Genomic DNA, 53,252 nt, shown 5'->3' with positions numbered 1-53,252 from the left:
GGACCAGGGCCACCACGGGATACGCCCCGAACCCCGCCAGGAGCAGCACCAGCACCACGAGCTGCACCCCCGCCGACTCCCACCACTCGGTGGGCGGCACCCCCACGGAGTCGTCGGCCTGCACCGGCGCCGGCCCCGAGATCTGGGCCTCGGGAGCCTGCCCCGAGGTCGCCTGGCTCACCCACGTCCCGACCAGCGCCGCGTAGCCGGGAGCCAGCTCGGGCAGCCGGGTGACCCCGCCGTCGGGCGTCAGGTGGGCGGCATGGTCGGCACCGGCGAAGAACCGGAACGTGTAGTGGCGGTTGCCGCCCTTCTCCAGGGCCTGGGCGAAAATCGGCGGCGACTCCCGGGGCGGCGTCAGCAGATCGTGCTCGCCCCAGATGGCGAGCACGGGCTGCCGCACTCGTCCGAGGACCGGCTCCGGATCATGGTAGGGCTCGGGGAACATCCCGCCATCAGCGATCACCCGGTACAGGGTGGGCTCGGCCCGGTCCACCAGCGAGCCGCTCACGCCCGCCTTACGCAGCCCCGCCGCCACCGCCCAGGTCTGCTGCCGCAGCGGGTTGAGGGCGTTGGCGCCGACGACGATGACGAAGGCGATGTGGGTGGATCGGGAGGCGGCGATCGGCGCCACCCATCCCCCCTCGCTGAGCCCCCAGATGCCCACCTTGCCCGGATCGACCCCCGGCTGGCGCCGGAGCGTCTCGACGGCGCCCAGTGCGTCGTCGGCGAGCTGCGCGTACGACCGCGTGAACGTGGAGTAGCCCTCGGACCGCTTGTCGTAGACGAGCACGGACATGCCCTGCCGGGCGAAGGCCACGGCCTCGCCCAGCAGCTTGTCCCGCGGCGTACCGGTGCCCGCGCCGTGCACCAGCACGACTCCCGGGCGCGCGTCCTTGGCGCCGGCCGGGGTGATCACGCTGCCGTGCAGCAGCAGGTCGCCGTTGCCGCGGAAGCTCACCTCGGTGGAGGTGAGGTCGGCCGGCAGCGGGGGCGGCGCGGTGGCGGAGGCCGGGCCCGTGAGCAGGATTGACGCGGCGACGATGGCCGCGAGGACTCGTTTCATATTGCCGACATTAGTCTGCAGAGAGATATCGGCAAAGGGATGTCTGCAGATATCGTTCTGGAGGACTAGCCTGATCGTCATGAAGGATGATGAGCCGTTCGTGCTGAACGACCCGGACCGGCTCAAGGCGCTGGCCCACCCGATGCGCCGCCGCATGCTGACCCACCTCAACGTGCACGGCCCGGCCACCTCCACCACTCTCGGCGAGCTGCTCGGCGCGAAGACCGGCACGACCAGCTACCACCTGCGCCAGTTGGAGAAGTACGGCTTCATCGAGGAGATCCCCGAGCGCTCGTCCGGCCGTGAACGCTGGTGGCGGCGCGCCGCGCTCCCCCGGGACATGCGCCTGCCGGTCCCCGACCAGGTGGCGCCCGAGGACCGGGCGGTGCTGGAGGAGTTTCACCGGGTCGGCTACGAGGAGGACCGCGTCCTGTTCGAGCGCTTCCCGGCCGCCTACCGCGCCGACCCCGGCTGGGCCAAGGGTTCGCGCGGGCTGGTCCGTGTGACCAAGGAGGAGCTTGACGCCTTCCACGACGAGTACATCGCCCTGCTCCTCCGCTACAGCCGCAAGGCCGAAGAGGCCCCACCGGACAGCCGCCCCGTCTATGTCCGCCTCTTCACCCTGCCCGCGGACGAGGACTGAGAGCGGCCGGACCGCGTGGATGGTGGCCCGATATCTCCGGCCCCGCGCTACACCTCCTGAGCCGCCGTCCGGACCGGGCGATCCTCCGGCGCGAGGGTCCCATGGCCGGGAGTGCGTTGCGAGGCGGTGCGCCGGCGGTAGTAGTGCACGGTCAGCAGCGCGAGCAGGGGGCTCCAGGCGGCCAGCGGCCAGTACATGACGTGGAAGAGCACCGTCTGCCAGCCGTGCGTGACCAACCCGACGGGGCGGCCGCCGTCGATCCTCATGCCGAGACTCATCATGATCATCGCGTACGGGAAGATCGACAACGCGAGCGCACCGAGACCGGCAGGCACGACCGCGGCCATGACCGGCACCCGGCGCCCGCCCAGGACCGGCACCCAGCCCGGCCACACCTCGCCCCACTCGCTGATCAGCCCGACGGCGAGGAAGGCCGCCGCCTCGCTCACCACGCTGAGCAGCAGGACATACCACCACCCGCTGACCAGCTCCTCCTGGCCGGCGGGTGGCGTGGGGTTGAACTCCAGCAGCGGAACATGCAAGGCAAAGCCGGCGACGCGCCACAGACTGGAGGGCAGCACGACCAGCGGGATGGCGTAGGCGGCCAGCCTGGCCCAGCGTGGTACGCCGGCCGCGGTCCGGCCGTGCAGGGTGCTCCAGATGGTGCGAACAGCCATGGGGGCTCTCCTCGAACGACGTCAACGGGTTGGCGCCTTCGAGGATCACACTCGGTCCGGGCGACGCTCATCCCTCATCTGAGGGAGATCGGCGGCGGTTCCTGCGAGCAGGCCGGCCGGGCCTCCCTCGGTCGAGGGAGGCCCGGGCGTCCGGGCGTCGGCTAACGTCGGTCGTCGTGAAAGGCCACTTCGCTCGTGCCGTGCAGGCAGGGGTCTACCAGTTGCTGGGGGCCGCACTGCTGACTCCGGCGGCTGTGGCCCTCGGCCTGGTGATCCTTGAGGAGCGGACTCCGGCGCGCGTACTCGTGCTGTGGGCCGCCTGCCTGCCGGCCTCGGTGCTGCTCGCCTGGATGCCGCTGATGCGGCGCCTTGAGAAGGCCGCGCTGTCCGATCTCCTGGGCGTCGGCGTGCCCGAGAAGGCTGATCGACTCTACCTGGTCGTTCTGACGAGCCTGCACCTGTACGGCGGTGCCACACTCGGCGCCGGCGTGCTGCTGCTGTCTCCCGGGCTGGTCCGGCTGGGTGACGCGGCCCGGTGGCGCGCGGCTCCCGGCGAGCTGGCCGAGGTGTGCGCCCTCGCGGTGGCCGTGCTCGCCGCGATGGTCGTGGCGGGGCTCGGCCAGCGTTGGACGGCGCGCCGGCTGCTGCGGGCCGAGCCGTCCCGCGTGATCGAGGAGCTCGGCCGCCGTCAGAGACTGGCCCTGGAGCTGCACGACTCGGTCGGCCACGCTCTCAGCGTCGTCCTGGTGCAGGCGATGGCCGCGCAGGCGGCGTTGCGGACGTCGCGCGTGCCCGAGGCCGGCGAATCGCTCGGCCATCTGGTGAGCACGGCCAGGGACGCGCAGCAGGACCTTGACGTGCTGCTGCGGGTGCTCGACGACGATGGCGCGGCCGAGGCACCCACTCTCGACTCGCTCGGCGCGCTGGTTCGGGGCCTCGACGTGCTAACGACCGTCGGCCGCTTGGACCGGGTCCCGGCTTCCACCTCGCGGGCGGCCTTCGCGATCGCCAGGGAGGCGCTCACCAACGCCCTGCGTCACGGGCACGGGCCCATCACGATCGACATCGCCACCGGCGACGACCTGGTTCTCACCGTGGAGAACAAGGCGGCCGGCACCGCCCCGCACTCCGGCGGGGAAGGGCGCGGCCTGGCCGGCATGCGCATGCGGGCCCGCCTGGCCGGCGGCACGTGCGTACGGAAGGAGGTGAACGGCAGGTGGCGCATCGAGGCGACGCTGCCGCTGTGATCCGCGTCGTCCTGGCCGACGACGAGAGGCTCATCCGTGCGGGATGGACGACCATGCTCTCCCCGCACGACGACATCGAGGTCGTGGGCGAGGCGGCCGACGGCCGCGAGGCCGTCGAGGTCGGCGTCGGCGCGGACGTGGTGCTCATGGACATCCGCATGCCCCGGCTGGACGGCCTGGCCGCCACCCAGGAGCTGGCCCGCCGATCCCCGGCGACGCGGGTCATCGTGGTGACGACGTTCGAGAACGATCAGCTGGTCTGGGGCGCCCTGCGCGCCGGCGCCGCGGGTTACGTGCTCAAACGGGCGCCCGCGGACGAGCTGGTGGATGCCGTCCGGCTCGTGCACTCCCGAGACGCGGTGCTCTTCCCCGACGCGCTGCGCCGCATCGCCGGCCCGCGTCACGGCATGTCGAAGCCGTCCGTACCGGTCGAGCTGACCTCGCGCGAGCTCGACGTACTGCGGCACATCGCGCTCGGGCAGAACAACGCGGAGATCGCGGCGACCCTCTACGTGTCCATCGAGACGGTCAAGACGCACGTCCGCCACCTGCTGGACAAGCTGGGCGCTCGCGACCGCACGCAGGCGGCGGTCCTCGCCTACGAGCTCGGTCTCCTCTTTCCCGGTGCCGAGGAGCGCGCGACGTCGGGCCGTTGGGCCTCAGAGGGTGCCACGATCAACCGCCGACCAGCGCTGCGGCGGCCTCGCTGAAGGCTCGGACGCGGGCGGTGGCGGCGCGCCAATGGAGGGACCACTCCAGCGGTGGGGCGTCGCTGAAGGGGACGTACGCGACGTCGGGGCGAGCGTAATAGCGCTGGACCAGCGCAACGTGGGACTGCACATCATGCATCGGGCACTCTGAGTACGCTGTGCGGTCCCGGCATCGCTTCCCTGCGAGTGGGCCGCACTCCGCAGGGAAGCGGCGACCCGAGCGCCGGGCCTGGTGAGCAGCCGATTCAATGAATCCACACGAACCCTGCAAGACCGGCCCGGCACAGTGAAGCCTCCGGCACGAGTCACTGCGGGGGGCGGGCATTCAACGTCAACAACGGACGGAAATTCGAACAACCGTCAAGCCGCGAATTTCGGTGTCGCTCTCCCCGAGTGTGACCGTCCTCGCCATGATCACTGACGCGCTCGCGGGCCGTGGCCGTGGCCTTCCCCCATTGTGGCGGAGGGTGATCCAGTCGGGGGCGAGCGGGCTGACGAGGGAGGCGGTGCGGCCGCTGGCCGCCCTTGGCTGCCACCTGGCGCCCGACACCGTGGTGCCGCGCGTGCCGGTCCGCGACGACTCCGTACCGGAGCAGATCGACCTCCTGCGCGACCTGCCGCCCGACGCCCTGGTCAGGGACCTGGAGCAGGCGTTCGGGCGGGTGCCCGCGCACTGGCGGGCCGCCGCCGACCGGCCCGGCCGCTGGCTGCACGCGTACGCCGGCACGCTCGCCGAGGTCTGGGCCACCGCCGAGAGTTTGTGGAGCAGGACCGGCCCGATCCTCGACCGGGAGGTGGCGCGCGTGGGCACGGCGAGCGTGCGGGGCGGCGTGGAAGTGCTGCTCGGCTCGATCTCCGGGCGGCTCGTACGCGACGGGACCGGCCTGGTCATCGAGGGCGTCGGAGCCGGCGTGCACGAGCTCGGCGACCGGTCGCTGGTGCTGGTGCCGATGCTGGCGGGCAAGGACGCGCTGATCGTCGGGCTGGACGACCCGGAGGCGGTGTGGATCGGCTACCCCGTACCCACGCAGGCAGGGTTCTGGCGCGCGGACCTCGATGAGCTGTCAGGGCTGGTGGGGCCGGTACGGGCGGAGGTGCTGCGGGCGCTGGACCGGCCGATGACGATGTCCATGCTGGCCGGCGTCACGCACACACCGCCGAGCACCCTTACGTTCCACTGCGACCGCCTGGCCGCGGCGCGGCTGGTCGTCCGCGAGCGCCGGCACCGGGAGGTGTGGATCGACCGCACCACCCGGGCGGTGGAGCTGCTGGAGCTGTGCCTGCGTTGAGAGGGCCGGGGATTCATATGGAATTGCGCGATATTCAGATTTTCCTCATCCTCGCGGAGGAGCTGCATTTCGGCCGGACGGCCCGGCGGTTGTACGTCACCCAGGGGCGGGTCAGCCAGACTATCCGCGCCCTCGAACACGAGATCGGCGGCAAGCTGTTCGAGCGCACCAGCCGGCAGGTGCGGCTGACCGCGCTGGGCCGGCGGTTCGAGGAAGGCGCCCGGCTCGGATACGACACGCTGGCCCGAACGCTGCGCGACTGCCAGGCCGCGGCCGGGAACGGCCGGGAACGGCTACGCCTCGGCTATTCCGCGACGATCGGCGGTGGCTTCGCCGCGCGCGTGGCGGCGGTCTTCGAGGAGTGCCGTCCGGACTGCGCCACCACACTGAATGCGGTACGGGTGTTCCGGCCGGACATCGCGCTGCACAACGAGGAGGTCGACGTCATGCTGGCCTGGTCGCCCGGCGGCGACGGGGAGGCCCTGGCGAGCTTGCAGCTCACGGTGGGGCCGGTGCTGGCCGAAGTGGGCCGTGGCGTGCTCATGCCGGACAGCCACCCCCTGGCCGCCCGCCGGGTGGTGAGCCTGGAGGACCTCGTCGGCTGTGAGTTCCTCGCGCCTCGCGAGGCGATCGTCGGCCAGGCCCTCAGCGACCGATGGGTGCCGCGGCACACCCCGTCGGGGCGCCCGCTCAACCGCGCCGGTGACGACCTCACCACGATGACCGGGAAGAGCGAGGTGGTCGCGGATGACGTGATCACGCTGGTCGCCCGGGGATACGGCCTGCACTTCACCGTAAGGTCCCTGCTGGAGCACATCCCGTTCCCCGGCCTGACGGTCGTTCCGATCACCGACATGCCACCGATGGTGATCGTCCCGGTGTGGCCGCCCGGGGGCGAGACCGCCACCGTCCGGGCGTTCGCCGACGCCGTGACCGGCTTCCGGCTTCAGGGGGCGGCCGGACCGCGATCCGCGGGCAGCAGGTCGTGCCCATCCGTGATGTCGTGACCTGGGGCGATCGATTAGGGGCGGTGATCGCCACATTGGCGATCGGAGCTTGTTCGCGCGTCTTGAGGCCAAGGCCGCTGACAGCGATCTGATGACCGATTCGAGCCCGGGGAGGTGCGTCATGCGTTCCCGTGTACGACCTGTGGGAAGAGTACAAAGAACTCAGCGATCTCTGATCGTCACTGAGCGAGGAGCGATCACGGCCGTCCCGGTTCAGTCCGGGTCACCTGCGGGTCGAGGCGCCGGCCGTTCATCCACAGGCTGTGGATGTCCTGCAGAATCGAGGCGGAGCGGCCGTGTGGTCGGTCCCTGTGTACGACACGTGAACGGCATGTGAACGGGGTAGGGCCGTGGTAGTGGTGTCGTGGATGAGGAGGCGATCTTTGTGCGGCAAGCAGCGGTCATGGATGTGGGCTGTCACAGCGCCCTGTTGATGGTGGCGCGGCGACGGCGACGTAAGGACCCCGAGGCCTCCGGGCGATGGGCCATGTCGCCGACCGGGAAGGTCCGGCTGGCCTTACATGAGACCCTCACCGGGGACGGACGGGTGAACACGCGTGGGATCCGCAGCGTGCAGCGTGCGGTGGCCCGGCTTTCCGAGTCCGAACAGGGTGGGTCCGCGGTGTTCGCGTTCGCGACCTCGGTCATTCGCGATGCCGCCAATCGCGACGAGGTCATCGGCCGGGTCGCCGACACCACGGGCATCCACTTACGGTTCCTGCCGGGGCGTGAAGAGGCCCGGCTGGCCTACATCGCCGCGGGGTGCTGGCTGGGTGACAGGTCGGGTCCGTTGCTCGTACTGGATATCGGTGGCGGGACTGTGGAGGTCGCCTATGGCGATGACCAGGAGCCCGCACAGGTGCATTCGCTGCCCTTGGGGGCCCGGACGGTGACGCGTGCGCTGCTTCCCGGCGGCGCGCTGCCCAAGAAGCGGAATCTTCAAGCCATGCGGCAGCACATGCGCGAGGTGCTGGAAAGCGTCCCGCTGCCGGTCGTCGGGCCCGGCGTAAACGTGGTCGCGTCGTCCAAGACCTTCCTCCAACTGGCGAAGCTCGCCGCCACGCTGGAGCGGCCCACGCGTGCCCCCGCCCACCTCACGCTGTCATCGGTGCGGACGGCCGTCACACTGCTGGCACACACAGACGTACGGCGGCGCGGCGACCTGCCGGGCATCAGCCGCCACCGGGCCGAGCAGTCCCTGGCCGGCGCCGTGATCGCCGAAGCCCTCATGGAGGCCTGCCAGGTGCGGGAAGCACAGATCTGCCCGTGGTCCACGCGCGAGGGCCTGCTCCTGGAGCGGATCGGCGCGAGCCGCGGGAGACGGTCGGGGCGGACGTTCTGAGCCTGGCTCCCGGATGCTGGACCTGGCCGAGCGGAACATCGCCAAGGCGCTCGCGGTCGTCCGAGAAGCCGCCCCCGTACCCTTTCCTGCATGGATCAGGTGATCGACGAACCGCTGGAACGACTCCGCGCCGCCGCCCGGCGCACCCGTGAGCTGGCGTCGAGCCGGGCGAGCACCGGCCTCGGCCACCAGGACGCCGACGACGACGTCGGCACGATCGGCACGGACGATGCCCTCGGATTCGACCCCTTCCCCCTGCTCGAAGCACTCCACCGCAACGGCGTCCGCGCCGTGGTGATCGGCCAGGTCGCCGGGATCATGCATGGCTCCGCCGAACTGACCGGCGATCTGGACCTGCTCTGGGACGGCGCGCCGGTCAACGCCCCGGCCCTGGCGGCCGCCTTCGCCTCCGTCGACGCCCTGCTCGCCGACGACGAGGGAAACCCCCTGGCAACCCGGCCGGATTCCTTTCTCCGCCCCAAAGTGCAGTTCACCTCACCCGGAGCCGGCGGCGACTGCTGCACCCCGGCGCTCCCCTGGGGAGGTCTCCACGTCCGAGAGTTCCTCGACCGCGCGGTCACCGCGGCCGACCCAGGCGGCCTGGAAGTCCGCTACGTCTCGCGTGAAGACCTGATCCGGATGCGCCGCGCCATGGGTCGCCCCAAGGACCTCCGCCGGGCGGACGAACTGGACTCGTTCGCCTCAGAACGCCGTAAGAGGAACGCGCGTTTCTGATCGGTCTCCCGCAGCGGGCCTCCCGTGCCGACCAGGTACTGGGACCAGGTGCATCTGTTCGGTCGGCGATGTTGCCCCTGCCGTACCGCTGGCTGGCCTCCGCGGGACGTTCCCCCTCCGGGAGATGTCGGACGACGGGCCCTACCGGCACATCATCACCATCGGGCACTACGAACTGGGTGACGGTAGCTACCTGCATTTCGTGCTCCCGGCGAAGGCGTTCCGCGACGGTGACTACGGGCAGGCGGTCGCCTTGTTTGAAGGATTCTAGGGCTCCGAGGTCGGGGCGTCGCGGCGGAGGTGAGGTCGGATGCCGGCCCGGAGCGTCCGATCACGGGGTGAACGGCTGCCGCGGCGTGATGCCCTGAACGACGAAGTTCACGTGGGTTCGGGGAGGCGGGTGGGGGCGGTGTCGCTGACCTGCTGGAAGATCACCGAGGTGCGGAATCCGGTGATCTCGCGGCGCTTGCTGAGCCGGTCGGTGAGGAAGAAATGCAGGCTGTCGAGGTCCTGGACGGCGACGTGGAGGACGAAGTCGTCACCGCCCGAGATCACGAAGACGCTGAGGACCTCGGGCAGGCCGCCGGCGAAGTTCTTGAAGGTGTCGATGACGGCGCGGCTGAGCGGCCTGATCTGAACCGAGACCAGGGCCTGGACCTGGCGGTTGAGCGCGGCGGGATCGATGTCGGCGTGGTAGCCGCGGATGACGCCCCGGCGGGTGAGCGCGCGGACACGTTCCAGGCAGGTCGAGGGGGCCACGCCGAGCTTCCGGGCGAGCTCGCGGTTGGACTGCCGCGCATCTGTCTGGAGAAGCCGCACGATCTCCGAATCAAGTTCATCCACGTACGGAATCGTAGAGGTATTTCGGCCAATCGTTCGGTATGGGGCCCTGCTGCGCGGCAGATGCCCGGAACGCTCGGCTATCGTCGGCCAGGCGCGACAGAAAGGGCGTTCCCATGCTCGACCATGAACAGATCCTCATCCGGCGAGGCCCGCGCTCCGGCCTGCCGGTCATCATCGCCCTGCACTCCACGGCGCTGGGTCCGGCCGCGGGCGGGCTGCGGCTGTGGCACTACCCCGACTGGCGCGACGGCCTGACCGACGCCCTTCGCCTGTCGGCCGCGATGACCCTCAAATTCGCGGTCACCGGCCTGGCCAGCGGCGGTGGGAAGACCGTCGTGGCCCTGCCGCCGGGCACGTGGCTCGACCCGGCCCGGCGCCGCGACGTCCTGCATGACGTCGCCGACCAGATCGACTCGCTCGGCGGGACGTACACGGTCGGCCCGGATGTGGGGACCTCCCCGGCCGACATGGCGGTGATCGGGGAAGTCACCCCGCACGTGTTCTGCAAACCGAAGCACCTGGGTGGCAGCGGCGACTCATCCCCGCACACCGCCCATGGGACGCTCGCCGCGCTGCGTGCCGTCAGCCGGCGCCTGTACGGCGAGAGCGACCTCAAAGGTCTGCGCCTGGGTCTGATCGGGCTGGGCCACGTCGGGGAACACCTCGCCCGCCTGCTGGCCGCCGAGGGGGCCCACCTGACCGTCACCGACATCGACCCCGCCAAGATGAAGATCGCCGATGAGCTCGGCGCCGCCTGGAGCAGCCCAGAAGAGATCGTCTCCACGGACGTGGACATCCTGGTCCCCGCAGCCCTCGGCGGCCTGCTCACCACGCAGGTGGTGGGGCAACTGCACTGCCGTGCCGTCGTCGGCCCCGCCAACAACCAGCTCGACACCCCCGAGACCGCCGAACTGCTGCACCAGCGAGGCATCCTGTGGATCCCGGACCACGTCGCCAGCGCGGGCGGGGCCGTCCACGCGATCACCACCGAGGTGCACCACGCCACCCCCGACGAGGCCCTCGCCCGAGTCCAGGCCATCGAAGGCACCGTCACCGAACTCCTGCGGACCGCGGATGACCTCCACGTCACTCTCGCCCAAGCGGGACACGAGATGGCGCAGCGCCGCATCCGCGCGGCCGCCGGGCTCGTCCCCGCTGAGGGATGAGGCTCTCGCCTGCCCGGTATCGTCCCGGACCCACCACGGTTGGAGTGCGCATCCCATGGCATTACCCACGAAACTGGTTCTCGTCATCAGTGCCGATCTGCCCGCCGCCTGGGCCGTGAACGCCGCGGCCGTGCTCGGGCTCAGCATGGGCGGCCGGCTGCCCGTCCCGCCGGCGCCCGATGCCAAGGACGCCTCGGGCGGCCTGCACGCCGGGCTGAACCCGCATCCGGTGCCGGTCCTGAGCGCCACCCCCGAGCAGTTGCGCGGCCTGTACGCCAAGGCACGCGCCCGAGAAGACGTGGTCACCGTGGGCTTCAACGAGGTGGCCCGGCAGGCGCGCGACTACGACGACTATCTCGCCGCGCTGGCCGCGACCCCGGGCGAGGAGATCGACTTCGTCGCCGTCGCGGTGTTCGGCCCGCGTAACCGGGTCACGGCGCTGACCAAGCGGTTTCCCCTGCACCCGCCGGAGGCCGAGCCACGGGACTCCGCCTCCCCGGGCGAGGGGCAGAGGCGAGCCGAAATATGGCCCGCGGCCGGCGACCGCCGGTTCAGCACCCCCGCCACCGGCGACGAGCGGCCGATGCTCACGGAGATCCTGCGGGCTCAGCGTTCGACGCTGGAGCTGAAGTGCTCGGGTCTGGAATCGGAGCTGGCCCGCCGGTCGGTGGAGCCCTCCACCCTCTCGCTGCTGGGGCTGGTCCGCCACCTCGCCGACGTGGAACGCCGCTGGTTCCGGCGCGTGCTGGCCGGCCAGGACGCGCCGCCGCTGTTCTCCTCGGCCACGGACCCCGACGGGGACTTCGACGGCGCGGCGCCCGACCCGGAGGCCGTCGCGGCGGCCTGGGAGGCGTGGCGGGGAGAGGTGACGTTCGCCCAGGCGTTCACGGCCGGCGCACCTGACCTGGACGTCGAAGGTCACGACGACTGGCGCGGGACGGTCTCGCTGCGCTGGGTGCTCATCCACCTGATCGAGGAGTACGCCCGGCACAACGGCCACGCCGACCTGCTCCGCGAACGCATCGACGGCGCGGTCGGCCTGTGAGAAGGGCCCTGTGCGCAGGGCCCTGTGAGAAGGGCCCTGCGAGAAGCGCGAGGACATACCCGCGGCGTTTCTTGACCGCCGCGTGTGTGCCACGCCATGCTCAATGAGATTTCATCCAGAGGACCCGAGGGACCTGGCCCCAAGACGGTCCGGCAACCTGCCCCGCAAGGTGCCAATGCCAGGAACGATGAGGAGCCTTCGTCATGCGCCCATGGTTCGATGTCCCCCCGCTTGAGGGTTCCCTGGTGCGGCTGGAGCCGTTGTCCCTCGGGCATGCGCCCGACCTGGCCCTGGCCGCGGAGGAGGACCGCGCCAGCTACGCCTTCACGCTCGTGCCCCGCGGCCACGAGGTCGCCGACTACCTGAAGGCCCAGTTCGACCGGGTGGAGCAGGGGCTCATCCCGTTCGCGCAGGTCCGCAGGTCGGACGGGCGGGCGGTGGGGTGCACGGCGTTCTGGGACCCGCGCACCTGGCCGGGCCGCCGCGCGCTGCGTGCCATCGAGATCGGGTTCACCTGGCTCGGCGCGTCCGCACAGGGTTCGGGCATCAACGCCGAGGCCAAGCTGCTGCTGATGACGCACGCCTTCGAAACGCTCGACGTGGCCCGGGTCGACCTCAAGACCGACGCCCGCAACCAGCGGTCACGGCGCGCCATCGAGGCGCTGGGCGCCACCTTCGAGGGCGTGCTGCGCAACTGGTCGATGTCATGGGCGCCGGTGGAGGAGGACCACCTGCGCGACTCGGCGATGTACTCGGTGATCGCCCCGGAATGGCACGCGGTCAAGCACGCTCTGACCGAGCGCCTGCCCGTGCCGGGCCACGACCGGCCGGCGTGACGTCGCGATCAGCGGGGTCACATGAGGATTGTCATCCGATCCGTGGGAGATCCGCCCCCTGAGCCCCTCGGCCGGGCCGCTCAGGGGAGCTCGATCGCGTTCTTCACGTGGTCCAGCGGGCTCTCGCCGGCGGGGGACTGCCCTGCGTGGTCGCGGTTGTGCTTCACGAGCGCCTGGTTGAGCTCGACCCACGGCCGCATGCGCTCCTCGTAGGCGGCGAACGCGGTCTCGTGCCCGGACCGGGCCAGTTCGGCGGCCAGGACGTACGCGCCCACCAGCGCCAGGCTCGTGCCCTGGCCGGACAGCGGTGAGGCGCAGTAGCCGGCGTCGCCGAGCAGCGTCACCCGGCCGGCCGACCAGCGCTCCATGCGGACCTGGGCCATGGAGTCGAAATAGAAGTCGGGCGCGTCCCACATCGCCTTGAGCAGCCGGGGCACCTCCCAGCGCGCGCCCGCGCAACGCCCGGCGACCAGCCGCTTCTGCGCCTCGACGTCACGGTGGTCGTACGCGACGGGTTCCTCGGCATTGAAGCCGAGGTTGACGCGGAGCTCGGCGTTGTCCCGCACCGGATAGACCGCCCCGCCCGTGTCCCCGTCGTTGAACCAGACCTGCCAGTTCTCCAGGCCCAGGTAGTTGTCCGTGGAAAAGATAGACAGGTACGTCCCGAGGTGGTGCACGAACTCCCGCTCGGGCCCGAACACCAGGCGGCGGACGTTGGAGTGCAGGCCGTCCGCGCCGACCACGAGGTCGAAGTCGCGTGCGGCCGCCCGCTCGAAGGTGACCCGCACGCCATGTTCGTCCTGGGCGAGCGAGGTGATCGAGTCGCCGAACACGTACTCGACGTCGGACCTGGTCCTGTCGTGGATCAAGCGGCTCAGGTCGTCGCGGAGCAACTCGACGTCGTCGCTGTCGAGGCGGCCGCTGGACAGCGCCATTTCGGTGGAGCGCCACAGCTCATTGCCGTCACCGTCGAGCATGGACATGCCCTCGATCCGGGTACGGCGGCGCCGCACGTCGGAGAGGATCCCCATCCGCTCGACGACGGTGAGCGCGGTGCCGCGCACGTCGATCGCCTGGCCGCCGGGACGCGGGGCGGGAGCGCGCTCGACCACGGTGACGGTGAAGCCGTGCCGCCGCAGGAAGCAGGCCAGGGCGGGACCGGCGAGGCTCGCGCCGGAGATCAACACTGAAGTCATGGCACCTTGCTATCCCCAACAGCGCGGAAACACCCAACTGTGCTAGAACAGATCTCGCCCCGAACGCCCCAACTGTTCTAGGACAACCCCCAGATGGAAGCCCCCTACCAGCGCATCGCCGCCGAGCTCCGGCGCCGCATCCAGGCGGGTGAGCTCGCCCCCGGCGACAGGACGCCGTCCACCCGCGCGCTCGCCCGCGACTTCGGGGTGGCCCTGGCCACGGCGGTGCGGGCGCTCGCCGTACTCAAGGAGGAAGGGCTGGTGGAGGGCAGGTCCCGGTCGGGGACGGTGGTGGCGGCCACGCGGAGCAGGCCGCGGCGGCGGCCCGGCGGGGTGGAGCTGACCCGGGAGCGGATCGTGCGCGAGGGGATCGCGATCGCCGACGCCGAAGGGCTCGGGGCCGTGACCATCCGCGGCGTGGCCGCGCGTCTCGGCGTCTCGGCCGCGGCGATCTACCGGCACGTACGCGGCCGCGACGACCTGGTACGGACCATGGCGGACCTCGCATACGGCGCGGAACGCTACCCGGAGGCGGCGACGCTCGGCCGGCGCGACCGCCTGGAGTTGGTCGCCCGCACCCTGTGGCGGATCTACCGGCGACACCCCTGGCTGCCCCACCTCACCCCGCTGGGCCGTCCGCTGCCCCTGCCCGGCGTGCTCAGGCACGGCGAGCAGATGCTGCTCGCGCTCGACGGGCTCGATCGCGATCCGGCGACCGTGATGACCACCGAGGTCCTGCTCTACGCGTACGCGCAGGGGCTCGCCGTGCACGTCGAGCGGGAGGCCCAGGCGCTGTCGGCCACCGGCCTGTCCGACGAGCAGTGGCTCGGCACCCAGGGCGGGGGGATGAACGCCCTGGTCGCCGCCGGGCGGGCACCCCGGCTCGCCAAGCTGGTCGGGGAGCTCGGACCGGACGGTTACGACTTCGATCTTGACCGGCTCTTCGAGTTCGGCCTCCAGACGCTCCTCGACGGGCTGGGGATCGGCGACGCCGGCCCGGGAAGGCGGGCCTAGATCGGACGCCGGTCTGGGAGGGCGGGCCCAGGTCGGGTGCCGGTCCGGGAAGGCGGGCCTAGGCCTAATGTCGCAGGACCGATGCCCGATCCGCGAACCGCCGCCGCCCGGCACACTTTTCGGCGTGCTCAACTCCCCCGCCCGCGTCCCGGCCGTACGGCCCTTCCTCGTCGGCATGTTCGTCGACGCCCTCGGCAACGGCCTGTACGTGCCCCTGACCTTGCTGTTCATCCAGCAGGTGACGGGGCTGCCCGGGCCCATGGTGGGTCTGGGGGTGACCGTGGCGGCCACGCTCGGCCTGGCCGCCAACCCGCTGGCCGGGGTGCTCATCGACCGGTTCGACGCGCGTACCGTGCTGGTCGGCACATACGTCGTCCGCGCCCTCGGTTTCGCCCTCTACCCGCTGGTGGACGCCTTCGGCCCGCTCGTCGCGATCGCGGCCGTCATCTCCGCCGGGGACCGCGCCTTCTATCCCGCCTCGGTCAGTTATGTCGCCGCGCTCACGGAGGACGGGGGCCGGGACCGGTTGTACGCGCTGCAGGCCACGGCCCGCAACGTCGCCTTCGGCCTCGGCGGCCTGCTCTCGGCGTCCGCCGTGTCCCTGGCCGGCCGGACGGGATTCACCCTGATCGCGGTGCTCAACGCGGCCAGCTTCGTGCTGGCCTCCGCCTTCCTGCTCATGTCACGCGGCCCCGGCAGGGGCGCCCGCCCGCCGGGCAAGCCGGGCGGCTACCGCCAGGTTCTGGCCGACCGGCCGTTCATGGGGCTGGTGGCGGCGGAGCAGGCGTTCACCCTGAGCCACCTGATCCTGTCCATCGGCCTGCCCCTCTACGCCGTCTCGGCCCTCGACGCTCCCCCGGCCATGCTGGGCATCCTCTACACGATCAACACCCTGCTCGTCGCCGTCGGCCAGATCCCGGTGCGGCACCTGCAGCGGCACGCCCGCCGTACGCATGCGATGGCCCTGGCCGGCGGCGTCTTCATCCTCTCCTTCGCCCTGTACGCCGCCACGGCCCTCGTCCCGCCCGGTCTGCCCCGGATCTCCGCCCTGGTGGCCGCCACCCTGGCCTTCACCCTGGCCGAGCTCCTCCACAGGCCCCCGTCCGCCTCGCTGGCCGCCGGCGTCGCACCGCATGCGCTCCGCGGCCGCTACCTGGCCGTCCACCAGATGACCTGGTCGGTGGGCCAGGTGGTCGCCCCCGCCGGCTTCTCCGCCCTGGTCGCCGTGTCGCCGCCGCTGCTGTGGGCGATCCTGGGAGTGCTGCTGGCCATCGCCTGCGCGGGACTGCTGCGGCTGTCCTCCCGGTTGCCGGCCGAGGCCCTCACAGCTTCCCCGGTCAGGCGTGAAGCACGTGATCCCGGGCCGTCCGGGCAAGGTGGTGAAGGCGCGGCGGATCGGGGCCGACCAGCCGGCCCCGGCGTTTGACGGCGCGGCCCCGATCCGGTCACGGCCGGCTCACCAAGCCAGAACAGGCCTGGCGGCCGCCCGGGGAGAGCTCAGCCGGGCAGCAGGCCGATGGCTGACTTCGCCTGTCGAACCTTCCGGCCCGCCAGCTCCCTCGCTCGTTCGGCACCGGTACGCAGGGCCGCCCGCACGTGGTCCGGATCACCGCTGAGCCGCAGGTAGCGGTCGCGGATGGGCGCCAGCGTGGCCACCACCGCGTCGGCGACGGCTGCCTTCAGCTCGGCGTACCGGTCGAACCGCTTGGCCAGCACATTCGGGTCCTCATGGGTGCAGGCGGCCAGGATGGCCAGCAGGTTAGCCACCCCGGGTTTCCGCTCCGGGTCGTAGACCACGTCGCTGCCGGCGTCGGTGACCGCGCGCATCACCTTGCGGCGCAGGACGTCCGGCTCGTCCAGCAGGCGAAGCGTCCCCGTTGGTGAGGCGGCCGACTTGCTCATCTTGTCGCCGGGGGCCGTCAGGTCCATGATGCGGGCGGCGACCGGCGGGTTGACCGCCCGCGGGACGGTGAAGGTCGGCCCATAGCGGGTGTTGAACCGCTGGGCGAGGTCGCGGGCCAGCTCGACGTGCTGGGTCTGGTCCTCGCCGACCGGCACCTCGTCGGTGTCGTACAGCAGGATGTCGGCGGCCATCAGGATCGGGTAGGTCAGCAGCGACATCCTGACCTGCCGTTGGCGGCCGGCCTTCTCCTTGAACTGGATCATGCGTTGGGCCTCGCCGTACCCGGTGGTGCACTCCAGCAGGTAGTGCAGCTCGGTGTGCTCCGGCACGTGCGACTGGACCAGGAACAGGCAGGTCCCGGGGTCGGCGCCGGCCGCGAGCAGGAGGGTGGCGAACTCCAACGTCCGCCGCCGTACGTCCGAGGGGTCGTGCTCCAGGGTCAGGGCGTGCAGGTCGGAGATGAACACCACGGTGTCGGTGGTGCCCTGTCCGGCGACGATCGGCGCGATGGCGCCGATGTAGTTGCCCAGGTGCAGGTCCCCGGACGGGGTGAAGCCGGTGAGTCGTCGTGGCATCGGTGGTCTCCCTTGGAGGTGGAAGGCCGCCCCGCAGCGGGCCACCGAGGTGTGAAAACACGAAACGGCCGCCCGGACTGGGCGGCCGCGGTGCTTGGGAACGCGGATGAGGGTGCCGCCCGTCAGGGGCGCCACCAGCCGAGGTGACAACTGATCATCCGCACCCCTTCAGCCTACAGGCGTAGTGGCCGGGCACGGTACGCGACATGTCTTGACCCAGGCGTAGAGTGGTTCGCCTCGCCGGCCGACATCTGCCACGCCTTCGCCGGGCTGCCGCGGTTCTCGCCGGGCCAGGCGGTCATCCGGTACGCCTTCGACCTCCCGGCCCGGCGCCGGTGACCGGGTCCCGGAGCCGGCAACTGTCCAGGAGGGCCGTCACCGCGGGTTGCCACGGCCGGTGTTCCGGGCCCGCCAGCACCAGCCGGCGGGTGACGCGGGGAACCAGCGGGACCAGGGACAGCCGCTCGTCCAGCATCGCCCTGGTCAGTTCGGGGACGATCGAGACGCCGATGCCGGAGCGCACCATGGTCAGCAGCGTGGTCATGTCACGAACCTGGTGGGCCGGGACGAAGCGGGCGGCGGCCTTGCGGTAGGCGTCGCGGACGTGCTTCTCGCAGCCGCCCTTGGACAGGATGAAGGGATCGTCCTCCAGGTCGGAGACGTTGACGGTCGCCTCTCCGGCCAGCGGGTGGTCGCGTGGCAGCAGGGCGCAGAAGCCGTCCGAGGCCAGCTCGACGCCGGTGACGGCGGGGGCGGTGGGCTGCGCCCAGGGGCCGCGGGAGAGCACCGGAGCGCCCAGGGCACGCTCCAGCGACGCCACCGAGTGGGAGACCGCGGACTGGCTGACGCCCAGGTCGGTCGCCGCGGCACTGAACCCGCCCGCGTCGGCCACGGCGACGAACGCTTTCAGGTGCGGCATCCCGAAGGCCATGAATATCCCTCATATCCGGATGAATGCCAGTTGTTTGCTTCATGAGCGCTCGCGTGACGAGGATAGCCGCTGCCTGGACGGGCGGTCATGGAGGAGGCGTCATGAGGCAGGAAGGCGGGTCTTGCGGTGGGTGCCGGGATTTGCCGGACTTTCGGTCATCTGGGGTTCAGTTTCGCGCTCATCAAGGTGGCGGTCGAAGGGGATGTGCCGCCGCTGTGGGTGGCGCTGGGGCGGTGCCTCTTCGGGGCGGTCACCCTGTGGATCGTCTGCCTGGCGCAGCGCGTGCCCGCGCCTTCGACCCGGGCGACGTGGGGACACGCCCTGGTGGTCGCCGTCCTGCACAACGCCGTGCCCTTCACGCTGCTCGCGTACGGGGAGACACAGGTCAGCTCCGTCCTGGCGGGGGTGCTGAACGCGACCACGCCACTGACCACCTTGGGGTTCTCCCTGCTCGTCGTCGCCGGAGAGCGTCCCTCGCTCCGGCGGCTGGCGGGGCTGGGGGTGGGGTTCGCCGGAGTGCTCACGACCATCGAGGTGTGGGACGGGCTAGGCTGCGGCACCTTGTACGGGGCGCTGGCCTGCGTGGGGTCCACCGTGTGCTACGGAGCGGGGTTCGCCTACACCCGGCGGTTCTTCTCGGGGCGGGAGGGGTCCGCGGTCTCCCTCATCGCCGTCCAGCTCACGTGCGCGACGGGGCTGCTCGCCGTCGCGGCGGCGCTGGGTGAGGCCCCCGTCATGCCCGGAGTCGCGGGGATCGGGGCGGTGGCCGTGCTCGGGGTGTTGGGGACCGGGATCGGGTTCCTGCTGAACTTCCGCGTCATCCGGGAGGCGGGGCCGACGATCGCCGCCAGTGTCACCTACGTGGCGCCGGTGTGGTCGACGTTGATCGGCGCGGTGCTGCTCGGCGAGCCGCTGGGATGGAGCCTCGTCGGGGGCGGCCTGCTGGTGGTCCTGGGGGTCCTGCTGATCCAGGCGCGTTCCCGCACTTCCCTTTTGAGGTGATCTATCTCATGTCCCCGTATGTTGGGTTGAAGGAGCATGATGCTGGTATGGCGCTGTCCACGGCTTTCACGAAGTTGTTCGGTGTGGAGCACCCGATCGCGCTCGCGCCGATGGGCGGTTCGGCCGGCGGTGCGCTGGCCGCGGCGGTCTCTCTCGGCGGCGGGCTCGGATTGCTGGGATCCGCGAACGGGGACCGGGAGTGGCTGGACCGCGAGCTGCCGATCGTCGCGGAGCGCGCCGACAGGCCGTGGGGCGTCGGGTTCTGGACCTGGGCCGTCGATGTCGGCGCGGTCGAGTACGCCCTGGAGCACAATCCGAGGGCGGTGATGCTGTCCTTCGGCGACCCCAGCCCGTTCGCCGAGCGGATCCGCCGGGCGGGTGCGGCGCTGATCATCCAGGTCACCGACCTGGAGGAGGCCAGGCAGGCGGTGGATCTGGGCGCCGACGTCATCGTGGCGCAGGGGACCGAGGGCGGCGGGCACGGGGCTCGGCGCGGACGGTCTACTCTGCCGTTCGTGCCGCTCGTGGTGGACCTGGCGGCACCGGTGCCGGTGCTGGCGGCCGGCGGGATCGCCGACGGCCGCGGGCTGGCCGCCGCGCTGGCCCTGGGAGCGGCCGGAGCGCTCATCGGCACCCGCTTCCAGGCCACGGCCGAGGCCCTGGTCGCGCCCTCGATCGCCAAGGCCATCGTCGAAGGACGCGGGCAGGACACCGAGCGCAACCGGGTCCTGGACATCGCCAGGGGCTCCCGCTGGCCGGCGAAATACACGGCCCGCACGCTCGGCCACCCCTACATCGACCGGTGGCGGGACCGGGAGGCGGAACTCGCCGCCGACGCCGAGGCCCAACAGGCCTACCAGGACGACGTGGCACGAGGCGTCGTGCCCCCGCTGCCGGTGTGGGCCGGCGAGGCCGTCGACCTCATCAACGACCTGCCTCCCGCGGCCGGCCTGGTCGGCGCTCTCGCTGCGCAGGCCGAGGACGCCCTCGCCCGAGCGGGAAGGCAGTGATCGCACCGACGGAGATCCACCTGGCGGCCGGGGCGCTACCTTTACGTCCATGTACTCCCCTATTGAGCCCTATGACCAGGGCATGCTCGACGTAGGTGACGGCAACCAGGTCTACTGGGAGGTCAGCGGCAATCCGGCGGGCAAGCCGGCGGTGATCGTGCACGGCGGTCCCGGGGCCGCGGCCCCGGTGAACTGGCGGCGATGGCACGACCCCGAGGCGTACCGGATCGTGATCTTCCACCAGCGGGGCTGCGGTCACAGCACGCCGGACGCCGGGTTGCTGGAGACCGACCTGTCGGCCAACACCACCGAGCACCTCATCGCCGACATGGAGCTCCTGCGCGAGCACCTGGGCATCGACAGGTGGCAGTTGGTCGGGGTCTCGTGGGGCTCGACGCTGAGCCTGGCCTACGCGCGGCAGCACCGGGAGCGGGTGAGCGAGGTGATCCTGTTCGCGGTCACGGCGGGGCGTCGCAAGGAGATCGAGTGGATCACCCGGGACGTCGGGCGGGTTTTCCCCCGGGAGTGGGAGCGTTTCCGTGACGCCGTACCCGTTGAGGACCGTGACGGGAACCTGGCGGCGGCCTATGCCAGGCTCCTGGCGGATCCGCTGACGTGTGAGCAGGCCGCCCGCGACTGGTGCGACTGGGAGGACACGCACGTTAGCCTCGACCCCCAGTATCGGCCGAGTCCGCTCTTCAAGGACCCGGCCCTCCGCATGACGTTCGCGCGGCTGGTCACCCACTACTGGGGCAACGACTGCTTCCTGCCGGACAAGGACGACCTGGTGGAGCGGGCCCACCTCCTGGAGGGCATCCCCGGGGTGCTGGTCCACGGCAAGCTCGACGTGAGCGGGCCCCTGGAGACCGCCTGGGAGCTGCACAAGAACTGGCCCGGCAGCGAGCTGTACGTCGCCGACGAGGGGCATGGTGGTGCCGACATGGTGGCGCAGGTGATCGCCGCGACCGATCGGTTCCGTTCGCGCTGATCGCCCCGGCCGCTACCGCAGCCGGTGGCGGAGCTGGGTCGATAGGTCGGCGGCGGTGTCCCGCAGCGCCTCGGTGAACGTCCGGCGCAGGTGGTCGTCGCCGACGCCGGGGCGGTGGGCGATCGTCGTGGGCCGTACCGCGTCCGGATGCTCGATGCGTACCAGGGCGAGGGCGGCGGGCAGGGTCGGTGCGGCCAGGCCGGGCACCACGGTGACGCCCAGCCCGGCGGCGACCAGGCCGAGCTTGGCGACCCAGTCCCGGGCGACATGGGCGATGTCGGGCTGCCAGGTGGCGTCGCTCCAGGCGCCGAGCAGCGTCGTGCCCGGCTCGGTGCTGCCTGCGATCCACCGCAGCTCCCGCAGCCTCGCCAGGGTGACGCTGCCCTGGCCGGCCAGGGGATGGTCACGCGCGACCGCGACGAACAGCGGGTCCTGAAGCAGAGGGGTGAACTCGACGCCTTCGGGTGGATGCCGGGAAGGCGTCACCACGGCCAGGTCCAGGCGCCCGCGGGCGACGGCCGCCGTCAGGGAGGGGCTCAGCCCTTCGCGTAGTGGCACCCGGACGTGCGGTTCCCGGCGCGTCAACGCGGCGAGCGCCCGGGGGACCAGTGCCGCCATGGCGGTGGAGAACGCCCCGACGCGCAGCCTGCCGGGCGGCCGCCCGCTGAGGTCCCGTAGATCCTGGCGGGCGGCGTCGATCGCCCCGAGCACGGCGTCGGCGTGCCGGAGCACCACCTGCCCCGCCTCGGTGGGCCGCACGCCGCGCGCGTGCCGCTCGAACAGCGCCCGGCCGGCCGCCTGCTCCATCAGCGCGATCTGGCGGGAGACGGCCGACTGCGTGTAGCCGAGCCGCTCGGCCGCGATGGAGAACGACCCCTGACGGGCCGCCTCGCGGACCACGCGCAAGCCCAGCACGGTGAAGTCACCCATGCGAAACACTGATATCAGATATGCCAGGCTTTCGTTTGAAACATGGCTTCCCGCGCTTCTAGCCTTTTGCCCATGACCGCTGAGCAGAACAAGAAGCTGTTGGAAGGCATCTTCGCCGAGATGTCGCGGGGCAACACGGGGGCCATGCGGGAGGCGATGGCCGAGGATTTCCGATGGACCTTCCCTGGGAAGGGAGTGTGGTCCGGCAGTTGGGGGCCGAAATCGGTGGCGCTGGATGAGCTGTTGCGACCGCTCATGGCCCAGTTCGCCGACTACCGCAGCCAGGCGGATCTCATCCTGGCCGACGGCGACCGCGTCGTGGTGCAGGCCCACGCGACGGCGACCACCCGGCGCGGCGACGCGTACGGCCAGACGTACTGTTTCGTCTTCCGGGTGGCCGGCCAACGCCTGGTCGAGGTGGTCGAATACTGCGACACGGCCCTGGCCGAACGCGTTCTCGACCCTCCTGGCCGCATCAGCCTTTCATGAACTCCAGCAGGTCGGCGTTGAACTGGTCGATGTGCGTGGCGAACAGGCCGTGCCCGCATTTGGGCCGGTCGGTGCGGCCGTGGCCGCGCCGGTCGAGCAGGACGCACCGGTAGCCCTGCTCGACGAAGAACGGCACCTGGCATTCCCACGTGTCGGAGGCCGGTGACCAACTGGCCGCGAAGAAGATGGGCTTGCCCGTGCCGTAGTCCTCGTAGGCCAGGCGGGTGCCGTCGGTGGTGGCAAAGTAGGACTTTTGTGCTCCTCAGTGGGATGGCTTGAGGAGATCGCGGTCTCAGTCTCTGCGCAGCTTCTGAGGGCTCAGGGGGTCATCCGCCGCAGTCCGCATGCTGGTGTCGGCTCGGCCGCCTCCACGTACACGTCGGTCGCCGAATCAGGGTGGAGCACGGGTGTGGTGGACGCGAAATGTCGTAAGGCGTATGCGGCGCCGTCGGCCAGTTGATCCAGAAGTCCGGCGTTCGCCTTGGTCCGCTCCGGGTTGTTCGCCCGGTACACCAGGCCGAGTTGCTCCAGCGGGGCCTGGTAGGCGGCCGTCGGCTCCAGCGAGCGTACCGAGATCTGGAGGTCGATGACCGGCTTGGCGGCCAGGCCGGGCACCGACGTCGAGCCGATGTGATCGATCCGCAGGGCGACGTCGCCGAGCGCCCCGCGCAATGCCGTCCCGAGCGCGGCGAACCGCTCCTGCCACGCGGGGTCATGATCCACGATCTCGACTGGGTCTCCCATGGCTGGATTGTCCACGGTATGAGGGCCGGTCGTCAGGTCAGCAGGTCAGCGGCGTAGAGGGCGTACACGGCGGCGCAGCGGCGCCGACGATGTGAGCGATCTGAAGACCCTGGAGGAGCTCGAGAAGACCATCGCCGCCTACGACGAGGTCGTCGAGTTCCGCCGGTTGTTCGCCACGCCCGACCACCACCTGCGCGTTCTCGTCCCCGACTACGCCGCCTACGAGGCATTCCAGACGGGGAAGATCATCGGAATTTCCGGCGTGGCCCGGGTGATCTCCCAGCCGACCATGAAGAAGATCAAAATGCTCGACTGAACCGGGGTCGCGTGGTGCGCGTCATGCCGGGATGCGCGCGCTCACCAGGAAGCCGCCGCCCTCCTCGGCGCTGGTCCGCAGCGTGCCGCCGAGCAGCTCGACGCGTTCCCGCAGCCCCACCAGACCCCAGCCCGCGCCGGGCAGTTCCTCGCGCGGCGCGCCCGGCGCGTCGTTGCGCACCTCCACCTCCAGCGCGTCGGGGCCGTAGCGGATGCGCACGTCCGTGCCCACGTCCCCGGCGTGCTTGTGCACGTTGGTGAGCGCCTCCTGCACCACCCGGTACGCGGTCCGCTCCACGGTCGACTCCACCGGCCGTGCCTCGCCCTCGTCGTGCCTGGTCACCGCGATGCCCAGGGCCCGGGACTGGTCGAGCAGCCGGTCCAGGTCGTCCAGCGTGGGCGGCGGACGCAGCCGTTCCGGGTCACCCAGCGTGGGCGGCGGACGCAGCCGGTCCTGGCCGCCCGGCCCTTGCGGCGGCCCGCCCGCCGGACCGGGCGCACGCGAAGGGGAGCGCAGGACTCCGAGCACGTCGCGCAGGTTGGTCAGGGCCTCCCGCCCGATCCCGCCGATCAGAGCAGCGGCCTGCGCCGTCTCCTCGTCGGCCGCCCGTACCTCCAGCGCTCCGGCGTGCAGCACGATCAGCGAGACCCGGTGCGCGACCACATCATGCATCTCCCTGGCGATCCTGGCCCGCTCCTGCGCCCTGGCCTGCTCGGCCCGCATGACCTGCTCGCGTTCCAGCCGCTCGGCCCGTTCCCTGGCCGCCGCCAGCACCTCACGCCTGGCCCGCGTCCACAATCCGAGCGCCAGCGGCAACCCGATCATCGCCAGTGCCATCACCAGCGCGTTGCCGAACGCTCCCGTCACCACCGCGTACGTCCCTCCCCGTACGTGGCCCACCACCGCGGAGAGCCCGATCACGGCCGCCGACCCGCCGGCATAGGCGGCCAGGTGACGACGACTGCGCAGGGACAGACCGGCGAAGTACGTGGCCACCAGCAGCGGCGGCCACACCACCAGCCAGGCGTGGGCGACGGCGCCCACCACGGCCAGCGGCCACCAGGACCGCCGCGCGTGCCACGCGGCCAGGCCCGCGACGGCGGCGACCGCGACGAGCACCGGCAGCGGCAGGCTCGACCGCACCCCGACCTGCCCCTGGGAGACGAACAGCGAGAGCGTGAACACACCCGCGCCGAGTAGGGCGAATCGCATGGTCACAGCGTATGGCGAGGCGGGCAGGCGGCCTTACGACGAAAGTAGCAAGCCGGCGACCCACGCATCTCTGGCCGGTGATCCGCGCGTCCCGCGCCGGGGTTTCGGCTTGAGGAGTTCGCGGCTCGCTCGCTGGGCGGCATCTGGAGCCAGGCCGCCGGCCCTGAACAACCACGGCCAGGTCGCCGGCCAGTCGGCGCTCGGCACGGACGGCGTACTCCAGGCCGGATTCGTGTGGAGCCGGCGGCGAAGTGAGTGGCGGCGGTCGTCACCGGTGCCACGAACCCCCGGGGATCAGTCCGTCACCGGTGCCACGAACTCCGGGATGACCTCAACCAGTGATCACGGTAAGCCCGGGGAAGTCCACCGTCGCGGTGCCGAAGTCCTGGAAGACCAGCCATTCGGCCGAGTTGTAGGAAACGGATCCCGTCACGGTGCCCATCGCCCGGACCCTGCTCCAGTCGCTGGGTTCGAGCTCGAAGACGGGGCCGCCGCTGTCACCCTCGGCGGAGGCGTTCGCCCCGGAGGCCCGCGCCGAGATCATGTCGTTGTAGCACTCGTACGACCCGTAGATGTCGTAGCCGCAGATGTCGGCGAACGACCCGTCGACCCGGTATTGGCACACGGCGCCGCTGGTCGCGCCCGACATGCAGAGAAACTGGTCACCGTGGGTCCAGTCCCAGCCGACCACCGGCTTGGAGTAGTCGTCGACGCCTGGCGTGCCGTCCCATATCCGGCCGCCCGCGGTCGTCTCGATGAGCAGGAGGTCGTGCGCCTGGCGTTCGCCGCCCCTGGACACCGTGCCGATCGTCTGGCCGAAGGGGTCGGTGAAGGTGTCCCCGGGGGCGCCGCAGTGGCCGGCCGTGAGCAGGTACGTGGCCGACCCCTGCTTGACCCCGAAGCCGGCGGTGCAGTGGTAGCCCTGCCCGGTGCCGCCGCAGTTGTTGGTCGTGCCGAACTTGGCGTTGCGAATGGCTCCCCCGCCCCACCAGGCGACCGTGTCATCGCAGCGGGTGTCGACCTTCATCGGCTCCCGCTCGATGACCTGCACGGGGACGCCCACTTCGGGCAGCGACTGGATTCCCCGCCGGGTGGTCCGCGGTTCGACGGCCACCTCCAGGCCGCTGCCGTCGAACGACATCTTGACGGCGTGGACGGGGCCACCGCTCTCCACCCCGGACGCGGCCCACAGTCGCGCGGCGGCGTTCTTCAGGTCGCCCCTGGAGAAGGCCGCCGGGGCGATCCTGACGGGAGCGGGGGATCGCAGGCTCCGCACCGCTTCCCGTACCCGGCGGGTCGGCCTGCCCTTCCACCGCAGAACTATCTCGCCGTCACCCAGCTCGATTCCGGCGAAGCCGCTCTTCTCCGTGGTGTCGATCCGGCCGCGGAGCGTGTCGGCGGCCCGCGCCAGGGGGCGTTGCCGCTTGAATGTCTCCTGCATTTCCGGGGTCACGTAGCTCGGCGGCCCGGAGGGTCGTTCGAGGGTCGGCTTCGGCGGGGTGGGATCGGCTGATCCGATCGCCGGCGCGGGGGTGGCGACACCTGTGAGCACCAAGGTCGCCATGGCGGCTGCCAGGATCGATAATCTGCTCCGCCCGTTTCTGCTCGACACGTGACCCGCCTCCCCTGAGTAACCGTTCGTGCCGCACCGATCATGGGCTGGGTAAAGGAACGATGTCAAGATCGTTTACAGGTCATTGACCCGCGGTGGCAGCCGACAGGTCCCCGACGGAGTCGGCGTAGTAGACCGAGCCGCCCAGGTGGAAGGCGAGCTGCCGGAACGTCCAGCCCGTACCGGGCGATCGGTCGAGCTGGTCCGGGGTGAGCGCGCCCAGCCGGTCGGCCCACATCTGCCTGAGCCGGGTGAGCCGGCTCCTGGCCTCGTCCAGGTCCTGGTCGGTGAAGGGCGCCAGGTCGGCGGGAGTCGTGATCTGCGACGCGTGCCAGCGATCGGGAAGCGCCGGGTGGCCGGCCAGCCGGGCCTCCATCTCGGCGAGGTGATCGACGAGATGGTCGGCGACCCTGCGGATCGCCTTGTGCGGGGTGTAGATCCGGTCATCTGACGGCAGCGGGCGGCCGTCCCACGCCGTCCAGGTCGCCGCCAGGTCGAGTACGCGGTCGATCATCGACGTCACGACCAGCGCCGGATCGCGGTCATCAGTGGTCGGCACGTTGTCGGACATGTTTCAAGCCTCCAGCTCATCCGTTACGTCCACAGGAGCGGAATCAGCGGCCCCGATCCGGTGGAGACTGGTAGCGGTCCCGGAACGCAAGCTAGACCTCCGACATTTGGGCGGCCGTCGAAGCATGGATGCGCACGCGGGCTCAGGAGGCGGGGCCGATGGCGGGGCCGATGGCGGGGCCCGCCAGGGTTTCGGGATGTCAGCAGCAAGACAGGACAGCCCTAGCGCTTCAGGCAGCGCCCGTGCCGTGGTTCCCGTGCCGGGGCTCGTCCTCCAGGACCTCGACCGCGTCGAGCAGGCCCCGCAGGCCGATCTCCTCGCGCTCGGCCTCCGTGGGGTCGAACAGCCACTCGCTGACCGGAAGGTCGGCCTCCTGTTCCGGGTGGCTCGACTCGACCAGGGTCACTTCCGCCTCGACCTCGACCTCGAGTTCGTACAGGAACTGCTTCTCGCCGTCCGGAATGCTCATCTTTCCTCCAGGGGGGCGACCGTCCTTCCGCGCTCGTGACGGGCGGGCCACTCGCTGTAGCGGATCTCGCCGATCAGACCGGTCCCGCCGATTACCACGATCTTCATGACTGACCTTCCTGTTCGCCGGGGCGCCTCTTCGCCGACCGGTCGCCAGCTAAGACCGGGCGGCCTCCGGAGTTGTGACAGCCGCCGCGAAATTCTTTTCCGCCGGCGGTTGTCACCAAGCTTGGTGATCATGGTTGGACTCTGCTGACCTGCGGGAGAGCTGGACAGGCCGCCGGTCGCTACTCGACGAGCTTGCCGACGCTCGAGACCTCGCGCATGAGCCCCGCGATCTCGTCGGGGATCGGCGGGATCTCCTCCCGCGCCACGCTCCCGGGACCGGACCACACGAAGTTGACCCGCAGGGACGGGTCGAGCTCGGGATAGTCGGAACGGTTGTGGCAGCCGCGGGTCTCGCGACGCTCCCGTGCCGTCTCCATCGTCGCCCGCGCCGCCAGCACCGCCGACTTCAGGTCGAACGCGTGGGCCAGGTCCTGGAACCCGGCGATGTCCGGGTGCACGCCGACCTGCGCCAGGCGCTCCTCGACCGCGGCGAGCTCGTCGAGGCCCCGCTTCAGGCCGCTCTCATCCCGCACCACCCCGGCGTGCTCGGTCATGATGTCGCGGACGGCCCGCTGCAGCGCGCGTACGTTCTCCGGGCCGTCGGCCGCGAGCAGCCCGTCCACTTCCGCCCGTGCCGCGTCGAGCGCCTCGGCCGAGCGGCGCTGGGCGTCGAGGCCCGCGGAATAGTCGGCCGCCGCCTGCCCGACGATGCGGCCGAAGACGAGGAGTTCGATGAGCGAGTTGCCGCCCAGGCGGTTCGCCCCGTGCAGGCCGCTGGCCGCCTCCCCGATCGCCCACAGGCCGTCCACGTCCGTGCCGTGGTCCTCGGCGCGTACCCAGACGCCGCCCATCGAGTAGTGCGCGGTCGGTGCGATCTCGATCGGCTGCTTGGTGATGTCGAGCATCTGCAGCTCCAGGAGCGTCTGGTAGACGCGGGGGAGCTTGGTCATGATCGTCTGGCGTGGCAGGTGGGAGACGTCGAGCCACACGCCGCCGTCCGGCGTCCCGCGGCCTTCCTTGATCTCCGTGTAGGCGGCCAGCGAGACGCGGTCGCGCGTGGACAGCTCCATCCGCTCGGGATCGTACCGCTCCATGAACCGCTCGCCGAGCTGGTTGCGCAGGATCCCGCCCTCGCCCCTGGCCGCCTCGGAGACCAGGGTGCCCGCGGCGTTCTCGGGGGAGATGAGCCCGGACGGATGGAACTGCACCAGCTCGGGGTCGCGGACGCGGCAGCCGGCGAGCACGGCCAGGCGGAAGGAGTCACCCGTGTTCTCGTCCCGCCGGGAGGAGGTACGCCGCCAGATCCGGGTGTGGCCGCCGGCCGCCAGGATCACCGCGTCGGCGTGGATGACGTAACGGCTGCCGTCGGTCAGGTCGAAACCGTACGCGCCGAACACGGCGTTGTCGCGGACCAGGATGCGCGTGATGTACACGGTGTCGAGGATGGGGACGTCGAGCCGTGCGGCCCGGTCGATCAGGGCGCGCTGGATCTCCAGCCCGGTGTAGTCGCCGGCGTAGGCGGTGCGCCGGTAGGTGTGGGCGCCGAAGAAGCGCTGCGAGATCCGCCCGTCCTGCTCGCGGGCGAACGGCATGCCGTAGCGCACCAGGTCCTCGATGCCGCGCGCGGCCCCCTCGGTGACGATCCGCACGGTCTCGGGGTTGGCGAGCAGGTAGCTCTCTCTGAGGGTGTCGGCCGCGTGCTGCTGCCAGGTGTCCTCGGCGTCCATCGTGGCGAGCGCCGCGTTGATGCCGCCCGCGGCGAGCGAGGTGTGCGCGTCCGCCTTCGGTCGCTTGCCCACGGCGAGGACGTCGACCCGGCGTTCGGCCAGCTCGATGGCGGCCCGCAGGCCGGCCCCTCCCGTGCCGATGACCAGGACCGATGTGGCGATCCGATGTTCTGACGCGTGCATGGTGCTCCTTCGGCCGCGACTACGAGAACAACTCCCACTTAGAGATGACCGGGTAGCGGCCCGATTTGTGACGTCGGCGGGCGTGACATGATTTCGATCACAGCGAAGGCGGGGATGGCCTTGACCTGGGGAGGCGCCGAGATGACCGAAGGGCTCGCCGTGCGGCCGCTGGGCCGGGCCGGGTTGCCGGTGACGCCGGTGGGGATCGGGCTGGCCGCGCTGGGCCGGCCGGCCTACATCACGCTCGGCCGGGCCGAGGATCTCGGCGATGACCGCAGCGTCGCCGCGATGCGGGCACGGACCTGGGCGGTGCTGGATGCGGCGCTGGCGGCCGGCGTACGGTACTTCGACGTGGCCCGCTCCTACGGCAGGGCCGAGGAGTTCCTCGGCGGCTGGTTGCGGGCGCGCGCCATCGCGCCAGGGGCGGTGACCGTGGGCTCGAAGTGGGGGTACGCCTACGTCGGCGACTGGCGCCTGGACGCCGACCGGCACGAGGTCAAGGAGCTGTCCGCGACCCGGCTGCGCGACCAGCTCGGCCAGACCAGGGCGCTGCTCGGCGAGCACCTGTCGCTCTACCAGATCCATTCGGCCACCGTCGAGAGCGGCGTGCTCGACGACCAGGAGGTCCTGGCCGGGCTGCGCGAGCTGCGTGCCGCGGGCGTCGCGGTCGGCCTGTCCACGACCGGCCCGCGCCAGGCGGACACCATCGACCGGGCGGTCGAGGCCGGCCTGTTCGACACGGTCCAGGCCACCTGGAACCTGCTGACGCGATCCGCCGGTCCGGCCCTGGCCCGGGCCCACCGGGCCGGCCTGGGAGTGATCGTCAAGGAGGGCGTCGCCAACGGGCGGCTGACCGCCCACGCCGCCCCGCCCGCGCTGGCACGTGCCGCCAGGGAACGCGGCGTCGCGCCGGACGCCCTGGCCCTGGCCGCCGTCCTCGCCCAGCCATGGGCCGGCGTGGTGCTCAGCGGGGCCGCCTCGGTGGACCAGCTCCACAGCAACCTGTCCGCGGTCGGCACCGGCTGGGACGCCGAGCTGGACGAGCGCCTGAGCGGGCTGGCCGAGGAGCCCGAGGACTACTGGGCGACCCGGAGCTCGCTCAAGTGGCAGTGACCACCCCGCGCCGCGGCGGAGCGGGGCGGCGCCTACCTCGACGGCGCCATCCTGGCCGCCCCGCAGGCCATCGGCACGGCGGAGGCCGTCATCCGGTTCAGCGGGCCGCGCGGAGTGCGTCAGCCGTCCGCGCCGTTCCAGGCCCCGGCGAGTATCCGCGCCACGGCGGTGCTCAGCACGCGCACGCCGCGCGTGGTGCCGGGATCGATCCCGGTCAGCTCGCGTACCCGGCGCAGGCGGTAGTCGAGCGTGCGGGGGTGGATGTGCAGCGACGTCGCCGTACGTAGCCGGTTCATGTCGTTGCGGTAGTAGTCGTCGAGCGTCATGACGAGGTCGGGCCCGTCGGAGAGCCGCCGCGCCACCTCGCGCAGCCACCGGTCCACCTGCGGCGTGTGCGAGGCCCCGAGCTCGGCGAACACGTCGGCCAGCGCGTACGTCCGGCGCGGGACCCGCTCCACCGGCGCCACCCGGCTGACCTTCCGCGCGAGCACCGCGGCCTCGGCCAGGGCGCGGACCCGGCCCCGGGCGGTGCCGAGGGAGCACGGCCTGCCGACGGCCGCGGCGAAGTCGCGGCCCAGGGTGAGCCCGTGCACCTCGGCCGCGGCGGCGTCCTCGGGAGCGGGACTCCGGCACGGGACCAGCGCCGCGAACTCCTCCGGGTCGCACCAGCCGAGCGGCACCCGGTGCTGGTCCAGGAGCATCCGCGCGACCTGCTCCCGTGTCCCGTTCGACATGAGCGGCCGGGGCTCGGCGACCCTGATCACCGTCACCAGATAGTGGTCGGCCATCGGCATGGCCAGACTCCGGGCCAGATCCCCCGACATCGGGTCGTCCTGCAGCAGCATGGTGGCGAGCAGGCGGACCCGGGTGACGAGGGAAAGCCGGCGCTGCTGCCCCTTCAGGTGCCCGCGGGTGTGGGCCTGCTGCGCCACCGTGCCCTGCCGGGAGAGCCAGTCGAGCATGTGCATCGTGTCGCGGAGGTCGTTCGGCCCGGCCGCCTCCGACATCTCGCGGAAGGTGCTGGCGGCGTGCACGGCCAGGGCGTTGCGCTGGGACGCCGCCGACACGCCCTGCACCCCCCGCTGCTCGCCGATCGTTTCGATGTAGGTGAGGTCGGATTCGAGAAGTGGCTCGTCCGCGGCGGCGAGTTCGGCCGTGCGCCGGCGTACGGTGATCGCGAATTCGAGCATCGACTCGTAGGCCTCGGCAGCGATGGCCTGATAATCGGGTATTTCGCAGATGCACGCCTCGACGACCCGCTTGGCGTTGGCATCGATTTGGCGTTTGAACGTGCCGAAGAAGTCCCCCATGTTGGATCCCCCAGGAATGGCTGATGTTCGTGCCCCGTCACATCACGCGCATCCCGCTATTCGTCCCAGGGCGTACCCCGGATCAGAGGGAATCGGAGCGGCCGCCCCCCGCTCGCCGCCACAGGCCAGTCAGCCTCGGGGCAGGCGGCGCTCGGCGATAGCCGCGGCCGTGCCGAGCACCACCACCATGGCCAGGTTCATGGCGCCGAAATCGCGCAGCAAATGCTCGTTGTACGGCGGCAGGAAAGTCACCCACGGATGCCCGGGCGCCGGAAAGAGGTCATAGAACGAGCGGGGCAGGAACAGCGTCCAGACACCGAGGAGGAGATGATAGAGAACCAGGACGCCCAGGCCGGTCCGGACCCAGGCGCGTGCCGTCATGGTGGTCACCTCCCGGGCGCCGACTTGGTCCTCTTGACGTCCGGGGCGGCGAAGCGCTCGGCGAGAAACCGGTCGAACGTGGTCCGGCCGACCGCGTGCGCGGGCGCCAGTTGCCCGCCCCTCCGAAAGGCGGCGAAGGCCGCACCGGGGAACGGCACCGACAGCACGAGCCGCCGCCGGCGGACGGCCCGCAGGTAGGAATGCGCCAGCGAGCGGGTGCTGAGCACCTGGGGCCCGCCGATGTCGGGCACGTGCCCGCCGGGCGCCGCCAGGGCCAGCTCGGCGAGGCGGTCGGCCACCTCGCGGACGTCGATCGGCTGGAACGAGGTGGCGGCGGGCACCGGCATGACGGGGCCGCGGGCCAACATCCGGCAGGCGCTCAGGATGAGGTCATGGAACTGGGTGGAGCGCTGCACCGTCCACGGCAGCCCCGAGTCCCCGATCAGCCGCTCCACCGCCAGTGTGTCGCGGTAGTAGTGGTACGGGATTCGGTCGATGCCGACGATGGAGATGTAGATCAGGTGCGGGTGCCCGGCACGCCGGGCACCGGCGATCAGGTTCCGGGCCGCCTCCACGTCCCCGCGGCGGGCGCTGGCGCAGTGCACGATCGTGTCCACGCCGTCGGTCGCCCGCTCGGGCACCTTCCCGGCGAGCAGGTCGGCCTTCATCCAGGTGTACGCGCTCGGCTCGCCGTCCGCCGGGGCGTGCCGGCTCACGGCGCGTACCTCGTGCCCCTGGGCCGCCAGCCGGTCCGCCACCGCCCGGCCCAGCGGGCCGGTGCCGGTCACCAAGATCCGCTTCGCCACCGTCATCCCTCCCAGCGCATCGATGGCTCACCCCCTGCCCGGCGTGCGTATAGCCCGGGTAGAGGGGGCGGGGTGAGTCGGCAATGTCTGAAGCCCGGCCGGAGGCCGTCCAAGGACGGCTTTGCTGTTTGATCGGGGTATGTCGGGAAGCCGCCGTACAAGGGAGGACAGCGCTGTGGAGAACCGGGCAGTCGTGATCATCGGGGCCGGGTCCGGCATCGGCAGGCAGGCCGCGCTCGCCCTGCACGCCGCCGGATACCGGGTGGCGCTGGCCGGACGGCGGGAGGAGGCACTCGGGGAGACGGCCGCGGCCACCGGCGGCAGCGACGAGAGCGTGCTGGTGGCGCCCTGCGACGTGACCGAGCCGGAGTCCGTGCGGGAGCTGTTCGAGCGGTGTCTGGAGCGGTTCGGGCGGGTGGACGTGCTGGTCAACAACGCGGGTGTCTTCGGGGCGGCGGCGCCGTTCGACGAGATCTCCCACCAGCAGTGGTCCGAGGTCGTGAACACGAACCTGACCGGGGCGTTCCTGTGCGCGCAGGAGGCCTTCCGCCACATGAAGCAGGGCGGGGGCGGGCGGATCATCAACAACGGCTCCCTGTCGGCGCACACGCCGCGCCCGCACGCCGCCGCCTACACGGCCACCAAGCACGCGATCACCGGCCTGACCAAGGCGATCTCGCTCGAAGGCCGCGCGTACGGGATCGCCTGCGGGCAGATCGACGTGGGCAACGCCGCGACGGACATGACGGCGGCCATGAGCCACGGCGTGCTGCAGGCCGACGGCTCGGTCGCCGCCGAGCCGACCATGGACGTACGGAACGTCGCCGAGGCCGTCGTTTTCATGGCGGGCCTGCCACTCGACGCCAACGTACAGTTCATGACCGTCATGGCGACGACGATGCCGTTCATCGGACGAGGGTGACCCGGCGGACGTTTTCCCCCGTTCGTCCACAGGGTGTGCGTAGCCGTTTGTGGATGACGGGAAGGTGGCAAATCCTGCGAGAACTGCCTCCTTTCCGGGTCTGCGCCGGGTTCTTCCACGGGGCCTTTGTCCACAGGGCGAGCCGGTTATCCACAGGCGGTGGACAATGCGGGGGATCAGTCGCACCCGTGGCCCTGGGCCCGGCCAGAGCACCGCCGACGGCCCGGGTCTGTGAGTGGGCTCAGCCATCCCGGGTCTGTGAGTGGGCTCAGTTGGCGGCCTGGTCCAGCACTTTGACCAGAGCGGCGATGGAGGTCCTGGCCGAGCGGATGCGCGCGGTCTGCGCCTCGTCGGCCCAGCCCAGCCGCAGGCCGTCCGCCGCGAGCTCGTCGAACGCGACGAACGCGGCGAGCTTCTGCCGGAGGACCTTCGACCAGGCGTCATCCTCGATCTGGTAGTAGACGTTCCGCTCCCCGGGCTTGCGGAACTTGCGGATCAACCGGATGGACGTCAGGAGATGCATGTTGGTGGTCAGCGACGCGCGGCTCGCGCCGATGGCCTCCGCGATGTCGCTGGCGGTCTGTGCCGGCGGGTCGCATGCCATGAGCCAGCCCAGGACGCGGCCGGTGATGGGGGCGAGCCCCCACTCCGTGGAGACGAACGTCGCCACCCGCTCCACCCATTCGAGCACCTGCTCGTGGTCGGGGCCCTCCTGCGCTGCCATGCGATCATCCTAGCCGTCATCACCTATCTGGCCAGTAATTTCAGGCTGGACTGAATTTTGTGAGCATGGCCGCTTCCTCTCGGCGGCGGCGCCCACCGGCTTCTAGCGGCACTAGTGGGAGTGTCGATGATAGGTATACCTTCGGCAGGATGTCTAGCGTTGCTAGGATGTGGCCATGTCCGTCATCAAAGCGCGCCGTGAACGTGAACGCGCCCAACGCCATCAGCTGATCATCACAGCGGCCCGCGAACTCGCCGAGGCCGAAGGCTGGGAGGCGGTGACGACGCGAAGGCTCGCCGAGCGGGTCGAGTACAGCCAGCCCGTGCTCTACAGCCACTTCAGCGGCAAGGACGCCATCGTCCGCGCCGTCGCGATCGACGGGTTCGGCGAACTCGCCGCCCACCTGCGCCGTGCCCGGCTGGCCAACCCCGAGCTACGGCAGGCCCTGCACGCCGCCTGCCGCGCCTACCTGGACTTCGCCACCGAGCGGCCCGCCCTCTATCAGGCCATGTTCGTCATGCCGACCGACGTGAAGTTCGCGCACGCCGAGACGCCGCCCCCACTGCGCGCCTGCTTCGACGAGTTCGTCGGCTGTTTTCGCCCGGACAACGCGCGACGCGAACTGTTCGCCGAAGTCATCTGGAGCGCGTTGCACGGCATAGCCACCCTGTCGGCCAGCGGCCGTATTCCCCTGGACATTCAGGACGAGCGGCTCGACTTCCTCGTCACCCAGTTCATCGACGCCCCAAGCTGACCGGCCCCACGCCAGGAAAGCTGACCGGCCTCATGCCATGAACATGAAAGGGCCGTTGGACGGCCGAAGATCAGAGCCGAGCCACTAGCCGCGCAGCATGCGCCTGAGCTGGTGATCCCTGGCGGCCGCGTCCCCCGGAAGATCCCGCTCGGCCAGCTCGCCCGCGATCCTCTCCCGGAAGCTGACCGGCCGGTGGTCGTCATACTTGAACTTGGCCCGCACCCCCAGCACCTCCAGCCGCAACCCCCTGATCCCCGACAACCTCCGGTGGTACGGCCCCGAGTCGGCGGCCACCTCGCCGTGCCCCCCGTCCGGCTCGTGGTGGGCCAGTTGCCGTCGCAGGATCTCCGCCTTGCCCTCGGGGTCGTCCACGACGCTCGCCGCGCAGGTGAGCTGAACCGTGGCGTAGTAGCTGGTCGGCACGCCGTCCTCGGGCGAGTCCGAGCGCCATCCCGACGGAATGTAGGCGTGGTCGTCGTGCACGCTCACCACGGCCGTCGGATTGGCCTCCAGCGCCGCCCAGATCGGGTTGGGCCTGGCCAGGTGGAGCAGCACCTCCCCGTCGCCGTCGAACAGGAAGTGGGTCGGCACCACCACCGGCGGGCCGTCGTCCACGCCGTTCACCGCGATCTGCCCGAAGTCGCGCGTACGCAGCCAACTCCGCCATTCGTCGTTGTCTCTGGCCGAGTCCCAAGGATGAATGAGCACCCCGTACCTCTTTGTATTAGTACATAATGTTTTTTGTGCAAGAAAAATACCTGATCACGGGTGGGACGGCCAACGAAATAGCGGCCGCGGTCGAGGCGGCGGTGTCCGGGGGACGGCTGGCGCCGGGCACGACGCTCCCACCCGTGCGTGAGGTGGCCATTACGGCCGGGGTCAGCCCCAACACGGCGGCGGCCGCGTACCGGCTGCTGCGCGAGCGTGGCGTCGTCGAGACCGCCGGCCGCCGCGGCACCCGGATCAGGCCCCGCCCCGCCAGCACGTTCCGCGAGGACATCAGCATCGAGGCGCCCCCGGGAGCCCGCGACCTGTCCACCGGCAACCCCGACCCCGCCCTGCTCCCGCCCCTGCACGCGGCGCTCGCAGCGGCGGCCAGGGCGCACGCGGAACGGCCCGCCATGTACGGGACGGGCGACGACGAGGAGTTCCTCGCCCTGGCCGCGGAGGCGCTGCGCGCGGACGGCGTGCCGCCCGGCCCGCTGGCGGTCACCTCCGGCACCCTCGACGCCGTCGAACGCGTGCTGACCGCCCACCTCCGTCCCGGCGACCCGATCGCGGTGGAGGATCCCGGCTATACAGCCCTCCTCGACCTCGTCGGCGTTCTGGGGCTACGCGCCGTCCCGATGCGGGTCGACGACGACGGCCCCCTGCCGGACGATCTCGCCCGGGCGCTGCGGGCGGGGGCACGGGCCGTGGTGATCACTCCCCGCGCCCAGAACCCGACAGGCGCCTCCGTCCCCGCCGCCCGCGCCGGCGCGCTGCGTGACGTGCTGACGGCGTACCCGGGGGTGTTGCTGATCGAGGACGACCACGGCTCGGGCATGGTCGACACGCCGCTGCATGCCCTGGCGGGCGTCACGGACCGCTGGATCCTGACCCGCTCCACCGCCAAGGCGTTCGGCCCCGACCTCCGCCTCGCCCTGGTCACCGGCGACGCCGCCACCCTGGACCGGCTGCGCGGCCGTCAGCGCCTGGCCGCGGGCTGGGTCAGCCGCCTGCTGCAACGTACCGTGGCCCACCTCTGGCGGACCGGGGCGGTGGACCAGACGGCGGTGGCCGCCGCGTACGCCCGCCGCCGGAACGGCCTGGTGACGGCCCTGGCCGAGCGCGGCATCCAGGCCCACGGCCGCACCGGCCTCAACGTCTGGATCCCGGTGCCCGACGAGACGGTGGCCATCACCCGCCTGCTGTCCCGCGGTTGGGTTCCGGCGCCCGGCGCCCGCAACCGCCTCACCGCCCCACCGGCCCTCCGCCTCACCATCTCCTCTCTGCCTCCTGCCGCCATCCCGAGCCTCGCCACCGACATCGCCACTTCCCTCCACCCGCCCACCCCCGCCCACTGGGGCTGACTTTGCCCGGCTCTCCACTTCCATCTGTTACGCGCTGCCAGCCCCCACCACCCGCCGCACGTGGCTGATGGCCCTCCAGGAAACGGCCTCTGACCCTTCACCGGCTGAGCGCCGTTACGCGAGCCCAAACTTGCCCCACCACCGTGGTAACCCGGACACCACCCACCCCGGCACGCCGAACACCACCTCCGGCAAGCCCGAAACGCACCGCCTCCGACGAGCTCGGAAAGCATCACCCCCACGGCAACCCCGCCACAGCTCCCCGCCACAGCTTGTGCGTGCCGCTCACCACGGTTCCTGGGGTTTGGCTTGGGGTGTTGGCTTTTTCTGTGTTTGTTGGGTTTGTGGGGCAGAATTGGCGCCGATGCCGAAAATTCATGACCTGTCGGAATATGCGGCGGCGATCGGCCCGGTCATCGACGCGGCACACGTCAACGTGCACGCCTCCGCCCGGCGGGCGGCAGACGAGCTGGCCGAGGCGTCGGGGGTGACCCCCGGCATCCTGGCCGACCTGCGGTTCACGCTGCCCGTGCGGCCGCTCACCCGGCCGGACCTGAGCACGATCTACCGCTACGGCGACCTCGCCGGCCACGAGCCGGTCCTGGAGCAGCACCTCAGCGAAGGCACCCTCACCCAGGACGGCGACGGGACGCTGCGACTGACGGACAAGGGCCTGAAGTTCATTCACGGGCTGTACGACCTGCACGCCACCGCCACCCACCGGGTCTGGCCCGATCCGGGCCTGCCGGAGCTCGCCGAAATGGCGGGCCGGGTGCTCGACGGGGCCGAACGCCTGCCGGGTGGCGCCCTGGAGCTGACCGCCCCGCCGTACGAGCCGGTGGACGCGCCACCGGGGCTGTTGCTGTTCAACAGGATCGCCGTCCTGCGATACCACCGCGCCGACGCGCACGCCGAGGCGTGGCGGGCGGCGGGCCTGTCCGCCGAAGAGGTCGTCGGCATGCGGGACGGCCCGCTGCGGATCCTGATCGAGGCGGAGACGAACCGGCGGGCCGCCACGCCGTACCAGGTCCTCTCGGAGGACGAGCGGAAGGCCATGTACGACGGCCTGATGCGCCTCGTCTAGTACAGGCTCGCCTTGTACAGGGTCGTCCAGAACAGGGTCGTCCAGAACAGGGTCGTCCAGAACAGGGTCGTCCAGAACAGGGTCGTCCAGAACAGGGCCGTCCAGAACAGGGCCGCCACGCGGGGCGGGTCCGATCCTGGGCGGGATCGTGCCCGCGGCATCGTTCCAGCCAGCCGGCGCGGTCGACTTCCCGTAGCCTGTATTTGACACGAGCGAGGCCTGCGCGCAAACGCCCCGTCGAGCTCTCGGTCGAGGGTGGACGGGGCCGCGCCCGACCCTCGTGGCAATCCCGCATGCTATGCCCCGGTTTGCGGGGGACTCCAGAGTTCGCAAAGTGCCACCTCCCGGTAACCAGGGGGAAGGCGCACTATGGTCGTACTTCTCAAGCAGGAGGCACCGTGGAACAGGAACTGCCCGGCGGTGCGAGGCTGATCGTGGGGGTGGACGAGTCCCCGGCCTCGCGCTGGGCTCTCGCCTGGGCCATCGGCGCGGCCAGGCTGCACCGGATGGCCTTGGTGGTCGTACACGTCAGCCGTGCGCCCGTTCATCCCTTCCCCGAGGCGCTGCCCGTCCAGCACGCCGTCAGGGCCGGCGAGGAGGCGCGCTGCACCGAGGTGATCACGAGCGTGTTCGAGGACGTGGCGGGCGGGGTGCCGGAGGACCTCACGACGGTCATGGTCGGCCGGGTCGGCGACCCCGGTTACCACCTCGTGGACCTGGCCCGCGAGGGCGACCTGCTGGTGCTCGGGAGAGGGCGGCGCGGGCTGCTCAGCCGCATCTTCCTGCCCTCCACGAGCATGTACTGCGCCCGGCACGCCAAGACCACGGTCGTGATCGTGCAGCAGCCCTCGCCGCCCGACGACCCGGAGATGTCAGGGGAGCGGGCCAGACGGTTCTGGCTGCGTCGCCATCCTTAGCAGGCGCAGTCCCTCGGGGATGTCGTCTCTGGTGATCGCGCCGTAGCCGAGGACGAGGCCGGGCTGGGGCGGGGTCTCGCCGCAGTAATTCTCCAGGCGTTCGACTGCCACGTCCGGCGTCTCGCGTACGGACATTCCTGGGGGAATGCGGGCACACAGGTGCAGGCCCGCCGTGGCGGGGATCAGATCCAGGAAACCGGCGAGCGCTTCGGCGATCAGCGCGTGCCTGGCGGCGTACTCGCGGGTGGCCTTCCTGATGTGCCTGGCCAGCAGGCCCTCGTCGATGAAGCGGGCCAGAGCGGCCTGCGTGGGCAGCTCGCCGTGCCAGTCGGACAGGCGTTTGGCGGTACGCAGTGCGGGGGCCAGGGACGCCGGGGCGACGAGGAAGCCGAGCCTGAGCATGGGGAGCAGGGTCTTCGAGAACGAGCCCACGTAGATGACGCGGCCGGCGCGGTCGAGGCTCTGGAGGGGTTCGAGCGGGCGTTCGCCGAAGCGGAACTCGCTGTCGTAGTCGTCCTCGATCACCACGGCGCGGCGGCGCTCCGCCCAGGCCAGCAGGGCGGCGCGGCGGGCCGGCGACATGGGTGTGCCGAGCGGGAACTGGTGCGAAGGGGTGACGTGGACGATGCGGGCGGAGCCGGGTACGGCCTCGACGACCAGGCCCTCGGCATCCACCGGTACGCCGGTCACGCGGGCGCCCAGGGAGCGGAACAGCTGGCGGGCCGGGGCATAGCCGGGCTCCTCGACGGCCACGCAGGTGCCCGGCTCGATGAGGACGCGGCCGATGAGGTCGAGGGCCTGCTGGGCGCCGTTCGTGATGAGGACGTCGCCGGGGCCGGCGTGGACCGAGCGGCTGATACCGATGTGCCGGGAAATGGCCGCTCGCAAGGGTTCGTATCCGGAAGGATCGCCGTAGGCGGCGACGCCTACGCGCAGCTCGCGGGCCACCAGCCTGCGCCAGGTCTCCATGGGGAACAGGTGTGGGTCCGGAATGCCGGCGCGGAAGTCGTACCGGGCGGGTTGCGGCGGTTGTACGCCTTGGAGCTCTCTCCAGACCGGCTTCGGCTGCACCACTCCCTTGGGCGCCGCCCGGCCCCTGACCTGCTGCGCCGACACGAACGTGCCCGCCCCCGCCCGCCCCACCAGGAACCCGTCGGCGGCCAGGCGGTCGTAGGCGAGCGCGACGGTGTTCCTGGAGATCTCCAGGCGGCGTGCCAGCTCGCGGGTCGGGGGCAGCCGCTCGCCCGAGCGCAGCCGTCCGTCGAGGATGGCCTCCAGGAGCTGGCGGTAGACCTGTGCGGCCAGGTCACCACGGCCGCGGAGGCTGATGTGTACGTCCAACTTGGCCCAATCAACTTGCCGGAAAGTGGAGCTTATATCGGGACAAAATGGGCTCCAAGATGGGGGCATGACCGAACGCATGAAACTCGGGTCGCTGGCCCGCGAGGCGTATAGGGCGATGGCCGGACTGGACAGGTTCGTCGCGGACAGCACCCTCCCGCAGCCCATCGTGAACCTGGTGAACCTGCGCGCCAGCCAGATCAACGGCTGCGTCTACTGCGTGGACCTGCACAGCGCGGACGCCAAGAAGGCGGGGGAGAGCGACGCCCGCCTGCACGCCGTCGTCGTCTGGCAGGAGTCCCCCTTCTTCACCGAGCAGGAACGTGCCGCCCTGGCCTTCACGGAGGCCGCCACCAGGCTCTCCACCGACGACATCACGGACGAGATCTGGGGCCGGGCCGCCGCCGTCTTCGACGAACAGCAACTGGCCGCCCTGGTGGTGGCCGTGGCGTCCATCAACGCGTGGAACCGGGTGGGGGTGGCCACCCGGTTGACGCCGGAGTCGCACGCCTGATCTTCTGGGCGTCACGCGAAGCGGCGCAGGCGCAGGCTGTTACCCACGAAGACACTGGAGAACGCCATCGCGGCCCCCGCGATCATCGGGTTCAGCAGCCCCAGCGCCGCCAGCGGCAACGCCGCCACGTTGTAGGCGAAGGCCCAGAACAGGTTTCCCTTGATCGTGGCCAACTCCACGTTACGTGACCCGTGGTGCTGTCATGATCTCGGTGGCACCTCACCGATGGGATGCGCGATGTCCGCTCGCTCACTCGTGCTGCTGGCCGTCTCGCTCTGCGCGGGCGGCCTCGCGGCTCTGGCGTGCTTCCATAAATCCGACCTGGTGGTCCTGAGGGAGCATCTGAACCATCCGTTCGCGTTCGGTGCGCTGGCCTGTCTCCTGATGGCGTGGGCCGCCATCGGGCTGCGGTGGAGATGGCTACGCGTCCTGATCGGCGTCCTTGCCGGGCTGGGCGCGAGTGGCGCACTGTTGGCGGGGTTGGTCGCCGTTGCGCTCACCGCTACCGAGGAGGTCGGCTTCGTCGACGGGCCGGCCCCGTACAGGATCCGGCTCCAGGAGTCGGGCTTCGGGCTGGACACGGTGACGTGGCTCAGCCTCCGCAGGGACGGCGGGTTGCTCAGCAAGGAGTGGGTTTTCGGCTGCTTCAACGACGACGACACCAACGACGCCTTCGACTCGGTGAAGTGGACGGGGCAGAGTTCGGTTGAGATCCGGGTGGCCGACGGGCGAACGTTCCCCATAGCCTTGGACCCCGTCTCGGGCCGGCCCCAGACCACCGCCGCCCTCAATTGCTAAGCGGCGCGTCTGGGGAGGGTACGGCTCCTTCTGAGGCACCGAGCCGATCAGGCGATGAGTTCGTAGCCGTGCTGGCCGTGGACGCGCTGATGTTCTTGGCCGAGGTGATGGCGCCAGTATTCGGGCAGATCGTTGTTGGTGATGAGGGCGCGGAGCTTGAGGATGGCTTCGGCTCAGGCAAGACCCCAGCGGGCGCCGGTGATGTCGAGGCGGTCGGCGATGAGGTGGCGGTAGCGAAGGAGCTCTGCGTGGTCGGTCAGGTAGCGGATGCAGGTATCGAGACGACCGGTCCTCCTCGACCCCCAACCGCCCGGTCAACTCGCCGATCTGCTGTCGCAGCCCCTCGATCCGACGCCGAGCCGCAGCCTCCCGCCGAGCCAGCTCCTCCAGCAACGAGCCCTCGCCACCACCGCCTTGCCTCAGACGGTAGGACGTGATCCCTCATCCAACCAGGCCCGAACCACGAACCGCCAGCTCAGCCCCTCATAAGGAGCCGAACTCCTTCGACTTCTATGGCTTGTTGACTAAGTTGACTTGTTTGACTGGGTTAGTTGCCAAACCTGCCAGTACGCGTGCACTCGCAAAACTTGGCATGATCGGGATGTTGTCCAAGATGAGGATGGGTGATGACAATGAGCAACGAGAGCGGGTGATCGAACAGCCGGCGGACGAGAATCCGCGAAGAGAACGAGTACAGCGGGTCCAGCCCCTTACCTGGGGCTAAGCACTCGTTCTTCGCACATCCCGCACATCTGGCCCGTGCACGACACAGGGATCGCAGCCATCCCTTGCTAGGCTGCTTGTCAACCGTTGGGTCTCACCCCGGCAGGTGAGGCCGTCGAAGAAGTGGGGTCACACCGTGAAGAAGCTGCTTGTTCTGGCGCTGATCGCCCTTGGGGGGCTGCTGATCTGGCGTAAGGTGCAGGCCGACCGCGCAGAGCTCGATCTCTGGACCGAGGCGACCGGCAGCGAGAACTAACCCGACCGGCGAGGCGATGAGTGACGTCGTCCCCATCAAGCTGGCGTGCCTGGACCTGGCAGGCACCACAGTAGGTGACATCGCCATGGTCGAGCGCGCCTTTGCCGAGGCGATCGCGACCCAGGGCATAGTGCCCGGGACCGGAGCGTACGCGCGTGCCATGGTTCACGTGCACCGGTCCCGGGGCCGCTCCAAGATCGATGTCTTCCGTGGGATCTTCCCCGGCAACGAGGCCCAGGCCCAGGCGGCGAACCTGACGTTCGAGCGCTCCTACGAGGGTGCTCTGGAGCGAGCAGGTCTCGTTCCCGTGCCCGGAATCCTCGAAGTCCTCGACAAACTCCGCGGCACGGGCATCAAGCTCGCCCTGATCACCGGCTTCAGCCGCACCACCCTGAGCCGCGTGCTGAGTGTCCTCGGCTGGCACGACAAGATCGACCTCGCCATCACCCCCGAAGACGCCGGCGGCCGCGGTCGCCCCTGGCCGGACATGATCCTCCACGCCGTTCTCAGACTGGGCATCGAAGACGTACGCCAGGTGGCAGTCATCGGCGACTCGGAAAGCGACATGCTGTGCGGCAAACGAGCAGGCGCCTCGATCGTGGCAGGCCTGATGACGGGCGTCCACAGCAGAGAACGCCTTCTCAAGGGCGGCGCCACCCACATCCTGGACTCGATCGCGGATTTTCCGAGCTTGGTACTGAGCGACGACCTTGGGACGACGCAGGCGGCTTCGTCCGCCCGGTAAGCTATCTTCGTCGAAGGGGCCTTAGCTCAGTTGGCAGAGCGCCTGCTTTGCAAGCAGGAAGTCAGGAGTTCGAATCTCCTAGGCTCCACCAGCGAAAACACCCCGCCACTGATCTTGTGACGGGGTGTTCGTGCCATTAACGTGCCATTAGCCAGCGGGGACCAGTGCGCCCGCGCTGCCGTCGTCATCTCCCTTCTTGGGCTTCTTCGCCTTCTTCTGCTCGGCCTTGACACGGGCCGAGAGCGCGTCGGCGATCTTCTGATCGGCGTCTCGGGTGGCGTGCTGGTAGATGAGCGCGGCCCGGTCGCTGTCATGTCCCATGCGTGCCTTGAGATCGGCGAGGCTCGCTCCTGATTGGGCCGCCAGGGTGTTGCCGGTGTGTCGGAGGTCGTGAAAGTGCAGCCCTTGCACGCCCATCTCCTTCAGAGCGTCCGCCCACTTGGCCTCACGCCGGAAGTTGCTCCCCCGGAGGAACGCCCCGCGCTTACCGAGGAACACGAAGGCGTCTTCGGCCTCATCGACGTACGTCGTCAGGTGTTCGGCGAGGATTGGGATGATCACAGAGGGGATGCTGACGGTCCGTCGGCCAGCCTTCGACTTGAGTGGTCCAAGGCGCATCTCGCCGCCGTCGAGTTCGAGGAGCTGTTCCCGTACGGTGACGGTGCGGGTTTGCAGGTCGATGCTCGACCGGCGAAGTGCCGTCACCTCACCCCACCGCAGACTGGCGAAGGTGGTCAGCAGGACCATGGCCCTGAAGCGGCGGTCGGCCATCCGGTCGGCCAGCTCGAAGACCTGGGCCACGGTGAGCACCGGGCGTTCCGGGGTGTGCTCATTGCCCGCGCCCTTGATGCGGCACGGGTTACGGCTGAGCATCTTGTCCTCCTCAACCGCCGTCATCAGCACGGCGCGGAGCAGGCGGTATGCCTTCGCCGCAGTGGAGACGGAGACCCCACGGTCGAGAAGTCCGGCACGCCACGCACGGACCGTCTTCGCCGTCAGCTTGCCGACGGGCACCTTTCCCAGCGTCGGGACGATGTGACGCTCCAGCAGCCACCTGTACAGCTCCAGACTTTTGGGCCGAAGCCCCGGACGCTCCTTGATCCAGTCGCGTGCGTAGTCGGCCAACTCGACCTTGCCGCGCTCGGGGTCGGTCCATTCCCCCGAGATCATCTGAGCCTCGATGAGCGTCAGAGCCCGGTCGGCGTCCGTCCTGGTGCCGTAGGTCGTCGTACCTGTGTGGATCACGCCGTCTGGGCCGGGATAGCGAATCTGGAAGCGTCCGGAGGGGAGCTTGCGGATATTGCCGAAACGCCGGTGCCCATCCTTGTTGGCCATCAGGCGGCCCTTCCCGTGACGTTGCTGCGCGTGAGTGGCGTGACGGTGCCTGCGACGACGAAGGCGATCAGGGCCGATTCGCGGATGCGGACGTGTCGGCCGACCTTCACGAACTCGATGCGTCGCTCGGAGATCAGGCGACGGACGAAGCGAACCGAGGTGTGCAGCAGCTCGGCCGCTTCGTCGACGGTCAGTAGCTGGTCCATGTGTCTACCTCCCTTCACGCTGCCTGCGGAGTTGCCGAAAGATCTTGTCCGTCTGCTCTGGCCTGGAGTTCGGCCATGTGAGTGCGCCAGCGTTGCCGCTCGCGTACGGATCGAAGGAGCCGGACGGCCAGAGGGGCGACGTTGGCGTCACCGGCCGGGATAGGCCGCCAGACGTAGCGGTGCGGGTCTACGGGCTCGTCGGTCTTGCCGAGGGCTTCCAAGACCCAGGTGCGGCGGTCCTGCTTGTGCTCGGTCAGGGTCTTGTTCGACCACTTGCGGGAGACCAGGACGCGGCGGCCCGCGTAGCCGAGGTGTTCGGGCTTGTGGGCCTTGGAGCGGCATCGGCCGGGAGCCATTCCGGCTTTGGCGCCTTTGGGTTGGATGCCGTAGCGGAGCCAGTTCGGGCAGGTGGGCGAGCAGGGTTCGTAGCGCAGGGCCTCGACGAAGCGGGCCGCGTGCTCGTGCTGGGCCTGGTTGCCGAGTCCGTCGCCGAGGCTCTTGGTGAGGTACTTGGACAGGTAGCGGATGCACTGGTCGGCGTCCTTGGTGCCCGCGAGCACGCCCTTGACGTCCACCTGCTCACCGAAGCGGATCACATGCAGGGGTTCGGCGTCCTCGTCGGCGTCCAGCTCGTCGAGGGCTTCGTCCCAGGTGGGCAGGACCTCTCCGGTGTCGGGGTCGAGGTAGCCGGCCTCTTCCTGCCAGACGGGTAGGTGCTCGCCCTCGAAGACCACCTGGTCGACGGAGGGCCACCAGACTTGGTGGTAGGTGGCCGCCGTGATCTGTTTGATCTCTGCTCGTGGGAGCGTTCCACGGATGGCTATGTGCAGGTGCGGGGCGAGCCGCTTCTGAGGCTCCACGGTGGCGAAGTACTGCACGTCGAAGCCAGCCACGCGGCGCAGGTTCTGCACGAACCGGTCCACGAGCTTGGAGAAGTGCAGTGCGTCCCGGGCAGCGCGCGGGTAGTCGTAGGTGTCGGGATCGATCGGTACGCCGTCGCGGACCTTGCCGTACGAGGGCAAGGTGAGCGTGACGAACAGCGAAGGCCGGTAGGTCCTGCCGTCCGGGGCCTGGAAGGTCCGGCCCAGCGTGGTGTGCGCCATCTTGCGCTTGGGCAGGTCTGGTGTGTCCTGCCTGCGCTTGGTCGAGCGGGAGCGCTTGGACGCCGTCCGGCCGAGCACATTGCCCCGCATACCCGCCGCGTTGATCTCCTCGTCCAGGCCCTCGATGACCGCGTCCAAGTCGGCCGTGTCGCCACCGACCTGTTCGGCCTCGTCGCGCTGAGCTTGGATGTCGGCGCGGAACTCCACCAGCCAGCGCTGTTCCTCGTTCGGGTCGTCCGGGGTGATGGCGGGTTCCTCGTCGAGGTGCCATCCTTCCCGGCATTGGGCCTTGCGCAGTTGCTTGTTGCGCTTGGCACACGGCGGGCACTTGCTGTCCATCGGTGAGCCGCATGGAACGTCGATGATCTCCCACTGGCCGGTGTGGGTGTCGAGCCGCTTGAGCGGGACGGGCCGGATGCAGACGCCGTTCAGCTTGGCGACCTCTTCGACGACGTCGCGGGCCAGGGGCATGGCCAGTCGTACCGCTCGGGGTAGGGCGCGGTCGTGCGCATGGGTCATAGGGACCTCCCTTCGTCGGGGTCGGTGAGGATGAGCGCGGTCTGGCCGCACTCGCGGCACTCGACCAGGGCGCGGGCCAGGTCGAGCCAGAGGGCGTTGAGCGTGCCGCAGGAGGCGCAGCGCAGCCCGTCGAGGACGTGGGCGAGGTTCATGCGGCCTCCCCGAACTGGGCGACCATGGCGCGGATATCGGTGTCGGAGACGTAGGCGGCGCGGACGCGGATGGGTTCGGGTGAGGTCTCCAGGCGCATGTAGGCGACGCCGGCCCCTTGCTCGGGGATGGGTGAGATGTGGTCGGCGAGGGCGCCCCGGTCGCGTGCGCCGTCGCCGAGGACCATGTCCACCTGTTCGGACTCGTCGAGTCTTAGCGCGATCTTGTCGGGGAACAGGTTGCGGATGTTCATGACCTCCTTGCGCGGGTCCTGGAGAGCCGCCATCACGCCGACGCCGACCGAGCGGCCTTGGGTGGCGAGCGTGGCCAGCGCTGCGGAGATGCGTTGCCGGAGCTGCTTGTCGGGCTGGTAGGCGGTCAGGAACGCCACCTCATCAACGAGGACCAGGACGAACGGGTCCTCGATCGTCGGGATGTGGGAGCGCTGAAGACCGGCGAAGCGGGCCGCCCGCTTCTGCATGACGCTGACCGCCTCGTCGAGGAGATCGGCACAGTCGCCCGGATCGGCGGCGTACCGGCCCTGGAACAGTTCGCGTCCGAAGGACAGCTCTATCAGCTTGGGATCGAGCGCCCAGACTTGGGCCAGGCCCGCCCGGATGGCGGGGAGCAAGCCGCGGATGGTGTCCCACAGGAACGACCCCTTGCCCGCCCCGGTCGCGCCCGCGATCAGGACGTGGGTGCCGTGCACCTTGAGCTTGAGTGGTCGGCCGTCCTCCTGCTTGCCGATCTCGACCGGTCCCACGGTCGGTTCGTCGGGAACGGGTAGCGCGGGGATTGGCGTGGCCAAGGGGTCGCGGCGCGGGAAGATGAGCAGCAGTCTGCCGCCCTTGATGAGCGCCACCCGGCAGGACGTGACGCCGAAGCCGTGGGCGAGGTTTTCGATGCGGTCGGACCAGTCCTTGACCGCCTGGCCGCGCAGCATGCGCACGGTGATGCGGTCAGCCCAGCCATCGCACTGGACACGCACCAGCCGAGGCAGGTAGTGGCGTCCGTAGACGCGTTTGCCGAGGCCGGAGACGTCCATGACGGACTGCCAGTGACGGCGGTAGACCGACATGAGCCGCCACCAGGCCAGCAGTCGCCAGCCGACAAACCGAGCGAAAGACGGCCGGTCGATGAAGGCCCAGGAGACCAGGCTCAGCGCGACGACTCCGAACAGGGACGCCGCCAGCGGCCAGCCGTACTGGTACCAGGTGCAGCCGAGGGCAGCGGGTACGGCCGTCGCCACGGGGTGCCGCCAGATCGTCCGGACTAGGGCGACGAGGAAGCGGTAGAGGTAGATGACCAGGGTGATGATGGCGGGTGTGCGGACGACGGCCGGTTGGAAGACGACGGCGGTGTCCGGGGTGGTGGTGACCAGGTTGCGCGCCTCGTCACCGGGAAGCCTCTTGAACATTAGGCTGAAGACCTCTCGTGATTCGCGTCAGGGGAGATGAGGGGCCGCCGGAAGGACCAGTTCCAGCGGCCCCGCTTGCTTGTCAGGCCGCCGGGTCGGCTGCGTCCTGGGCCGACTGTTCGGCGTGCAGGCACTCGCAGTCGGCCAGGTAGCGGGCGGCGGCGTTGAAGATGTCGCGGGCGAGGTCCAGGTCGGCGTCGGTGACCGGCCCGGCCCCGGTGGTGGAGATGTGCACGTCGGCCTCCGAGGAGCGGAACTCCAGGTATGGGCGCGGGTTGCTGAGCAACATCCCGGCACTGACCTTCAGACGCGGCGTGTGGAAGGAGACCCCCACGTACGGCGTGGAGTCGGGCTTCATGGACAAGGTGACGTAGGTGTAGGGACGGTGCTCGCTCATGCGGCGGCCTCCTTGCTGTTGCTGGTGGACTTGACGTTGGTACGAGGTGCGAGCATCTGCCGCGCCTTGATCGAATAGGCGAGCCGCCCGGAACCGTTGACGTACGGGGTGACGGTCAGCCCGTCGAACTCCACCGGCGTGAACGGCAGCCCCGCGACGGGAGCCGGGGCGACCGGCTGCGTGGGGCTGAGGATCTTGACCGCCACGGTCTTCTGAGCCGCCTTGAGCGACGGGTCGGCGTCCATGACCGGGATCTGCCAGACGAGTTCGCTCGTCTGCTTGTCCCGCGCCTGAACGAACCTGCCGTTCGTGGAAGCCTCGAAGTCCTTGACCGGCTCGACCTCCCCGACCGTGTAGCAGCCGTGCGGGAAGACCTGGGCGAACGTCACGGGGATGGGTCCCTGTAGTGCCATGTTGAACCACTTCTCTTCTTGGGCGGTCAGCCATCTTGACTGACCAAGTTGTAAGCCCATTAAGCACGAAGCCCACTTGGCCAGTCAAGTGCACCAAGCGGACTTCGCGAGAGAAGTTGGAACTCCGACTACCGAATTGGGTAGGCATCCTCCAATTCGTGCCGGTCACCAGGCAGAACAGACTCTACGACCACCCACGGCTTGCTCGTCGCATCGCACGCCACGGCGTAGACGACGAGGAGTGCAGCCGAGCTCTTGACTCCCAGGAGTGAGCACTCCTCCTTGGTCGGATTGCGCGCGGTGACGTGCTCGATGATGTGATCCAGCGAAGCGCCGGCCACGCTCTCCACGTACCGGCGAACGCCCTGCTTCAACTCCTCCGACTCGGCCAGTGCCGTACCTTGCACCGCCTCAACCGGCAGCCAGGTCGAAGAGATCTCGGTCGGCTCGCCGTCGTGCTCGGTGAGCGATCGCCGCAGCATGACCGGCGACTTGGGCTTGAGCCCCAGATACGAGGCGATCCGATTGGGTGCCTCGACCTCTCCGGTCACCAGCAACCGGCTGGAGACCTGGGCTTCCTTGCGGTCGAGCAGTTCGCGTCCGGCCCGTGCCTGCTGACCGGTGGGGATGGCCGGGCGCCCGCGTACGAACCGGCCCTTGCCCTGGTGGGTGACGATCCAGCCCTGATCGCGCAGCACACCAAGGGCCTTGACGACGGTCGGGCGCGCCATCGCGAATTCGGCCATGAGCTGGTGTTCACTGGGCAGCGGGGAGCCGGGCGGGTATTCGCCCGAGTCGATGCGCCGCTCAAGTTCCGCGATCAGTTGCGCGTACTTCGGGGGCGTGTACTCAAATGACATCAGGGCTCCACATTCAACATGCCTGTCTAGCCAAGCAGGCTATCAGCGCATGCTGCTTAGGCAACCCCTTCTAGCGACAGATAGACGTACCCCAACGCGACGACGGCGCGGCCCCCACATCCAGGGAACCGCGCCGTCAAGTGGCACCTACACCGCCTGACCTTCCAGCAAGGTGGCCCAGACCTCGGCAGCCTTGTTGTACGACCACCGATGAGTCTCGTAGATCGTCTCCCTGCCCTTGTCGTCGTACTCTGTCCGCCGGATGTACGACTGACCACCCATACGACGCAGCTCGTACACGGTTGACCGGCAGCGGCACGACCAGGCCACCACCCGGGCACGATCCTCGGCCTTCGTCGGCTTGCGCCAGACCAACTGCATGTGCCCCTCCCGAACCTCGCTGACGTGCGGACTGAGGCAGCCCGTGATGATCTCCACTACGTGGCCCGCTTTCTGCCGACTCCGGAACACTCGAAGCAGGTCACCTGCACAAGCTCGACCGCCGTCCCGTCAAGACGGCGCAGCGCATCGGCACGGCTCTTGCGCACCCAACGCCACCCCTGGGCCCGACAGGCCCGGCACCTCTCACTTGTTGGTTGATCGCTCCGAGTCATGGGACAAGCGTCTTCACCTGCGGCAAGGCAACCCATCCCGAGCCGGAATCCTCGGACGGGATCAGCAATATCCCTTGACGGGATAACTCCGAACCGTGAGCGTGGAGTTACCGGCAGTCCAAGGACGCAAGGGGATACGGCACATGCCCGCAGACGGGGCCGAACCGGTCGTCATACCGGCCGACCTGTGGCAACGCCCCGAAATGCGCACCGCCCTCACAAATCGCGACATCGGCCACGTTTTCCGGCTCGTCCGCCAGTATGCGGGCATCAGCCAAACCCGCATCGGCGTCGCCGTGGGTTTCAGCCAGGGCAAAGTCAGCGAGTACATGCAAGGCAAGGCCCAAGTCACCGCACTCGATGTCTTCGAGCGCATCGCCGAGGGCCTGCATATGCCCGACCCCGCCCGCATGATCCTCGGCCTCGCCCCGCGCATCCTCACCGGCGTGCCACTCCCGCCGACACCCATCCCGACGCGGGATGGAACACCAGCAAGCAGCCTTCTTAGCGTGGAACAAGTAGTCATCGGCTCGCGCCAGCCGGACGACGCTTGCGACGTTGACGCGCTGACGCTGGCCTGGATCGTGGGAAGGCTGGACGCACACGTGAACCGCCGAACGATGCTCCTCATCGCAGCCGGACTGACCGCCGAGGCCGCCTCTCCCGTCACCGACCCCTGGGAACGCCTCACCCGAGCCCTTGCCGGCCCGCAAGTGCTCGACGAAGACACCGTCGAGCACCTCGAAACTCGGACCATTGGGTTCCACCGCTTGGAGTACGAACTTCCGGCCAGTGCCCTCTACCAAGGGCTGACCAGCCACCTCAACGAGCTGAGCAGCCTTCTCCATGGCGCGCCTGAGCGGTTCCGCAGGAGACTGGCCGCCACGGCCGGGGAGGCGGCAACGCTGGCTTCGTGGCTGGCCTGGGACCTCAAGCGGCCCGCGCAGTCGGCATCGTTCGACCGCGTCTCAGCACTCGCGGCCAAGGAGAGCGGGCACCCGATCATTCAGGCGTGCACTCACGCCTACCGCTCGTATGCGCGGGAAGGGCGTGCCGCGCTTGAGACGGTACGGCAGGCGCAGCAGTTCCTACCGGCCCACGGCGACGACGCCACAAGGGCCTGGCTGCTCTGCCTGGAGGCCGAACACCTCGCCACCATGGGGGACCGGCAAGCAGCCGAACGGCTACGACAGGCGGAAGAGGCGTTTGACCGCGCCCGCCCGCACCGTGAACGCGCCTGGACCCGTTTCCTGGACGCCGGGCGCATGGCCGCCTTCCAGCTCTCCGTTCATGTGCGGCTGAGTGACGAACAGCAGGTGAGTGCAGCCGGACAGCACGCTCTCAGCTCCGTTGATGAGGATGGCGACCACAAGCGCATCGCTGTCATCTACGCCGACGTCGCCCAGGCTCAGTTCCAGATCGGCGACATCTCGACCGGTGTCACCTACGCGCGCCGTGCTCTGGACGCAGCCCAGCGGACCGAGTCGACGTGGGGCCTGCAGCACCTGGGCAATGTAGAGAAGGCGCTCGCCAGTCAGCAGGACCCTGCCGCTCGCGAACTCCTCGGTGACCTGATCTTTACGCGTCGGACTCTGGGGTCGTCTCCCGCCTGATCCACTCCAGGTAGTCCGCCGTCCCGGCGACCAGCGGCACGGCGATGATCTGCGGCACTTCGTAGGGGTGCCGTTCCCGGATCGCAGCAGCCAACTCATCGAACCGCTCGGCGGTGGTCTTCATGAACAGCAACCATTCATCGGCCCGGTTGATCTCCCCACCCCACCAGAAGACAGAAGTGATCGGCGCGACGAGTTGCGCTGCGGCGGCCAGGCGTTGAGCCACCACCGCAGCGGCGATCCGCTCAGCGACATCACGATCCGGCACGGTCACATGAACCTCAACGAACTCGGCCATGCCGATCACACTGCCGAATTGTTCTTGTAGGTATCAAGCGGCGGCGCGGCGCGCCGCCGCACCCCCGGCCCTCCGCCCGCCCGCCGTCCGGGCGTGCGGCCTGGGGGCCGGTCCCGGACGGCGGCGGGACACCGGGCCGGCCACCGCGCGCCGGTCCCGCCGTACCAACCCGAACGCACCGACCGGGGTTGCCGCGCCGCCGCACAGACACAGCCCTACGATCGCCACTGCATGGCTGGACGCCGTACGTGCTTGGGGGCGATCGACGATCCAGGGTTCGTT

Annotated in this window: 61 protein-coding genes, 1 tRNA gene, 1 pseudogene and 1 riboswitch (1 of these 64 running past the window's edge); of the genes and pseudogenes, 30 read left to right on the top strand and 33 right to left on the bottom strand. The window is 70.2% G+C overall.

The window, feature by feature from the left end:
- A protein-coding gene (locus ABGB18_RS43835) for a prolyl oligopeptidase family serine peptidase (protein ID WP_347701624.1) crosses the window boundary here: on the bottom strand, positions 1-1,066 show its 5' portion. Its footprint begins 350 nt before the window's first position; the window shows 1,066 of its 1,416 coding nt (coding positions 1-1,066); its start codon is at positions 1,064-1,066; its stop codon lies beyond the left edge, outside the window.
- Positions 1,067-1,145: 79 nt separating this feature from the next.
- On the opposite strand from ABGB18_RS43835, the gene ABGB18_RS43830 reads away from it, so the two are divergent.
- The gene (locus ABGB18_RS43830) at positions 1,146-1,709 is read left to right on the top strand and encodes a helix-turn-helix domain-containing protein (RefSeq protein ID WP_347701623.1); all 564 of its coding nucleotides are present in this window, start codon (positions 1,146-1,148) and stop codon (positions 1,707-1,709) included.
- Between the two features lie 47 nt (positions 1,710-1,756).
- On the opposite strand, the gene ABGB18_RS43825 is transcribed toward ABGB18_RS43830, so the two are convergent.
- Positions 1,757-2,386 (bottom strand): hypothetical protein, encoded by a 630-nt coding sequence (locus tag ABGB18_RS43825; protein WP_347701622.1) that lies wholly within the window; start codon positions 2,384-2,386, stop codon positions 1,757-1,759.
- 176 nt (positions 2,387-2,562) lie between these two features.
- Between ABGB18_RS43825 and ABGB18_RS43820 the strand changes: the two genes are divergently transcribed.
- From ABGB18_RS43820 to ABGB18_RS43790, 7 genes are all read left to right on the top strand, one after another.
- Positions 2,563-3,633, top strand: coding sequence for a histidine kinase (locus ABGB18_RS43820; protein ID WP_347701621.1), 1,071 nt, complete (start codon positions 2,563-2,565; stop codon positions 3,631-3,633).
- Positions 3,630-4,343 (top strand): response regulator transcription factor, encoded by a 714-nt coding sequence (locus ABGB18_RS43815; protein WP_347701620.1) that lies wholly within the window; start codon positions 3,630-3,632, stop codon positions 4,341-4,343. Before ABGB18_RS43820 ends, ABGB18_RS43815 begins: the two co-directional genes overlap by 4 nt.
- 410 nt (positions 4,344-4,753) lie before the next feature.
- The gene (locus tag ABGB18_RS43810) at positions 4,754-5,632 is read left to right on the top strand and encodes a winged helix-turn-helix domain-containing protein (protein WP_347701619.1); all 879 of its coding nucleotides are present in this window, start codon (positions 4,754-4,756) and stop codon (positions 5,630-5,632) included.
- Between the two features lie 17 nt (positions 5,633-5,649).
- The gene (locus ABGB18_RS43805; protein ID WP_347701618.1) at positions 5,650-6,639 is read left to right on the top strand and encodes a LysR family transcriptional regulator; all 990 of its coding nucleotides are present in this window, start codon (positions 5,650-5,652) and stop codon (positions 6,637-6,639) included.
- Positions 6,640-7,003: 364 nt separating this feature from the next.
- Positions 7,004-7,981 (top strand): exopolyphosphatase, encoded by a 978-nt coding sequence (locus tag ABGB18_RS43800; protein WP_347701617.1) that lies wholly within the window; start codon positions 7,004-7,006, stop codon positions 7,979-7,981.
- A 90-nt stretch (positions 7,982-8,071) separates the two neighbouring features.
- Positions 8,072-8,716 (top strand): hypothetical protein, encoded by a 645-nt coding sequence (locus tag ABGB18_RS43795; RefSeq protein ID WP_347701616.1) that lies wholly within the window; start codon positions 8,072-8,074, stop codon positions 8,714-8,716.
- 124 nt (positions 8,717-8,840) lie between these two features.
- Positions 8,841-8,987 carry a hypothetical protein gene (locus ABGB18_RS43790; protein WP_347701615.1) on the top strand — a complete coding sequence of 49 codons (147 nt, stop codon included), beginning with the start codon at positions 8,841-8,843 and terminating at the stop codon, positions 8,985-8,987.
- Positions 8,988-9,094: 107 nt separating this feature from the next.
- On the opposite strand, the gene ABGB18_RS43785 is transcribed toward ABGB18_RS43790, so the two are convergent.
- On the bottom strand, positions 9,095-9,559 hold the full coding sequence (locus tag ABGB18_RS43785) for an Lrp/AsnC family transcriptional regulator (protein WP_347701614.1): 465 nt from the start codon (positions 9,557-9,559) through the stop codon (positions 9,095-9,097).
- Positions 9,560-9,672: 113 nt separating this feature from the next.
- Here ABGB18_RS43785 and ABGB18_RS43780 point away from each other — a divergent pair, with 113 nt between their 5' ends.
- The 3 genes from ABGB18_RS43780 (at position 9,673) to ABGB18_RS43770 (ending at position 12,606) form a co-directional block, all read left to right on the top strand.
- Positions 9,673-10,725, top strand: a complete 1,053-nt coding sequence (locus tag ABGB18_RS43780; RefSeq protein WP_347701613.1) for a Glu/Leu/Phe/Val dehydrogenase dimerization domain-containing protein — start codon at positions 9,673-9,675, stop codon at positions 10,723-10,725.
- 55 nt (positions 10,726-10,780) lie between these two features.
- Entirely contained in the window at positions 10,781-11,770 is a 990-nt protein-coding gene (locus tag ABGB18_RS43775; RefSeq protein WP_347701612.1) for a DUF664 domain-containing protein, read from the top strand.
- Between the two features lie 108 nt (positions 11,771-11,878).
- Positions 11,879-11,964, top strand: a riboswitch (SAM riboswitch).
- Positions 11,965-11,973: 9 nt separating this feature from the next.
- Entirely contained in the window at positions 11,974-12,606 is a 633-nt protein-coding gene (locus ABGB18_RS43770; protein WP_347701611.1) for a GNAT family protein, read from the top strand.
- Between the two features lie 80 nt (positions 12,607-12,686).
- Here the strand turns inward: ABGB18_RS43770 and ABGB18_RS43765 are convergent, their stop codons facing one another.
- Positions 12,687-13,802 (bottom strand): FAD-dependent monooxygenase, encoded by a 1,116-nt coding sequence (locus tag ABGB18_RS43765; RefSeq protein ID WP_347701610.1) that lies wholly within the window; start codon positions 13,800-13,802, stop codon positions 12,687-12,689.
- Between the two features lie 93 nt (positions 13,803-13,895).
- Here ABGB18_RS43765 and ABGB18_RS43760 point away from each other — a divergent pair, with 93 nt between their 5' ends.
- Both ABGB18_RS43760 and ABGB18_RS43755 read left to right on the top strand, forming a co-directional pair.
- Positions 13,896-14,816, top strand: coding sequence for a GntR family transcriptional regulator (locus tag ABGB18_RS43760; protein WP_347701609.1), 921 nt, complete (start codon positions 13,896-13,898; stop codon positions 14,814-14,816).
- A 124-nt stretch (positions 14,817-14,940) separates the two neighbouring features.
- Positions 14,941-16,242, top strand: a complete 1,302-nt coding sequence (locus tag ABGB18_RS43755; protein WP_347701608.1) for an MFS transporter — start codon at positions 14,941-14,943, stop codon at positions 16,240-16,242.
- A gap of 71 nt (positions 16,243-16,313) precedes the next feature.
- On the opposite strand, the gene trpS is transcribed toward ABGB18_RS43755, so the two are convergent.
- The gene (gene trpS, locus ABGB18_RS43750) at positions 16,314-17,294 is read right to left on the bottom strand and encodes a tryptophan--tRNA ligase (RefSeq protein WP_347701607.1); all 981 of its coding nucleotides are present in this window, start codon (positions 17,292-17,294) and stop codon (positions 16,314-16,316) included.
- A gap of 298 nt (positions 17,295-17,592) precedes the next feature.
- Positions 17,593-18,225 (bottom strand): LysR family transcriptional regulator, encoded by a 633-nt coding sequence (locus ABGB18_RS43745; protein ID WP_347701606.1) that lies wholly within the window; start codon positions 18,223-18,225, stop codon positions 17,593-17,595.
- 186 nt (positions 18,226-18,411) lie between these two features.
- Here ABGB18_RS43745 and ABGB18_RS43740 point away from each other — a divergent pair, with 186 nt between their 5' ends.
- The 3 genes from ABGB18_RS43740 to pip are packed head-to-tail and all read left to right on the top strand — an operon-like array spanning position 18,412 to position 21,225.
- A complete protein-coding gene (locus tag ABGB18_RS43740; RefSeq protein WP_347701605.1) occupies positions 18,412-19,227 on the top strand; it encodes a DMT family transporter in 816 nt (271 codons plus the stop codon).
- A gap of 47 nt (positions 19,228-19,274) precedes the next feature.
- The gene (locus tag ABGB18_RS43735) at positions 19,275-20,237 is read left to right on the top strand and encodes a nitronate monooxygenase (protein WP_347701604.1); all 963 of its coding nucleotides are present in this window, start codon (positions 19,275-19,277) and stop codon (positions 20,235-20,237) included.
- A 49-nt stretch (positions 20,238-20,286) separates the two neighbouring features.
- Positions 20,287-21,225: a prolyl aminopeptidase gene (gene pip, locus ABGB18_RS43730; protein WP_347701603.1), complete on the top strand. Its 939-nt coding sequence runs from the start codon at positions 20,287-20,289 to the stop codon at positions 21,223-21,225.
- Positions 21,226-21,237: 12 nt separating this feature from the next.
- Here pip and ABGB18_RS43725 read toward each other — a convergent pair whose 3' ends face one another.
- The gene (locus ABGB18_RS43725) at positions 21,238-22,155 is read right to left on the bottom strand and encodes a LysR family transcriptional regulator (protein ID WP_347701602.1); all 918 of its coding nucleotides are present in this window, start codon (positions 22,153-22,155) and stop codon (positions 21,238-21,240) included.
- A gap of 72 nt (positions 22,156-22,227) precedes the next feature.
- Here ABGB18_RS43725 and ABGB18_RS43720 point away from each other — a divergent pair, with 72 nt between their 5' ends.
- Positions 22,228-22,644: a nuclear transport factor 2 family protein gene (locus tag ABGB18_RS43720; RefSeq protein WP_347701601.1), complete on the top strand. Its 417-nt coding sequence runs from the start codon at positions 22,228-22,230 to the stop codon at positions 22,642-22,644.
- Here the strand turns inward: ABGB18_RS43720 and ABGB18_RS43715 are convergent.
- Together ABGB18_RS43715 and ABGB18_RS43710 are read right to left on the bottom strand one after the other, a co-directional pair.
- A complete protein-coding gene (locus ABGB18_RS43715) occupies positions 22,631-22,831 on the bottom strand; it encodes an alpha/beta fold hydrolase (protein WP_347701638.1) in 201 nt (66 codons plus the stop codon). The genes ABGB18_RS43720 and ABGB18_RS43715 overlap by 14 nt on opposite strands.
- 131 nt (positions 22,832-22,962) lie before the next feature.
- On the bottom strand, positions 22,963-23,388 hold the full coding sequence (locus tag ABGB18_RS43710; protein WP_347701600.1) for a GrpB family protein: 426 nt from the start codon (positions 23,386-23,388) through the stop codon (positions 22,963-22,965).
- Between the two features lie 91 nt (positions 23,389-23,479).
- Between ABGB18_RS43710 and ABGB18_RS43705 the strand changes: the two genes are divergently transcribed.
- On the top strand, positions 23,480-23,704 hold the full coding sequence (locus ABGB18_RS43705; RefSeq protein WP_347701599.1) for an Lrp/AsnC ligand binding domain-containing protein: 225 nt from the start codon (positions 23,480-23,482) through the stop codon (positions 23,702-23,704).
- A gap of 21 nt (positions 23,705-23,725) precedes the next feature.
- Here ABGB18_RS43705 and ABGB18_RS43700 read toward each other — a convergent pair whose 3' ends face one another.
- From ABGB18_RS43700 to ABGB18_RS43680, 5 genes are all read right to left on the bottom strand, one after another.
- Entirely contained in the window at positions 23,726-24,916 is a 1,191-nt protein-coding gene (locus ABGB18_RS43700; RefSeq protein WP_347701598.1) for a histidine kinase, read from the bottom strand.
- Between the two features lie 331 nt (positions 24,917-25,247).
- Positions 25,248-26,480, bottom strand: coding sequence for a hypothetical protein (locus ABGB18_RS43695; protein ID WP_347701597.1), 1,233 nt, complete (start codon positions 26,478-26,480; stop codon positions 25,248-25,250).
- Between the two features lie 130 nt (positions 26,481-26,610).
- Entirely contained in the window at positions 26,611-27,099 is a 489-nt protein-coding gene (locus tag ABGB18_RS43690) for a hypothetical protein (RefSeq protein WP_347701596.1), read from the bottom strand.
- 229 nt (positions 27,100-27,328) lie between these two features.
- On the bottom strand, positions 27,329-27,568 hold the full coding sequence (locus ABGB18_RS43685; RefSeq protein ID WP_347701595.1) for a hypothetical protein: 240 nt from the start codon (positions 27,566-27,568) through the stop codon (positions 27,329-27,331).
- Positions 27,569-27,854: 286 nt separating this feature from the next.
- A complete protein-coding gene (locus ABGB18_RS43680) occupies positions 27,855-29,585 on the bottom strand; it encodes an FAD-dependent oxidoreductase (protein WP_347701594.1) in 1,731 nt (576 codons plus the stop codon).
- 141 nt (positions 29,586-29,726) lie between these two features.
- Between ABGB18_RS43680 and ABGB18_RS43675 the strand changes: the two genes are divergently transcribed.
- A complete protein-coding gene (locus ABGB18_RS43675; protein ID WP_347701593.1) occupies positions 29,727-30,698 on the top strand; it encodes an aldo/keto reductase in 972 nt (323 codons plus the stop codon).
- Positions 30,699-30,817: 119 nt separating this feature from the next.
- On the opposite strand, the gene ABGB18_RS43670 is transcribed toward ABGB18_RS43675, so the two are convergent.
- The 3 genes from ABGB18_RS43670 to ABGB18_RS43660 all read right to left on the bottom strand — a co-directional run bounded on the left by ABGB18_RS43670 (position 30,818) and on the right by ABGB18_RS43660 (position 33,195).
- The gene (locus ABGB18_RS43670; RefSeq protein ID WP_347701592.1) at positions 30,818-32,008 is read right to left on the bottom strand and encodes a helix-turn-helix domain-containing protein; all 1,191 of its coding nucleotides are present in this window, start codon (positions 32,006-32,008) and stop codon (positions 30,818-30,820) included.
- A gap of 129 nt (positions 32,009-32,137) precedes the next feature.
- Positions 32,138-32,389, bottom strand: a complete 252-nt coding sequence (locus tag ABGB18_RS43665; protein ID WP_347701591.1) for a hypothetical protein — start codon at positions 32,387-32,389, stop codon at positions 32,138-32,140.
- Positions 32,390-32,394: 5 nt separating this feature from the next.
- Positions 32,395-33,195, bottom strand: a complete 801-nt coding sequence (locus ABGB18_RS43660) for an NAD(P)H-binding protein (RefSeq protein WP_347701590.1) — start codon at positions 33,193-33,195, stop codon at positions 32,395-32,397.
- A 175-nt stretch (positions 33,196-33,370) separates the two neighbouring features.
- On the opposite strand from ABGB18_RS43660, the gene ABGB18_RS43655 reads away from it, so the two are divergent.
- The gene (locus ABGB18_RS43655; RefSeq protein ID WP_347701589.1) at positions 33,371-34,117 is read left to right on the top strand and encodes an SDR family oxidoreductase; all 747 of its coding nucleotides are present in this window, start codon (positions 33,371-33,373) and stop codon (positions 34,115-34,117) included.
- A gap of 268 nt (positions 34,118-34,385) precedes the next feature.
- Here the strand turns inward: ABGB18_RS43655 and ABGB18_RS43650 are convergent, their stop codons facing one another.
- Complete coding sequence (locus ABGB18_RS43650; protein ID WP_347701588.1) at positions 34,386-34,841, bottom strand: transcriptional regulator; 456 nt, start codon at positions 34,839-34,841, stop codon at positions 34,386-34,388.
- Between the two features lie 175 nt (positions 34,842-35,016).
- Between ABGB18_RS43650 and ABGB18_RS43645 the strand changes: the two genes are divergently transcribed.
- Complete coding sequence (locus ABGB18_RS43645; RefSeq protein WP_347701587.1) at positions 35,017-35,595, top strand: TetR/AcrR family transcriptional regulator; 579 nt, start codon at positions 35,017-35,019, stop codon at positions 35,593-35,595.
- Positions 35,596-35,679: 84 nt separating this feature from the next.
- Here ABGB18_RS43645 and ABGB18_RS43640 read toward each other — a convergent pair whose 3' ends face one another.
- Entirely contained in the window at positions 35,680-36,303 is a 624-nt protein-coding gene (locus ABGB18_RS43640; RefSeq protein ID WP_347701586.1) for an FMN-binding negative transcriptional regulator, read from the bottom strand.
- A gap of 35 nt (positions 36,304-36,338) precedes the next feature.
- Between ABGB18_RS43640 and ABGB18_RS43635 the strand changes: the two genes are divergently transcribed.
- A complete protein-coding gene (locus tag ABGB18_RS43635) occupies positions 36,339-37,667 on the top strand; it encodes an aminotransferase class I/II-fold pyridoxal phosphate-dependent enzyme (RefSeq protein WP_347701585.1) in 1,329 nt (442 codons plus the stop codon).
- Between the two features lie 364 nt (positions 37,668-38,031).
- Entirely contained in the window at positions 38,032-38,751 is a 720-nt protein-coding gene (locus ABGB18_RS43630; RefSeq protein ID WP_347701584.1) for a hypothetical protein, read from the top strand.
- Here the strand turns inward: ABGB18_RS43630 and ABGB18_RS43625 are convergent.
- Positions 38,748-38,870 carry a hypothetical protein gene (locus tag ABGB18_RS43625; RefSeq protein ID WP_347701583.1) on the bottom strand — a complete coding sequence of 41 codons (123 nt, stop codon included), beginning with the start codon at positions 38,868-38,870 and terminating at the stop codon, positions 38,748-38,750. The two genes, ABGB18_RS43630 and ABGB18_RS43625, sit on opposite strands and share 4 nt — an antisense overlap.
- 279 nt (positions 38,871-39,149) lie before the next feature.
- Between ABGB18_RS43625 and ABGB18_RS43620 the strand changes: the two genes are divergently transcribed.
- Positions 39,150-39,668: a universal stress protein gene (locus tag ABGB18_RS43620; RefSeq protein ID WP_347701582.1), complete on the top strand. Its 519-nt coding sequence runs from the start codon at positions 39,150-39,152 to the stop codon at positions 39,666-39,668.
- Here ABGB18_RS43620 and ABGB18_RS43615 read toward each other — a convergent pair.
- Complete coding sequence (locus ABGB18_RS43615; protein ID WP_347701581.1) at positions 39,624-41,009, bottom strand: PLP-dependent aminotransferase family protein; 1,386 nt, start codon at positions 41,007-41,009, stop codon at positions 39,624-39,626. The two genes, ABGB18_RS43620 and ABGB18_RS43615, sit on opposite strands and share 45 nt — an antisense overlap.
- Before the next feature lie 67 nt (positions 41,010-41,076).
- On the opposite strand from ABGB18_RS43615, the gene ABGB18_RS43610 reads away from it, so the two are divergent.
- Positions 41,077-41,523 (top strand): carboxymuconolactone decarboxylase family protein, encoded by a 447-nt coding sequence (locus ABGB18_RS43610; RefSeq protein WP_347701580.1) that lies wholly within the window; start codon positions 41,077-41,079, stop codon positions 41,521-41,523.
- 11 nt (positions 41,524-41,534) lie between these two features.
- Here ABGB18_RS43610 and ABGB18_RS43605 read toward each other — a convergent pair whose 3' ends face one another.
- Positions 41,535-41,702, bottom strand: coding sequence for a hypothetical protein (locus ABGB18_RS43605; RefSeq protein WP_347701640.1), 168 nt, complete (start codon positions 41,700-41,702; stop codon positions 41,535-41,537).
- A gap of 58 nt (positions 41,703-41,760) precedes the next feature.
- On the opposite strand from ABGB18_RS43605, the gene ABGB18_RS43600 reads away from it, so the two are divergent.
- Positions 41,761-42,321: a hypothetical protein gene (locus ABGB18_RS43600; RefSeq protein ID WP_347701579.1), complete on the top strand. Its 561-nt coding sequence runs from the start codon at positions 41,761-41,763 to the stop codon at positions 42,319-42,321.
- A 47-nt stretch (positions 42,322-42,368) separates the two neighbouring features.
- Here the strand turns inward: ABGB18_RS43600 and ABGB18_RS43595 are convergent.
- Positions 42,369-42,602, bottom strand: a pseudogene (locus ABGB18_RS43595) (hypothetical protein); the annotation flags it as partial.
- Positions 42,603-43,180: 578 nt separating this feature from the next.
- Here ABGB18_RS43595 and ABGB18_RS43590 point away from each other — a divergent pair.
- The 3 genes from ABGB18_RS43590 (at position 43,181) to ABGB18_RS43580 (ending at position 44,136) form a co-directional block, all read left to right on the top strand.
- Complete coding sequence (locus tag ABGB18_RS43590) at positions 43,181-43,300, top strand: DLW-39 family protein (protein ID WP_020542320.1); 120 nt, start codon at positions 43,181-43,183, stop codon at positions 43,298-43,300.
- Between the two features lie 16 nt (positions 43,301-43,316).
- Positions 43,317-44,045 (top strand): HAD-IA family hydrolase, encoded by a 729-nt coding sequence (locus ABGB18_RS43585; RefSeq protein WP_347701578.1) that lies wholly within the window; start codon positions 43,317-43,319, stop codon positions 44,043-44,045.
- A 15-nt stretch (positions 44,046-44,060) separates the two neighbouring features.
- Positions 44,061-44,136 (top strand) — tRNA-Ala (locus ABGB18_RS43580).
- A 56-nt stretch (positions 44,137-44,192) separates the two neighbouring features.
- Here the strand turns inward: ABGB18_RS43580 and ABGB18_RS43575 are convergent.
- The 9 genes from ABGB18_RS43575 to ABGB18_RS43535 form a co-directional block, all read right to left on the bottom strand.
- Complete coding sequence (locus ABGB18_RS43575) at positions 44,193-45,380, bottom strand: tyrosine-type recombinase/integrase (RefSeq protein WP_347701577.1); 1,188 nt, start codon at positions 45,378-45,380, stop codon at positions 44,193-44,195.
- Positions 45,380-45,586, bottom strand: coding sequence for a helix-turn-helix domain-containing protein (locus tag ABGB18_RS43570; RefSeq protein ID WP_138664004.1), 207 nt, complete (start codon positions 45,584-45,586; stop codon positions 45,380-45,382). The genes ABGB18_RS43575 and ABGB18_RS43570 overlap by 1 nt, the downstream gene beginning before the upstream one ends.
- A 14-nt stretch (positions 45,587-45,600) precedes the next feature.
- Positions 45,601-47,208, bottom strand: a complete 1,608-nt coding sequence (locus ABGB18_RS43565; RefSeq protein WP_347701576.1) for a replication initiator — start codon at positions 47,206-47,208, stop codon at positions 45,601-45,603.
- Positions 47,205-47,360, bottom strand: a complete 156-nt coding sequence (locus tag ABGB18_RS43560; RefSeq protein ID WP_347701575.1) for a hypothetical protein — start codon at positions 47,358-47,360, stop codon at positions 47,205-47,207. Before ABGB18_RS43560 ends, ABGB18_RS43565 begins: the two co-directional genes overlap by 4 nt.
- Positions 47,357-48,775: an FtsK/SpoIIIE domain-containing protein gene (locus tag ABGB18_RS43555; RefSeq protein ID WP_347701574.1), complete on the bottom strand. Its 1,419-nt coding sequence runs from the start codon at positions 48,773-48,775 to the stop codon at positions 47,357-47,359. The genes ABGB18_RS43560 and ABGB18_RS43555 overlap by 4 nt, the downstream gene beginning before the upstream one ends.
- Before the next feature lie 82 nt (positions 48,776-48,857).
- On the bottom strand, positions 48,858-49,172 hold the full coding sequence (locus ABGB18_RS43550; RefSeq protein WP_347701573.1) for a hypothetical protein: 315 nt from the start codon (positions 49,170-49,172) through the stop codon (positions 48,858-48,860).
- Positions 49,169-49,585 (bottom strand): plasmid replication, integration and excision activator, encoded by a 417-nt coding sequence (locus ABGB18_RS43545; RefSeq protein WP_347701572.1) that lies wholly within the window; start codon positions 49,583-49,585, stop codon positions 49,169-49,171. Before ABGB18_RS43545 ends, ABGB18_RS43550 begins: the two co-directional genes overlap by 4 nt.
- A gap of 128 nt (positions 49,586-49,713) precedes the next feature.
- Entirely contained in the window at positions 49,714-50,445 is a 732-nt protein-coding gene (locus tag ABGB18_RS43540) for a GntR family transcriptional regulator (RefSeq protein WP_347701571.1), read from the bottom strand.
- Positions 50,446-50,592: 147 nt separating this feature from the next.
- Positions 50,593-50,826 carry a hypothetical protein gene (locus tag ABGB18_RS43535; protein WP_347701570.1) on the bottom strand — a complete coding sequence of 78 codons (234 nt, stop codon included), beginning with the start codon at positions 50,824-50,826 and terminating at the stop codon, positions 50,593-50,595.
- Positions 50,827-51,202: 376 nt separating this feature from the next.
- Between ABGB18_RS43535 and ABGB18_RS43530 the strand changes: the two genes are divergently transcribed.
- Positions 51,203-52,672, top strand: coding sequence for a helix-turn-helix domain-containing protein (locus ABGB18_RS43530; protein WP_347701569.1), 1,470 nt, complete (start codon positions 51,203-51,205; stop codon positions 52,670-52,672).
- Here ABGB18_RS43530 and cutA read toward each other — a convergent pair.
- A complete protein-coding gene (gene cutA, locus ABGB18_RS43525; RefSeq protein ID WP_347701568.1) occupies positions 52,638-52,970 on the bottom strand; it encodes a divalent-cation tolerance protein CutA in 333 nt (110 codons plus the stop codon). The genes ABGB18_RS43530 and cutA overlap by 35 nt on opposite strands.
- Positions 52,971-53,252: the final 282 nt, after the last annotated feature.

The sequence above is a fragment of the Nonomuraea sp. B12E4 genome, from assembly GCF_039871825.1.
Lineage (GTDB): Bacteria > Actinomycetota > Actinomycetes > Streptosporangiales > Streptosporangiaceae > Nonomuraea.
Note: the sequence above shows the minus strand (reverse complement) of the source record. Positions and strands in the feature narration are given on the sequence as shown.

Bases quoted from the DNA above. Each gene is read 5' to 3' on its own strand.
- ABGB18_RS43830 (WP_347701623.1), top strand. From the start codon at position 1,146: ATGAAGGATGATGAGCCGTTCGTGCTGAACGACCCGGACCGGCTCAAG.
- ABGB18_RS43825 (WP_347701622.1), bottom strand. From the start codon at position 2,386: ATGGCTGTTCGCACCATCTGGAGCACCCTGCACGGCCGGACCGCGGCC.
- ABGB18_RS43810 (WP_347701619.1), top strand. From the start codon at position 4,754: ATGATCACTGACGCGCTCGCGGGCCGTGGCCGTGGCCTTCCCCCATTG.
- ABGB18_RS43805 (WP_347701618.1), top strand. From the start codon at position 5,650: ATGGAATTGCGCGATATTCAGATTTTCCTCATCCTCGCGGAGGAGCTG.
- ABGB18_RS43795 (WP_347701616.1), top strand. From the start codon at position 8,072: ATGGATCAGGTGATCGACGAACCGCTGGAACGACTCCGCGCCGCCGCC.
- ABGB18_RS43790 (WP_347701615.1), top strand. From the start codon at position 8,841: ATGTCGGACGACGGGCCCTACCGGCACATCATCACCATCGGGCACTAC.
- ABGB18_RS43780 (WP_347701613.1), top strand. From the start codon at position 9,673: ATGCTCGACCATGAACAGATCCTCATCCGGCGAGGCCCGCGCTCCGGC.
- ABGB18_RS43775 (WP_347701612.1), top strand. From the start codon at position 10,781: ATGGCATTACCCACGAAACTGGTTCTCGTCATCAGTGCCGATCTGCCC.
- ABGB18_RS43770 (WP_347701611.1), top strand. From the start codon at position 11,974: ATGCGCCCATGGTTCGATGTCCCCCCGCTTGAGGGTTCCCTGGTGCGG.
- ABGB18_RS43765 (WP_347701610.1), bottom strand. From the start codon at position 13,802: ATGACTTCAGTGTTGATCTCCGGCGCGAGCCTCGCCGGTCCCGCCCTG.
- ABGB18_RS43760 (WP_347701609.1), top strand. From the start codon at position 13,896: ATGGAAGCCCCCTACCAGCGCATCGCCGCCGAGCTCCGGCGCCGCATC.
- trpS (WP_347701607.1), bottom strand. From the start codon at position 17,294: ATGCCACGACGACTCACCGGCTTCACCCCGTCCGGGGACCTGCACCTG.
- ABGB18_RS43745 (WP_347701606.1), bottom strand. From the start codon at position 18,225: ATGGCCTTCGGGATGCCGCACCTGAAAGCGTTCGTCGCCGTGGCCGAC.
- ABGB18_RS43735 (WP_347701604.1), top strand. From the start codon at position 19,275: ATGGCGCTGTCCACGGCTTTCACGAAGTTGTTCGGTGTGGAGCACCCG.
- pip (WP_347701603.1), top strand. From the start codon at position 20,287: ATGTACTCCCCTATTGAGCCCTATGACCAGGGCATGCTCGACGTAGGT.
- ABGB18_RS43725 (WP_347701602.1), bottom strand. From the start codon at position 22,155: ATGGGTGACTTCACCGTGCTGGGCTTGCGCGTGGTCCGCGAGGCGGCC.
- ABGB18_RS43720 (WP_347701601.1), top strand. From the start codon at position 22,228: ATGACCGCTGAGCAGAACAAGAAGCTGTTGGAAGGCATCTTCGCCGAG.
- ABGB18_RS43710 (WP_347701600.1), bottom strand. From the start codon at position 23,388: ATGGGAGACCCAGTCGAGATCGTGGATCATGACCCCGCGTGGCAGGAG.
- ABGB18_RS43700 (WP_347701598.1), bottom strand. From the start codon at position 24,916: ATGCGATTCGCCCTACTCGGCGCGGGTGTGTTCACGCTCTCGCTGTTC.
- ABGB18_RS43695 (WP_347701597.1), bottom strand. From the start codon at position 26,480: ATGGCGACCTTGGTGCTCACAGGTGTCGCCACCCCCGCGCCGGCGATC.
- ABGB18_RS43690 (WP_347701596.1), bottom strand. From the start codon at position 27,099: ATGTCCGACAACGTGCCGACCACTGATGACCGCGATCCGGCGCTGGTC.
- ABGB18_RS43685 (WP_347701595.1), bottom strand. From the start codon at position 27,568: ATGAGCATTCCGGACGGCGAGAAGCAGTTCCTGTACGAACTCGAGGTC.
- ABGB18_RS43680 (WP_347701594.1), bottom strand. From the start codon at position 29,585: ATGCACGCGTCAGAACATCGGATCGCCACATCGGTCCTGGTCATCGGC.
- ABGB18_RS43675 (WP_347701593.1), top strand. From the start codon at position 29,727: ATGACCGAAGGGCTCGCCGTGCGGCCGCTGGGCCGGGCCGGGTTGCCG.
- ABGB18_RS43670 (WP_347701592.1), bottom strand. From the start codon at position 32,008: ATGGGGGACTTCTTCGGCACGTTCAAACGCCAAATCGATGCCAACGCC.
- ABGB18_RS43665 (WP_347701591.1), bottom strand. From the start codon at position 32,389: ATGACGGCACGCGCCTGGGTCCGGACCGGCCTGGGCGTCCTGGTTCTC.
- ABGB18_RS43650 (WP_347701588.1), bottom strand. From the start codon at position 34,841: ATGGCAGCGCAGGAGGGCCCCGACCACGAGCAGGTGCTCGAATGGGTG.
- ABGB18_RS43645 (WP_347701587.1), top strand. From the start codon at position 35,017: ATGTCCGTCATCAAAGCGCGCCGTGAACGTGAACGCGCCCAACGCCAT.
- ABGB18_RS43630 (WP_347701584.1), top strand. From the start codon at position 38,032: ATGCCGAAAATTCATGACCTGTCGGAATATGCGGCGGCGATCGGCCCG.
- ABGB18_RS43610 (WP_347701580.1), top strand. From the start codon at position 41,077: ATGACCGAACGCATGAAACTCGGGTCGCTGGCCCGCGAGGCGTATAGG.
- ABGB18_RS43600 (WP_347701579.1), top strand. From the start codon at position 41,761: ATGTCCGCTCGCTCACTCGTGCTGCTGGCCGTCTCGCTCTGCGCGGGC.
- ABGB18_RS43585 (WP_347701578.1), top strand. From the start codon at position 43,317: ATGAGTGACGTCGTCCCCATCAAGCTGGCGTGCCTGGACCTGGCAGGC.
- ABGB18_RS43575 (WP_347701577.1), bottom strand. From the start codon at position 45,380: ATGGCCAACAAGGATGGGCACCGGCGTTTCGGCAATATCCGCAAGCTC.
- ABGB18_RS43570 (WP_138664004.1), bottom strand. From the start codon at position 45,586: ATGGACCAGCTACTGACCGTCGACGAAGCGGCCGAGCTGCTGCACACC.
- ABGB18_RS43565 (WP_347701576.1), bottom strand. From the start codon at position 47,208: ATGACCCATGCGCACGACCGCGCCCTACCCCGAGCGGTACGACTGGCC.
- ABGB18_RS43560 (WP_347701575.1), bottom strand. From the start codon at position 47,360: ATGAACCTCGCCCACGTCCTCGACGGGCTGCGCTGCGCCTCCTGCGGC.
- ABGB18_RS43555 (WP_347701574.1), bottom strand. From the start codon at position 48,775: ATGTTCAAGAGGCTTCCCGGTGACGAGGCGCGCAACCTGGTCACCACC.
- ABGB18_RS43550 (WP_347701573.1), bottom strand. From the start codon at position 49,172: ATGAGCGAGCACCGTCCCTACACCTACGTCACCTTGTCCATGAAGCCC.
- ABGB18_RS43545 (WP_347701572.1), bottom strand. From the start codon at position 49,585: ATGGCACTACAGGGACCCATCCCCGTGACGTTCGCCCAGGTCTTCCCG.
- ABGB18_RS43540 (WP_347701571.1), bottom strand. From the start codon at position 50,445: ATGTCATTTGAGTACACGCCCCCGAAGTACGCGCAACTGATCGCGGAA.
- ABGB18_RS43535 (WP_347701570.1), bottom strand. From the start codon at position 50,826: ATGCAGTTGGTCTGGCGCAAGCCGACGAAGGCCGAGGATCGTGCCCGG.
- ABGB18_RS43530 (WP_347701569.1), top strand. From the start codon at position 51,203: ATGCCCGCAGACGGGGCCGAACCGGTCGTCATACCGGCCGACCTGTGG.
- cutA (WP_347701568.1), bottom strand. From the start codon at position 52,970: ATGGCCGAGTTCGTTGAGGTTCATGTGACCGTGCCGGATCGTGATGTC.